Origin of the sequence: Alcanivorax sp. DP30 (genome assembly GCF_009882945.1) — a bacterium.
In the GTDB taxonomy this organism is placed as follows: Bacteria; Pseudomonadota; Gammaproteobacteria; order Pseudomonadales; family Alcanivoracaceae; genus Alcanivorax.
Map to the genome: position 1 here is coordinate 560,505 of NZ_WTUY01000004.1, position 57,671 is coordinate 618,175.

Below are 57,671 nucleotides of genomic sequence, written 5' to 3' on the forward strand. Positions count from 1 at the left end.
ATTATCAGGCTCATTCCAAAAACAACCCGGAGGCGTCATGACCGCATTCTGGACCCCGGACCAGCAGGCGCTGGCTCCGTACCTGGAGGCCAAAGGCCTCGCCGAGAAATGCCTGCAGATCATCGCCGCAGCCCTGCAGCCGGGCATGACGGAGGCGGATTGCCAGCTTTTGATTCGCGACTGGCTGCGCGCCCACCGTGTGTTTGATCCGGCCCGTCCGCCCCGGGTGCGTTTCTCCGGTCGGCCCAGCCGTCGTCGCTTTGGCCTGAACAGACCCGGGAAGCACCGTTTTCGCCCCGGCATGAGCTATATACTCCAGTGCGATGCGGTACTGAACGGCTATGCCGCCAAGGCGTCCCTGTGTGGCCCCGAGGATCACTCGCAGCTGGCAGCCCTGGTGCAGCAGCTGGACGCCTGGCGTCAGGCACTGCCCGCCGCGCTGGCCCGCGGCGAGACGCCCCAGCAAATGGCAGAGCAGTATCCGGCCATTCGCCAGCACTACCGCCTTGCCCCGCTTACCGGCAACCTGCCCGAGGGCAATCGCATTGGCGAAGGGCCACTGATTCCCGGTCTGTGGCAATGGCAGTTCAGCCTCAGCGAAGCAGGTCATGGCGTGGCCGGCTGTGAATTTCTGGTTGTGGACGATCTGGGCCCCCGCTGGCTCAGCGACGGCGCCGAGGCGCTGGTCGTTGATACCCCAACCCTCACCCAATAACAGAGAACAACGAGGCCCGGCATGGTGCAATGGCGTGACAGCAAGGTAACCCGCAACGGCGTGGATCTGGCAGTACGGACTTGGAGCGAAGACAAGAGCCCCACCGTGGTGCTGGTGCATGGCTACCCGGATGCCAACCATGTCTGGGAAAAAGTGGCCGAGCGGCTCAGCCAGCATTTCAAGGTCGTGGCTTACGATGTCCGGGGTGCCGGCCTGTCTTCCGTGCCCAAAGGCCGTTCCGCGTACAAGCTGCGGGAATTGCGCGATGACCTGCACGCCGTCATGGATGCCGTCTGCCCCGACGAGAAAGTCCACCTGGTGGCCCATGACTGGGGTTCCATCCAGACCTGGGAATCGGTGACCGACCCCGGCGCCGAACAGCGTATTGCCTCTTACACCACCCTGTCCGGCCCCTGCCTGGATCATGTGGGCCAGTGGATGAAGGCCAATCTCAAGAGCAACCCGGCCGCCGTGCTCAACCAGCTATCCCACTCCTGGTACATCATGGCCTTCCAGCTGCCGGTTCTGGCCCCCACCCTGTGGAAAGCCGGGCTGGCCAAGGCGTGGCCCAACGTCCTCAAACGCACCGAGAAGCTGGAGAGTGAATCCAGCCCCACTCAACTTAAGGATGGCGTCCACGGCATCGAGTTGTACCGGGCCAACATGCTGCCCTGCCTGCTCAAGCCCCGTGAACGCCATACCCGGGTTCCCGTGCAGCTGATCGTGGCCCGCGACGACAACTACGTGCGCCCGACCATGCTTGAAGACCTGCCCAAGTGGACCGACCGCCTGTGGCGCCGGGAGCTGGATTGTGGCCACTGGGGGCCCTTGCTGCAGCACCCGGATGTCACCGCCCGCTGGGTGCGTGAATTCATCCAGCACATTGAAGGCGCCCCCGCCAGCGGCCCGCTGAAGCGCAGCGAAGTAACTGCTAACTCACCGTCTGGCCCCGATGCAGGCAAGGTCGTGCTGGTCACCGGGGCAGGCTCCGGCATTGGCCGGGAAACCGCCCTGGCGTTTGGCCGCCGTGGTGCTCTGGTAGTGTGTACCGACATCAACACCGATGCCGCTGCCCGTACCGCCAGCACCATTGTGGCAGAAGGCGGCGACGCCCTGAGCCGCAAATGCGACGTGAGCAATACCCGCTCCATGGAAACCCTCGCCGCCTGGGTAGAGAAAGAGCTGGGCGCTCCGGACATCGTTATCAATAACGCCGGCATCGGTCTGTCCGGCTCCCTGCTGGATACCAGCGTCAAGGACTGGCAGCAGGTGCTGGGTGTGAACCTGTGGGGCGTCATTCATGGCTCGCGGCTGTTCGCCCGGCAAATGGTGGATCAGGCAAAAGCCGGCCATATCGTTAATGTGGCCTCTGCCGCCGCCTTCCTGCCATCGCGCATGCTGCCGGCCTATGCCACCAGCAAAAGCGCCGTGCTGATGTTCAGTGAATGTCTGCGCGCCGAACTGGCGGATCAAGGTATCGGCGTCAGCGCCATCTGCCCCGGCATCATCAACACCGGCATTACCGGCAGCACCCGTTTTGTCGGCGTGGACAACGAAGAACAGCAACGTCGCCGCGAGCATGCCAGCCATCTCTATCAGCGCCGTGCCTTCACCCCGGACCGGGTGGCCGCAGCCATTGTCGATGCAGTAGAAAGCAACCGCGCCGTGGTTCCGGTCAGTCCAGAAGCCTGGGGCATGCAGTGGCTCGGCCGCCTGACCCCCAGCCTGGCGCGCAATCTGGCCCAGGTGGAAATCACGCCCTAGCAGAGACGCAACACGCAGCACGCGCTGAAACCCTGCAGCCGCCCGGGCTGTGGGAGCGTGCCTGCACGCGATAGAGACTTGATCAGGCCCCCATCGCTTGCAGGCAAGCTCCCACAGCGGGGGTTAACAGATGCCATGTTTTTGACCTTCACACCTCGCACCTGGAAACTCGCCTCCCCCCACACATCCACGAAGTAACTGAAGAAAAGTGGAATATCGCGGTCGCACCCACAGGCCCGCAGCGCGGACATCCGGGGTGAGCCCCGACCTTCCCCGCGTTGTTGCGTGATGCATGTTGCGTGTTGCCTCTCACGTTCTAGCGCCTGTGCAAAAACCGGGCTATCATCGCAACCATGAAATCCAGTGACCGTAACCCTGCAGCCATCCTGCGCAGCCTGAAGAAATATACCCAGCCTGACGCAGAGGAAGCCCCGGCCGAAGCCGGCAATCACAAGGAATACACCATTGACGAACTGGCCCGCGAGGGGAGTTCGACAGTGCGTAACGTGCGCGCCTATCAGGACCGCGGCATTTTGCCGTCGCCGGAAAAGCGCGGCCGCACCGGTATCTATACCGACGTGCATCTGGCGCGCCTGAAGATCATCGGCGCCCTGCTGGAAAGGGGGTATACCCTCAATAATATCCGCGATCTGCTCAGCGCCTGGGAACAGGGCCGGGAACTCAACGATATTCTCGGCCTGGAAGTGGCCGTCACCAGCTGGCAAACCCCCAGCGTTCCGTCTTACCTGGACTACCAGGATCTGCTCAACGACTTTGGCGAAGACATCACCCCGGATGTAATGACCAAGGCCGTGAAACTGGGCTATATCATTCCCGAAGGCATGCGCCTGCGCATCCCTTATCCGCGTATCTACAACGCCGGAAAAGAGCTCAGCGAAGCTGGCGTGCCGCTGGATGCGGTCCTCACCCACGTGACCCTGGTCCGTGAAGAAGTGGACAAGCTGGCCGAGCGTTTCATCGGCATGATCATTCACCACCTGGTGGACGAGAAATACGGTGACGAAGCCTTGCCAGAAGGGGAAGACGTGCCCAAGCTGGCCGATTTCATCACCCGCATCCGCCCTCTGGCCGATGCCGTGGTCAGCGACGAGCTGGGCCGGGTGCTGGAAAAGAGCATCAACAAGATCCTCGTTGACCGCCTGGCCAACGTGCTGGCGCATATCGAGAAGAACGGCTGAGAAGACAGCTACGAGCCTTGAGCTTCGAGCTACGAGTCGCGGGCCAGGTTTTCCTGTCCTGCACCTCTCTGCCCACACCATTACCGGGGCGCGCCGGGCACGGCGTTTCAAAACCCACCGTCCTGATCCGCGTTGCAGCTTGAAGCTTGTAGCTTGCCGCACATTCCCATAATCGCGGGCACATCACACTTCCCCACCTGACGCCCTCCCTCGCGACTCATAGCTCGCAGCTCATGGCTCATGGCTCATGGCTCATGGCTCATCACTATTTTGCGGTTGGTAGTCTTTTCTTGCTGTTTTGTTGCCCGCTCTCCACAAACCCTATCCAGCGCGCCACTCTTGGGACGATCGTGCTTTTTTGCATCACAACAACAAGATCCCGAGGAGAGAGCACCATGATACCTGCTCGCATTATCTGTGCCCTGCTTGCCGCCAGCTGTCTGGCTGCTTGTGGCGGTGGAAGTTCAAGCAACAATCCCGCCCCGGTCGCCAACACCCCCACCCCCAACCAGCCCGAGACGCCTGTCACGCCGACAGGGCCGGAAGAACGCCCATCCGGGCTGACAACGCCCTTTGCCGACTACGGCACCGTGCTCAATATCCTGCCCCCCGGTCAGGATGACATTGGCGGGATCAGCAGTCTGACCACAGATATCCCCGGTCTCGGCGATCTGGTCAGCACCCTGTTCGATGATCTGGTGGCCGAGACCGGGCTGGTGCCGGCACTGAGCAAGGAACCCCATTTCGATGACCAGCTGGGGCTTTATGATGCCCTGGTACGCAGCGAACCCGGCCTGACCGACGACCAGTTGCTGGACTATTTCAAGGCCGCGCCGCTGGTCAGCGCCGAGGCCGGCAACTGGCAGAGCGAACAGACCATCGAAGCCGCCAGCTACCAGGTGGATATCAAGCGCGACAGCTTCGGCGTGCCGCATATCTTCGGCGACACTCGTCGGGATGCGCTGTTCGGGGCAGGCTATGTGACCGCGGCTGACCGGCTCTTCCTGCTGGATGTGCTGCGCCGTGCCGGGCGTGGTGAACTGTCCCGTTTCCTTGGCCCCGCCGATTTTTCCTTTGATGAAGACATCGCCGTGAACGCTCCCTACCGTGAGGCCGACCGCACCGCCATGATTGGCAAGACCATCGCCCGCTTCGGTGACGATGGCGCCCAGGTCTTCGATGACGCCACCGACTATGTGGCCGGGCTGAATCAGTACGTGGCGGACGCCCGCAGCGGTCTGCTGGAAGTGCCCGTGGAATACGTGGCGCTTGGCGTTCAACTGGAGCCCTTCGTGATTGAGGATGTGGTGGCCATCGCCACCCTGATCCAGGGTATCTTCGCCGGCGGCGGCGGCGATGAGCACAAGAACGTGCTGCTGCTTCAGGCCCTGCAGGATCAGACCGGCAGCGCCGAAGCCGCCTGCGCCCTGTGGCAGGATCTGCGCCACGGCAATGATCCGGAATCCTCCGTCACCACCACCGATTCCTTTGCCACCCAGTCGCCGCCCACCCTGCCGGATCTGTGTCCACTCAGCGGCCAGCTGGCCGGCCAGTTTCCCGGTGCCGTAATGTTCGATGCCGGCTCCTTCCAGAGCTACCAGCCGCTCAGCCACGAACCCTGTGGCCGCCCCGGCCAGCCGGAGTGCCCGGAACCACTGGGCAACATACCGGCCCTGCCCGGCACCGGTGTGGTTGGTGGCCTGCTGGACACCGTGGGCGATCTGCTTGGCGGGATCCTGTCCCTGTCCTTTCTGGACGGCGGGGGCGCCGATCTGAACCAGCAATGGGCGCATCTGGGCCGGCAACTGGAAACCCTGTTCGGCGACGAGGCAGCACTCAGCGACGAGCAACGGCAGGCCACCCTGCAACGGGTAGCCGCCATCCAGACCGGCATCACCGGGCTGCGCGAGGGCTTTCCCTCCACCATGTCCAACGCCCTGCTGCTCAACGCCGAACATTCTGCCAGCGGCCAGCCGCTGGCCGTGTTCGGCCCGCAAACCAGCTACTTCGTCCCGCAATTGCTGTTGGAAATGGCCATTCATGGTGGTGATATTCATACCCGTGGCATGACCTTTACCGGCCTGCCCTATGTGGTCATCGGCCGCGGCCCGGACTTCGCCTGGAGCGCCACGTCCGGCAGTTCCGACCTTACCGACGTGCGCGTGGTGCAGCGCTGCCAGCCGGCAGACGCACCTGACCATGGCGAAGGCGGCTACCAGGTCAATGGCCAGTGCCAGCCCTTCGACGTGATCGATGAACAGTGGGTTGCTCGCTGGAACCTGGCGTCGTCCACCGATCCGCAGGCCATCGGCCAGAATGAGGCTGTCACCCGCCGGGTGATTCGCACCGCGGAATACGGCCCGGTGATCGGTTTTGCCACCGTGGGCGGCATGCCGGTGGCGGTAACCCGCCAGCGCAGTACTTACAACGCCGAGCTGGATACCGCCCTGCCGTTCCTGCAGGCCACCCGTAACGATGTGCACGATGTGCAGAGCTTCTACGACACCTTCTACAACACCACCGGCAGCTTTAACTGGTTCTACATCGACGACCGCGACATCGCCTATTTCCACTCCGGCGACTATCCCCAGCGCGCCGCCGGCATACACCCGGAATTGCCCAGCTGGGGCAATGGCCAATACGACTGGAACGGCTTCCTGCCGCAACAGGCCCATCCCCAGGCCAGCAACCCCGAGCGTGGCTACCTGGCCAGCTGGAACAACCGGCCGGCCCGTGACTGGTGGGCTGCCGACGCCCACGCCCCCTATGGTTCCGCCCATCGCAACGACATTCTTGATGTGCGTCTGCAACAGCTGGTGGAAGAGGGCAGCGTCACTCGGGCACGCATGGTGGAAGCCATGGGCGATGCCGCCACCGTGGATCTTCGCGGGCAGGAAATCCTTCCCCCTGCGCTGGCCCTGCTGGAAACGGCGCCCGTCACCGGCGACCAGGACAGCGCTATCCGCCTGATGCACGACTGGGTGGCCAACGGTGCCATGCGCCGTGACCGGGACGGCAACGGTAATTACGATGAGGAAGCAGCAGTCGCCCTGATGGATGCCTGGTATCCGCTGATGATCGATACCCTGCTGCCACAGATCACCGCTGTGGAAGACGTGGATGGCCAGAACCTGTCGTTGATGGGCCGCGACAACAAACCCGGTGCCGGTGGCTCCGCCTACAACAATGGCTACTACGGCTATCTGGAGCGGGTGCTGGAACAGGCCCTGGGCACCAGCGCCAGCCCCTACCAGGCATTGCGCTGTGCGGACACCGATAACAGCAGCGCCTGCCGGGATGCTCTGGCAGACAGCCTCAACCAGGCCATCGAGCAACTGGGCGGCATCGCCGCCATGGACAGCTGGAACGTGGACGAAAGCCAGGACCAGATCCAGCATCGCGCCATCGGCCTGGCCACCGTCCCCGCCATCCACTGGCAGAACCGCCCCACCTTCCAGCAGGTGGTGGAGTTCACCGGGCATCGGTAAAGGGGCAGCTGCAAGCCACAAGCTTCAAGCTGCAAGGCGCGGGACAGGGTTCAGATGTTTTAACCTATGTGCCCGCGCCTTACCGCCAAGCGCGGGCACAGCATTGGAAACACTTACAACTTCAACCGCGTTGTAGCTTGAGGCTTGAAGCTTGTATCTCATTACCCCCATTTATCCCCCTCAATGCGTCACATGCATTTGTCTAATCCCCCCATCAGCGTTAGCGTTCCCCTTCTATAAAAACGATTTCCGGGAGAGCAACGCATGCGCGCGATTTTGTGCAAGGAACTGGGCACCGCCGACAAACTGGTGATTGAGGACATCGCCTCCCCCGAGCCGGGCAAGGGGCAGGTAAAGGTGAAAGTGAAGGCCGCAGGCCTGAACTTCCCGGACACCCTGATCATTGAGGGCAAATACCAGATCAAGCCGGAGCTGCCATTTTCCCCAGGCGGAGAAATGGCCGGGGAAGTCATCGCCGTAGGCGAAGGCGTGAAGCGCTACCAGCCTGGCCAGCGGGTCATGGGTCTGACCGGTTACGGCGCCTTTGCCGAGGAAGTGCTGGTACCGGAAAACCAGCTGATCCCGGTACCGGATGGCATGGATGACAACACCGCTGCGGCCTTCACCATGGTCTACGGCACCAGCTATCACGCTCTTAAACAACGCGCCAACATTCAACCCGGAGAAACCCTGCTGGTGCTGGGCGCCAGTGGCGGCGTGGGTCTGGCGGCCGTGGAACTGGGCAAGGCCATGGGTGCCACCGTGATCGCCTGCGCCAGCAGCGCCGAGAAACTGGCCGTGGCCAAGGAAGCCGGTGCCGACGACCTGATCAACTACGCCGAAGAAGACCTCAAGGACGCGCTCAAGCAACGCTACCCGAAAGGCGTGGACGTGATCTACGACCCGGTGGGCGACAAGTTCACCGAAGCAGCCCTGCGCAACATGGCCTGGAACGGCCGCCTGCTGATCGTCGGCTTCGCCGCCGGCGACATCCCCAAAATTCCGGCCAACCTGGCGCTGCTCAAGGGCTGTTCCATCGTCGGCGTATTCTGGGGCGCCTTCACCCAGCAGGAACCCATGGTGAACATGCAGAACATCATGGAACTGTTCCAGCTGTTCGGTCAGGGCAAGATCAAGCCGCGCATCAGCCAGGTGTTCAAGTTCGAGGACTACGAACAGGCTTTGGCCGCGCTGACCTCCCGCACCGCGAAAGGCAAGGTGGTGCTGGAAGTGTCTGGCAATTAAGGCACCAGCCTCGAAAACCGATACTGTAGGAGCCTGCCTGCAGGCGATCATTCGCTTGCTGGCAAGCTCCTACAGCTAACCAATACCACGCCCCTGTGGGAGCGGCCTGCACGCGAAAGGCGCGCAAGGAAAACTCCATTCACCACAGAGTCTTCGTATGCTCGACGGAAAACCTGCTCTCCCCAGGCAGACCTAACACGCCGCCAGTGTGCCTAGCGAGCACATCCGCTCTGGTCGATGATCGTCCCCGGCGCACCGGTCTGAAATTTTTCACGAAGGTCGTCGGGCACCGGCGTTTTCTCAAACGGCTCGGCGGTCATCATCACATACACCGCTTCCGATGTAGCGATTGATCGCCCCTCATCCGCATGATGAATATCCGCTTGCAGGGTGAACGAGGTATTGCCCAGTTTCTTCACTGAAACAAATACATTCAACACATCATCGAAGCGCGCGGAAGATTGCCACTCTATGGTCAGCTTTACGGCCTGATTATCCAGCTCTCTCGCCTGAAGTTGTTTATAGTCGCATCCCAGGGCTCGCATGAATTCCTTAATGGCGATGTCAATGTAATCCGCGTAACGGGCATTGAACACCACTTGCTGGCCATCGCATTCGTTATAGCGAACCCGAAACCGGAAGCAGAACGGTTGGGGCATAACATTCTCCAAAACATTTGTACGAAGCCACCTGAAAAATGCGCAAATCGAATAACGATGCTCGCAAGGGAAGAGGCAGGTTGTCGCGGGTGGCGGACCATCGGGAACCGGGAACCGTCATGGTTATCACCGTCCCTCTTCAATAAAGGGCAACCACTGCCCGCGATTTCAGACGCCGCATAGTAGCCCATTTTGGTATTCAGATGTAGCGAACGCAGATCGATATTGAAGTCCTCAAGACACGCGCAGCGATGCAGGACGGAACAGCAAGAGGTCCGGGTCTTACGTTACCGGCGCCCACTCTGATCAATCACCTCTGCCGGCGCACCGGTCTGCAACTTTTGCCGCAACCAGTCTGGCACCGGGGTTTTCGCAAAGGGTTCCGTGGTCATCATCACGTACACCGCTTCAGACTTTGCAATTGCTCTGTTTTCATCTGCATGTCGAATATCGGCCTGCAGCGTGAAGGAGGTGTTTCCGATATGAATGGCTGAGACAAACACGTCCAGCACATCATCAAACCGCGCTGACGATTGCCATTCCGTGGTCAGCTTGACCACCTGATTATCCAGCCCCTGCGCAAGAATGCTGTTGTAGTCACAGCCCAGCGCACGAAAAAATTCCGTCATGGCGATATCCACGTAATCGCCATAGCGTGCATTGAACACCACTTGCTGGGCATCACATTCGTTATAGCGAACCCGAAATCGAAAACAGAATGCTGCTGTCATTAGAAGTTTATCCTTGTCCGCAGGCGCTCATAATTCATGAGCAAAAAGAAAGTTCAGGATTCGAGTTGCGAAATATTTTAATGGTCAGCCGTCGGATTTTGACTTTCGAAACTCGCGTCACAAAACTCGAAACCGTTTCTTTTCTAAAAAAATCGAGCAATGGGAAGACGAGAAAGAAACGCGGCCAGCAAGCGACGGAGCATGCTCGCACGGGGTTCGTTCTTGAGCAGTACGGGCACTCCCTCCTCGTCCACGCCACCCCAGCGCAGCCAGTTTTTTTCCAGTTCCAGTCGATAACTGTTTACCGGTGACAATCCTTCTTCAATAAATTCCGCCACCTGTTTTCCCAGTGATTCTGATACCACGTAATACCCCATCTCCGTATTGAGATGCAGCGAGCGCGGATCCATATTGAACGAACCAATAAAGATTTCCCGCCGATCCAGCACCATGGCCTTGGTGTGCAGGCTGGCCAGTGACCGGCCGCGCAGAAGGCGAAACTGGCGCTTCATGGTGCGGGCATGGGGCTGCAGTTCATGCAGCTCCACGCCCCCTTTAATCAAAGCCTGTCGATACGGTGCATAGCCTGCATGTGCTGCAATGATATCGTTAGTCGCCAAACTGTTGGTCAGCACTGCGGCACGGCCGCCGCGTTGTTTCAGCCGGGAAAGTGCCGCAACAAAATCATCACCGGGGATAAAATAGCTGGCTTCAAGCAGTAACTCACGATGGTCCTCCCGATCAAGGAGCTGCGCCAACTGATCCCCCATCATCGACAGTTTTTCGCCTGCGGCTTTTTCCGGACTATCGAACAACAATACTGCAGGGGCCTGTTCACACAAGGCCTCCTGCTTCGCCAGATAATTCAGAAAAAAATTTTCATCCTGAGGAAATATATACGGATAGTTTTTTAATGTTCGCCGCCATTGCGATAGCCATCGCCAGGCACGCTCCGCTCGCTCGGGTCGATAGCGACGCAGGGTTTTCAGCGGCATGGCAAGATCACTGTGCCAATAGACATCAAACGCATCGCGGGTATCTGCCGCAATTGGCCCACTGGCAAACCAGTCCAGGTCCCGAAAGTTGCTGGCCGGATTCACCCCAAAATAGTGATCGGAAATATTCCTCCCACCTACCAGACAACGCTCGCCATCAGCAATCCAGGCCTTGTTGTGCATGCGGTGATTGAGCAGCGGCGCGTGATAAAGCCATTGATGGAAATGCTTGAATCGGCCATGGAAAGGATTGAAAAGGCGTACGTCGATATTGGGATGGGCATCCAGGGCCGCCCACTTTACGTCTCGCCCCAGCTGGTTGGCATGATCCAGCAACATGCGCACCTTCACGCCGCGTCGCGCCGCTTCCAGCACCCGATAGATCAGCAGCTTGCCGGTGGTATCGTCATCCCAGATGTAATACTGCACATCGAGAGTACGGGTGGCGAGTCGTGCCAGGGTGACCCGAAGGGTAAACGCCTGATCGCTGTCCGCCACCAGGGACAGGGAAGAAAGCGGCGCAGTCAGGGGTTCCACAGCCCCTCCGGAACACGATACATGGCAGACAATTAACCTTGGCAGACTTTAACATCCCACCATGCAGTAAAGCGGGGTCCGGCTCAAGGGATCTAAAGGTCAATCCATGGCGACGGTGTTGTTGTCCGCAAACCCGGGCCTGATTCGCAGAAAGCTGGCAAAGCGCGGCAGACCGTTGGTGGTCAGCCCATAGTATTTGTAGGTAACCCGACTGCCCACCGGCGGTGGATTGGCGCGCTCTTCATCACTGAAACCGCTGCCCAGTTTGAAGCGGCGGCCATCCGGGGTTTTCACCACCAGCGCCCCCAGCATACCCTGATATTTTCCCTTGCCTTCCCGGTGCGCCACCACCCAGGCTTCGGCATCTTCCCAGGTCTTCACCTTGAGCAGGGCCTGACTACGGCCATCATGATACAGACTCTCGCCATGGTGCAGCATCAGCCCTTCACCGCCCCGGGCGGTCACTTTGTCAAGCTGGTGCATCAGTGCCACATGACTGGTGGCAGGCTGTTGCTCGATCATGGAAAGCGTATAGGAAGAACTGTCTTGCACCAGTTGCTTCATGGCGTCAATGCGCTCACTGAAAGGCGCCTGGCTGGCGGGCAAATCAAAGATCATGAAGCGGATCTTGCGCCATTCCGCCATGTCCGGTTCAAGCCGCCGCACCGCCGCAGACACTGCGGAAAACGTGCCTCTTCCCATCCACAGTTCGCCGTCCAGTGGCTGCGGGGGAAACCCGCGGGTGAACCAGTCCGGCGCCGCGATGCGGTAGCCGCCTCGACTGTACAGAGCGTGGCCATCCCAGCGGGCACGCACCCCGTCCAGTTTTTCACTAACCCAGTAACCCTCCAGCGACATGCCCTGACGGTAGTTGTCCGCCAGTTGAAGATCCGCCGGGCCGGCCACTGTGGTAGCTGCCAGCGAAACCATCACCAGCAACATCAGCAGGCGATAGCTGAAACGATAGAGTAAAGACACGGCGCACCTCCCTGGCGCTGTCAGCAAAGCACGGACTCTGACAGAACCAGAAGCGATCGCCTGTAGGCAGGCTGGGGCGTTTTTTGTAGGAAAATGGCCCCGTCACGCCGACGCTTTCAGCCTGGGGCGATTAAGGACAATGGCCACCATGCCTGCGATAGCCAGCAACCAGCAGTAGTGAATGCTGCCGATCAACGCCAGCGGTGAGATTTTGGCGATGGAACACGCCAGCAGCACCTGGGCACCGTAGGGGATCAGCCCCTGCACCACACAGGAAAAGATATCCAGCACACTGGCAGAACGGCGCAGATCCACGCCATGATCGTTGGCAATATCCCGGGCCATTTCACCGGTGAGCACAATGGCCACGGTGTTATTGGCCACAAAGATATTGGCGAACACCACCAGCAGTGCAATGCCCACTTCCCCGGCCCGTTGCAACGGCAACTTGAGCCAGCGGGTCAAGCCATGAATCCGTTCGATCACCCAGCGAGTCCCGCCCTGGTCGGTCATCAACTGGGACAACCCACCGATCAACATGGACAACAGCATGATTTCGAACATGCCCTCGAAGCCCGTGTAGATGGCCCCGTTCATACTGGCAAGTGTGTATTCCGGCATCATCACCATGCCGGTAACCCCGGCGGTAACAATGCCCACGATCAGTACCGCCAGCACGTTCAGGCCACAGAGCGCCAACCCGAACACCAGCAGGTAGGGCACCACCAGCGCAAACCGGAAGGGCTCCGCTTCCACTTGGTGCTCACCGCCGCCCAGCACGATCAGCAACAGCACCGTCAGCGCCGCCGCCGGCACGGCAATCCAGATGTTGACGCGGAACTTGTCCTTCAACGACACGCCCTGGCTGCGAGTGGACGCAATGGTGGTATCGGAAATCATCGACAGGTTGTCGCCAAACATGGCGCCGCCCACCACGGCACCCAGTGCCAGCGGCATGGACAGTTCCGTTGCCCCGGCAAAACCGGCGGCAATGGGAGCCGTGGCCGCAATGGTGCCCATGGAAGTGCCCATGGCCGTGGCGATAAAGGCAGAAATCAGGAACAGGGCGGGCAATACCCATTCGGCAGGGATGATGGTCAGCCCCAGCTGCACGGTGGCGTCCACACTGCCGATACTGTCACTGACACTGGCAAAGGCCCCGGCGAGCAGGAACACCAGACACATGAGCAGCAGATTGGGGTGACCAATACCCGTCAGCAGCCGGTCCACACTGGCGTTGATCCGCTGGCCGGCCACCCGCGCCATCAGCATGGACAACACAATGGCCACCATGGCCACCACCGGCGCCTTGATCTGGTAGAACGCGAAGTCGGTACCGGTGGAGGTGTAGTAAAGCCCGCTACCGAGAAACACCACCAGAAAAAACAGCAGCGGAATCAGTGGCCAGGCCCGTGGAGAAGGCGCCGCTGGCGTCATGGGTTCTGTCATGGAAGGCCCCGATCAATCAATGATCGGCCCAGTGTAGAGATTTCGTCAGCACGTCGGTAGCAGCGTCTCTCTTCCTGTAGGAGTTCCCTTCCAGGGGACGAACAGCGATAGATCGGCGCCAATCCACCGTAGGCGCTATGGATTTCGCTTGCAGGCAAGCTCCCACATCTCAATCACAAGGCGTCCGCAAGAAAGGAAGGTTTTCTGTGGGAGCGTGCCTGCACGCGAAAGCACTGAGGCGCGCCGCTTGAGGCGCGAACCGCGGGCAAACGCGGGATCGAGCAGGGCGATCAGGGACGGCAAAGCCCGACAGGTTTCAAAAAGATGGCTGCCGTGACTCTCTGTCGCCTCGCTGCGCTCGGTTCGTCCCCTGGAAGGGAACTCCTACAGCGACTTCGGCCTGGGTGTTCGCAGCTCGAAGCGCGTTGCTCGCCTTTTCAGAACGTATCCACAAACGGTCGACCACCGTGCCGACCGGTCTTGAACCCTGACGCATTCAACCCGCGCAGCAACCACTGGCGGCTTTCCCCGGGATCAATCACCGCATCGATCTCCAGGAAGCTGGCCATGTTCAGGGCCTTGCCCTGCTGGTAGGCCTTGGCCACCAGCTTGTCGAACAGGCGCTGCTGTTTCTCCGGGGTCGGCTGGGCCGCCAACTCCTTGGCAAACCCCAATCGCACCGCCCCTTCCAGCCCCATGGCGCCGAACTCGGCGCTGGGCCAGGCGGCGGTGAACAACGGCGAATGAAAGCTGCCCGCCGCCATGGCCTGGGCGCCCAGCCCATAGCCCTTGCGAAGCACCAGAGTAAAGAACGGCACGGTAAGGCTGGCGGCGGTGACGAACATGCGCGACACATGGCGCACCGTGCCCTGCTTTTCTGCTTCCGGCCCGACCATGAAACCGGGGGTGTCGCACAGGGATACCATGGGTAACCCGAAGGCTTCGCACAGCTGCATAAAGCGCGCCGCCTTGTCGCCGCCCACTGCGTCAATGGCACCCCCCAGGTGCTGGGGATCGTTGGCGATCAGGCCGAACGGCTTGCCTTCGATGCGAACCAGCGCGGTGATCATGCCGGGGGAAAACGCCCGCCGCAGTTCCAGCACCGAACCGGTATCGGCCAGCGTCTCGATGACCCGACGCATGTCATACACGCGGGTGCGTTTTTCCGGAATGCGGTGACGCAGCTCGCGCTGGTCCGCCGCCTGCCAGTCCGCCACCGAGCCCTGGAAATAGGACAGGTACTGTTTGGCCACGGTCACCGCCTCGGCTTCATCGCGGACTCGCACATCCACCACCCCGTTGGCCGCCTGCACACTGACCGGCCCCACCTCTTCCGGGGTAAAGCGCCCCAGGCCACCGCCTTCGATCATGGCCGGCCCGGCCATACCAATGGAGGCATCTTCGGTGGCGATGATCACATCGCAGCAGCCCAACAGGGCGGCGTTACCGGCAAAGCAGCGACCCGAACCGATACCCACCAGTGGCACCTGACCAGACAGCGCCGCCATGGCTGCAAAGGTATGGCAATCCAGTCCGGCCACGCCGACAAAATCCGTATCCCCCGGGCGCCCGCCGCCGCCCTCGGCAAACAGCACCAGTGGCATCTTCCACTGACCGGCCAGCTGCAACAGGCGATCGGTCTTCTTGTGATTCATCATTCCCTGGGTACCGGCAAACACGGTGTAGTCGTAACTCATGGCCATCACCCGCGCGGCCTGCTCGCCCACCTGATCCGCGTTGACCGTGCCGGTGCCGCCAATCAACCCGTCCGCCGGACTCATGGCCTGCAGTTCCTCGGCACTGCGACGGCGGCGCTGGGCCGCCAGGGCCATGGCGCCATATTCCTGGAAGCTGCCCGCATCGAGCAGATGGTCGAGATTTTCCCGGGCAGTTCGCTTGCCCTTGCGGTGGCGCTTTGCCACCGCCTGGGGACGGCCTTCATCGCTGATGGCCTGATGGCGATCCAGCACCTCCGCCAGATCCTTGCGGATATGATCCAGATCCACGCTTTCTTCCGTGGCGATGGCATCGCCTTCCACTTCACCGGGTTCCACAAACAGCAGCGGCGTAGCGTCGTTCAGGGCATCCCCCTCTGCGGCGGCCAGGCTATGCACCCGACCGGACGTGGCAGCGCGCACCTCGAATTCCATCTTCATGGCTTCCAGCACCGCCACCACCTGACCCACCTGCACGGTGTCACCCTGTTGCACCAGCAGGGACACCAACACTCCGGTGGTGGGGCTGAGCAAGGCATCGCAGCCTGTCGGCGTCGCCACGGTTTCCATGGCTAGAGCCGAGGCAACCGCAGGCAATGCCGCAGAGGCCTCGGGCAGGGCCGCCAGCAACTCGGCAAGATGGCTTTCCACATAGCGCGTGGTTATCGCATTGGCCTGCACCGCGTCACTGGCCAGCAAGGCCTGCAGCAGCGGCAGATTGTTTTGCACACCGTCAATGCGGGTTTGTTTCAGCGCCCGGCGGGCCCGCTGCAATACTGACCCGTAATCCGAACCGGTGACGATCAGCTTGGCCAGCAGGGAATCGTAGGCCGGGCTCACCGGGTACCCGGCGTAGCCATAACCGTCCACGCGGATGCCCGGGCCACTGGCCGGCTCATAGGCGGTGAGGGTGCCTGCCGCCGGCGCGGTACTACCATCGGCCGTGAGGGTTTCCAGGTTGAGGCGCAGCTGAACTGCCATGCCCTCACAGGCCGGGGCGGTTTCCAGATTCAGGTCCGTCAGGCTGGCCCCCGCCGCCAGATGAATCTGCGTCTGCACCAGATCCACCCCGGTGACCTGCTCGGTGACGGTATGCTCCACCTGCACCCGCGGGTTGGCCTCCATGAAATAGAAGCGGTCCTGGTCTGGCTCCACCAGAAATTCGAAGGTGCCAATGCCGAGATACTTCACCTCGGCGGCCAGGGTCAGGGCACTGTGGATGATGCGATCACGCAGGGACGCATCCAGGCCCGGGGCCGGGGCAAACTCCACCAGCTTCTGGTGGCGGCGCTGCAGGGTGCAGTCCCGCTCCCACAAATGGCTCACCGCCCCGCTGCCGTCGCCCAATACCTGCACTTCAATATGTCGGGCAGACTCGACCAGTTGCTCCACGTAAACGGCATCGTTACCAAAGGCAGCCCTGGCTTCCGACTGACAACGGGCATAGGCCGCCTCAAGCGTTGCCGGGTCAGTCACCGCTCGCATACCACGCCCGCCGCCACCACTGAGCGCCTTGATCATCACCCCGCTGCCCTGCAGCGACGCCATGAACGCTTTCGCCGCTTCCAGCGACACCGCCTGCGCCGTGCCCTGCACCAGCGGCACCTGGCAGCGGGCGGCCAGTGCCCGGGCCGCCACCTTGTCGCCAAACAGGCGCAATGTCTCTGCCCCCGGCCCGATCAGGGTAATGCCCGCCTCAGCACACTGCTCAGCAAAGTCCGCATTCTCGGCCAGAAAGCCATAACCGGGATGAATCGCCTCGCAACCCTGCTCCCTGGCAATGGCAATCAACTGCACCCCATCCAGGTAGGCCGGCACACCCCGCCCCGGCAACGCCACCGCTTCATCCACCTGACGGGCGTGCAGTGAGGCCGCATCGTCCTGGGCATACACACCCACGGAACGCACCCCCAGATCCGCGCAGGCAGAGGCAATACGAATGGCAATCTCGCCACGGTTGGCGATGAGGATGGCAGTAAACGAAACAGACACGGCGAACTCCAGGCGGTGAAACGCGAAGACCACAGTGTAGCCAGCTGGCAGGGGGGATGACATTGATTGGCATGCATGGGCCGCCATGCATCCGGTTAATCGGGCTTCGTGACCTTACTGCCCTGCACCGCCGGCAGCCGCAAGAAAGGAAGGATTTCTGTGGGAGCGTGCCTGCACGGGAAACCGGCGGTGGGAAATTCGCGTGCAGGCAAGCTCCCACAACCCTTGTCTATTCTCGCGGCAGGCCTCTGCCATCACCCGCCTAGCCCACAAACGACTCCGGGCTGTAACCACAATGAAAACCAAACGGCACATGGTTCTTCAGCGGCACCACGGCCACTTCTTCCAGATTGCGGGCATCGAAGATCACCACTTCGCTGCTGTGGTCGCGGGCATCATAGACCATGCTCACCAGCCAGCCTTCCTGATTTTCATCTTGCTCACGGGGCGGCACATGCATGGCTTCAGAGGTATAACGGCCTTCACCCAGTGCGTGCGCTTTCACCTTGCCGGTTTGCAGATCAATCCGTTCCACGCCATCGAAGAAAGTAGAATTGCCACTCATCATGCAGGCGGCATACATCACCGAGGTGGGCTGGGTAGTGTAGCGTTGATCCCACTGGGGAAACTCGCCGCCCAGGGCCTCCTTGTATTCGTTGGCCTCCATCGTGCCACTGTGGAGATCCAGGCGGTAACGCATGAATCGCCCGGCAGCGGTATCGCCATTGCTGTGGAGCACATTGCGCAACTGCTCATTCACCGAAAAATCCTCGTAGCGGGTCAGATCCACTTCGATCTTTCCGTCGTCGGTTTCCCAGGCATTGGAGAAGTGAATCGCCACAAAGGGATCGTCAACGGTGAACACCTTTTCCACCTGAAAATCTGCTGTGCGCACCACATAGATTTTCATGCCCAGCTCCGGGCGCCAGGCAATGGCCTGATCGAACGGAATCAGTCCCGCCAGCCAGGGGACCGGTGACGTCATGGCAATGGGGGACTGGAAGAAGATCATGTAGTTTTCGGTAAGCGCGAAGTCGTGGCAGAAGCTGAGGAAATCCACCTCAAAAAAACCCTTCTCCACCAGTTGCCCGGACGGGGCGATCTTGTAGAGATCAATGGCGCCCTTGCCAGTGAGCATGCCCTTTGGATTGAACGACGGGCGAATACCGAAGTTGTAGCAGACACCGGTGCGCGGATTGACCTTGCCATGGGCACTGAAGGCATTGAACTTGCCCAGCTTGCCCTCGTAGTCGTACTCGCCAATAGTCTCCAGGGTGGCCGGGTCGAGCTGCCACGGGCGACCGCCTTCCCACAACGCCAGCAGCTTGCCGCCGTGATAGATCAGGTTGGTGTTGGCACAGTTGGCCGGCAGGCGGCCGATGTTCTTGCGGATGCCACCGGGGGCGTTGTGGCCAAAGCTGCGTTTGACGATTTTGTTGGCTTTGGTTTCCGCCAGATACTTGGGCGTGCGCACATAACGATTGCGGTATACCACCCCGTCACCCCTGAACGACACAGCGTGCAGCATGCCGTCGCCATCAAACCAGTGACCAAACTCCTGACCACCGATCTTGTTACGCCCCGGACCAATCCGGAAAAAGGTTCCGCTAACGGCATCCGGGATAGTGCCCTTCACTGCGTTGAGAGGAACAACGTAATCCAGCTCCTCATTCAGCGCGTCAAAACCACCGTGATGCGTCACCGGCTCACCGGGAGACGTCCGCAGCGTACTCTCTTCTGCCGCCATGGGATAACCCCTGCATTGTTCTTGTCAGAGCTTCCTTTCTAAGCCTTGACGGGATGGTGTGCAAGGAGGGTTAAACAGCTAACTGTTTGCTGTTTCATGCTGTGCAGGCATGGCTAAAGTGGCCAGCTGGACGCAGCAATCGCCCCTCAGGAAGTTACGCTGTCAGCACGCCCAAAATCACCGCTTGCGCCTTTACCCCTCACCCACCTTCAGGTCCATGAAGCGGTACGCGCTCTGCCATTGCATATTCAGGCCACAGGTTGAGCCGCCGCACCGATCAGCACGACCCCGAAAATCACCCAGTCGTTGATGATGTGCGCGCCGGTGGAGACCCACAGGTTTTTGGTTTTTATGTACGCCAGCGACAACACCAGGCGGGCGCTGCCGATGACCACCAGACACTGCAGCAGGTTCCAGTTGTAGGACGGCAGGTGAACCAGACCAAACAGCAGGGAAGACAACAGCCACGCCATGATCACCGCCTTGATACGGGACAGGCCAAGGCGATCATGGGCCAGATGCAGCACGGCGAGGAAAGGCAGCACGGTCAATACTTCCTCACCAAACAACTGCGGAAGGGTGTGCAGGAAAAACCATTTCCGGCCGCTGGCATCCATGTCTGCCAGACCATGTACGGCGGCGTTGACCTCGGCACCAAACACCGTCATCACCAGCGCACCCAGCGCCACCGTGATCACCAGATTCAGGATCGCAAAGCCCAGCATCCAGCCCACATCGGCCCCGCGCACCCGGCGAAACAGACAGCGCCAGTGACGGCCCGCTACCAGACGCAGGGCCAGCAGGGGCAGCACCGGAAACAACAGGGCGCGAATCAGCACGCCAGCATCGCTGGTCAACACCGGCACATTGACGGTGAGGCAGGCAAAGCCCAGCGCCACGGCCGCCAGCACCACCAGCCATTGCCCGCCAGACAGGGTCACCGGCTGGCCGTCATAAAACGGGAAATCGTCATTCGGCCTTTCCAGCCAGTCTATGCGGCCTTGTTCACTCATTGCCTGTTATCCATGACGGTGATTCGTTCCCGCACACATGCGTGTTTGGCACGGGTATCGTCGAGCTGCCAGCGTTCAGCCATCGTCGCGCTTACCACGTGGTAATCCGTTCTTCCTTTGGCAGATACAGCGCCGCCTCCGGCCCTACCTCAAAGGCGTCATACCAGGCATCCATGTTTCTCACCGTGCCATTGGCGCGGTAGCGGCTGGGGCTGTGCGGGTCTCGCAGCAACAGTTCACGGGCATAATCATCGGTACGCTTGCCGCGCCACATCTGTGCCCAGGCCAGGAAGAAACGCTGCTCGGCGGTGAAACCATCGATCTCCGGCGCACCGTCCGGATAGTGATCGCTGATGTATTTCTGCACGGCATGGTAGGCCACCGACACGCCACCCAGGTCGGCGATGTTTTCGCCCAGCGTCAGCCTGCCGTTCACATGCGCCCCGGGCAGCGGTTCGTAGCGGTCATATTGGGCGGCCAGCCGGTCGGCCCGTTGTGTGAATTCCTTGCGTGATGCCTCGGTCCACCAGTCGCGCAGGCGGCCAGTGCCATCATACTGGCTGCCCTGATCATCAAAGCCGTGGCTGGTTTCGTGGCCGATCACGCCAAGAATGGCGCCGAAGTTCACGGCGAAGTCTGCGGCCGGATCAAAGAACGGCGGTTGCAGGATCGCCGCCAGGAACACAATTTTGTTTTCTGCCGGGCTGTAGTAGGCATTGATCTCCTGCGGGTTATTTCCCCATTCCCAGTCACGCACGGGCTCGTCCAGCTTGGCGAGGGCGTCATGCATTGCCCAGCGTTGCACCTGTTCGATGTTCCCCAGCAGATCATCCGCTTTCAGATCCAGCGCGCTGTAATCGTGCCAGCGGGACGGATAACCGATTTCTGCATTGAGCATGGACAGCTTCTTCAGCGCCTCACTGCGGGTGGCCTCATCCATCCAGCCCAGGCTCTCGATACGTTCACCGAACGCCTCTCTGAGATAACCGATATAGGTCATCAGGGTCTGGCGATATTCCGGCGGAAAATGGCGAGCCACATACTCCTGGCCAACCACCTCGCCCAACACGCCATTGAGCAAGGTGATGGCATTCTCGTCCCGGGAACGTTGCGCCTTCAGCCCCTGAAGGCGAGCACCATGGAAGGCAAAGTGACGATCCTGCCACTCGCGCCCCATCATTTCCGCAGCGCCATCCAGCAGGTGGAATGCCATGTAGGCCTGCAACACGGCAACCGGTGTCTGTTCGAACAACACGGCGGTTTCTTTCAGGGCGGTGTCGGTATTGGCAACGATGGTGGTATCGCTTGAGAGGCCCGCCCCCATGCTGTTCAGCATGCCCAGCCAATCCAGACCGGGAGCATAATCGGCCAGCGCCGAGAGGGTCATGTAGTGAGCCATACGCACCGGATCACGGGTGTCGGCGTTGCTCCAGTGGGCCTTGGCCAGCGTCGTCTCCAGCTCGAGAATGGCCGGGGCCTGGCTCACCAGATCATCCCGCCCGGCCAGGGTGAACAAGTCGGCCATGTAGGCGGCATAGGCCGCACGGTGATCAGGATAAGGCGCCTCTTCCATCAGGTAATACTCTCGGGATGGCAGCCCCAATCCGCCCTGATGCAGTATCAGAATGTAGCGGGACGGGTCACGGGTATCGATATTGACACCCAGGTCCACCAGCCCGGTATAGCCTGGCTGCTGCATTAACCCAGTCAGCGCCTGGTGATTGTCGGCAGCAAAAATCGCTGCCAACTTTGTTTCGATCGGCTGAATGCCCAAGGCATCCAGTTTGTCCACGTCCATATAACTGGCATACAGGGCCGCGATCATTGCCTGGTTGTGGCTCTGCGGATTCGCCGTGGCATCGGCGATGATCTCGCGGATATCCGCTTCCGCTTTCAGGCTCAGTTCGATAAAGGAATCAATCCGCGGCACCCCCGGCGGGAAGTCGGCCGTGTTCAGCCAGCCTTCATTCACATAGGCAAAGAAGTCATCGCCGGGCTTCACCGTGGTGGACAGATATTGTGTTTCTACGCCCCAGTCGCCCAGCGCAGCTTGCTGGGCTGTCAGCGGCACAGTGGACGTGGTGCCAGACTCCTCGCCCTCCTGCTTGTCACAACCACTCAGTGACAAGACCGCCAGGGCCAGTAATGTCGTTCCAAACTTTTTTATGCTGTTGTACCGGTATGCCGTCATGCCCCTCTCCCTGTGAGCCATAAGCTTGCCATGCTTCCCTTTGATTTGCATATTCGAAAGGGATTTAACAGGGCGCAGCCCAACCCCGACCCTCAGAGACGCCGAACATGGATCTGCAACTCAACAACAAAACCGCCCTGGTCAGCGGTGCCCATCGCGGCACCGGTAACGTCATCGCCACCACTCTGGCAAAAGAAGGCGCCACGGTGGCCCTGCATGCCTTCACCCCGGAGCAAGCCGATGCGGCCATGGCCGCCATCACCGATCCGAACCTGAACATCATCCCGGTGGTCGGCAACATTCTCACCGATGACGGCGCGCAGCAGGTCATGGATCAGCTGGCACAGCATGGTCTCGGTATCGATATCCTGGTGAACAATTATGGCACCGCCATGATGGGCAAATGGGACACCCTCACCACCGAGCAATGGATCGAGGCCAGCAACGTGAACCTGCTCACCGCCGTGCGACTGATCCAGCACTGCACCCCGCACATGAAGGACCAACAATGGGGCCGCATCATCAACCTCAGCACCATGGGCGATCACCAGCCCAACGCCATCATGCCGCATTACTATGCCGCCAAGGGTGCGCTCGCCAATGCCGCCGTCAGTCTCGCCAAAGCATTGAGCCATACCGGCATTACCGTCAACACGGTTTCCCCGGGCCTGATCAAGACCGCTGAAATAGAGCAGGCCTATCTGCGCCGGGCAGAGAAAAAAGGCTGGCCAACGGACTGGGCGTCTCTGGAAAAGCGCATTGTGGAGCATGACTTCCCCAACCCGGCCGGCAGGCTTGCGACGCGTGAGGAAGTGGCAGATCTGGTGGTTTTTCTGGCTAGCCCGAAAGCCGGGTTTATCAATGGGCAGAATATTCGGGTGGATGGAGGGGCGGTCAGGTATGTGTAAGGCGATGAGTAATAATGAAAGGGTTGGCGAATCACCCGTTTCCCGCTGAAACGAGCGCCGCTTTGCATCGATCACAATATAAGCCAATATAAAGCGTGGCCCTGATTGCCCACTCAGGCATAACACACTGAATTGATGAGCAGAACTTTGCTCCTCTTGTTACTGCAATAGCCCGGCACAGGCGAAGTAGCGTTAATATCGCCGGGCCATAAGCCATTCCCTGTTGGCATCTGGTGAGGGAAACGCAAGCAAGACACCGATAGACACGTAAAAGGATTGCTCGCCTATCTCATTGGAGGGACTCTTGAGATTGCAGAACAGGCTTCAGGGGGTGCAGTGGTTTCTGTTTAGCGCAACGGTCACTGCTTTGGCGCTGGCAGCAGCGGCTTATTTTGTCGAGCGGCAGACCCTGCTTGCGCACCAGATCAATGCCGAGACCCACGTTCACGAGCGTCTGTCCATTGTTCAGGCACGCCTCGAAGGCTTGCTCAACGAAAGTATCCAGCTCACCTACGGACTGGTGTCCGTCATCTCCGCCAATCCAGACCTGACCCAGGCCGAGTTCGAACGGGCCGCCCACCCGCTATTCCAGGGCCGCTCTCTTCTACGCAATATTGGCGCGGCCCCCGACATGGTCATCCGTTATATGTATCCGGTGGAGGGAAACGAAGAGGCCATTGGGCTCGACTATAGAAAGCTGCCCCAACAACGCGATGCCGCTCTGCGCGCCAGAGACACCGGCGAAATGGTACTGGCCGGTCCCCTCAATCTGGTCCAGGGCGGGCGCGGTCTGGTGGCGCGCATTCCTGTCTTTATTGGCCAGAAAGGGTCGTCACATTTCTGGGGACTGCTATCTGTGGTGCTTGATGCTGACCGGCTATTTGAGGGAAGCGGCCTCGTCGATCCATCGCTACCTATCAGCGTCGCACTGCGGGGCAAGGACGGCACCGGCAGCAAGGGCGAAGTATTCTTTGGTGACCCGAATCTGTTCCGGGAAAAATCTGTCACGCTGCCAGTGACACTTGCCCACGGCAACTGGCAGCTGGCCGCTCAGCCCATCGGCGGCTGGGAAGCCAAAGACAATACTGTCGCGGTCATCTGGGTTGGCTTTGTGGCTGCACTACTGCTTTGCGTGGGCCCCATGCTGCTGTTGGCCTACTACGCTCACCAGCGCAAAAAATCCGAACTTCAGGTTGCCGCCTACTATAGCGAACTGGAAGCACAGGTGAAGGCGCGCACCGCCGAACTGTCTGCCGCCAAGGAAGACGCAGAAGCGGCCAACGTGGCCAAGAGTGCCTTTCTCGGCAAAATGAGTCATGAACTCAGAACGCCCCTGCAAACTATTCTCAGCGTGGAACAGCTTCTCCGTTCTGATCCACTCACTAACGAACAGCAAACCCTGCTCGATACCCAGCACATCGCCAGCGAGCATCTGTTCAGCGTCATTGCCGATCTGATCGACCTGTCCAAGATCGAAGCCGACAAGCTTGAACTTGAGCACCAACACGTGGACGTGAAGGAAATTCTTTCCGAGGTAATACGCCTTGTGGAAACCCAGGCAGGTGAAAAGGGATTAGTTGTACGCGCCGAGTCCGACAGCCTGCCCACCAACATGCTGGGTGATGCCGGACGCCTGCGTCAGATTCTGCTCAATTATGCTGGCAATGCCGTCAAGTTCACCAATGCCGGAGAAATCCACATTCGCACCTGGGTCGATTGGCAGGATGCCGACAATGTCATGCTGCGGTTCGAAGTCTCCGATACCGGGGTCGGAATACCCGAAGAGGATTTGCGACGCCTCTTTTCACCCTTTGAACAGGCAACCAATCTCACTGGCACCGCCCGCTTCGGGGCTGGCCTCGGATTGGCCATCAACAAGTCTCTCGCTCAGCTTATGGGCGGGGAAGCCGGTGCCGAGAGCGAGCCCGGCAAAGGCAGCACCTTCTGGTTCACCGCTTGCCTGCAGCTGGATGCCACAGCCAGCAAGGTGGTCAAATCAACCAAACGCGAAGAAGCGCTCAAGAATCTGCGCGCTGCCCATAAGGGGAAGCGGGTGCTGGTTGCGGAGGATACGCTGGAAATCCAGATGATCCTGCGCAAGATCCTCGGGCAAGCCGGTCTTGAGGTGACCGTAGTCAATGATGGTCGCGAAGCCATTGAACGGTTTACACAGGAATCGTTCGACCTTGTCCTCATGGACATGCAGATGCCCAACGTAGATGGCCTTACCGCTACCCGTGAAATTCGATCCATGCCAGCAGGCAAAAAGCCTCCAATCCTTGCTATCACCGGCAACGCCTTCGACGCTGACCGGTCTCGCTGTCTCGCGGCGGGCATGAATGATGTACTGGTCAAACCGGTCCGCTTGGAGAGGTTGTGTGAAGCGGTCGCGTACTGGTTGTCTGAAGCCTCAGCCTGAACGAGCACACCGTTATCCGCCAGGAACGAAGAGTTAGTGTCCGGCACAGAGACGGGGGGCACATTTATGCGCGCCCCCAATCTCCCACTTCCAACCCTACCTGCAACTTGCTTCCGCATAGCTGTATCCCTGATTAACGGTAATACTTGTTCCGGGGTCCGGAGTCAGGTCTTGTTCCGTGCGCAAGGGCACGAGACAAGACCTCATATCCCCTCAACACCTCTACAGCCTTTTAATAGGCATCAATTTCGGAAGCACCAGCGAAGCAGGGACACGCATCAACTTATCATTTCTTGTCCATCACCCAATATAACGGACGTAAAGAACTCACCTGTATCAAGGACAAACCCCATCTGCGTAAGGCATGCCCCAATTCATGGGCGTCCTCGGTTACTTCATTCGTGTTCCCGATTATCTGGATTTGAAACAAATCCGATGGTTGGGCATCCAATGCTCAGGAGGTAACACAATGCGCACACTATTCTTTCTCGCCGCTCTCACACTGAGCGCCCCCGCACTCGCCGCTGAGGCCTACTTTGCCGGTGGCTGTTTCTGGTGCACGGAATCGGATTTCGAAGCGCTGGAAGGCGTCAGCGAGGCCATCAGCGGGTTTGCCGGTGGTGACGAGAAGCACCCCAGTTACAAGGATGTGGCCCATGGCCGCACCGGCCATACGGAAACGGTAAAAGTCATCTATGACCCGGCCGTGGTGAGCTACGACAACCTGCTCACCTGGTTCTGGCAGCACGTGGACCCCACAGACCCCAATGGTCAGTTTGTGGATCGCGGCCAGCAATACCGCAGCGCGATTTTCTATCAGACCGAGGCGGAGAAAACCGCAGCACTGGCCTCGCGTAACGCGCTGGAGGAAAGCGGTCGCTTCGACAAACCGATCGTCACCGAGATTACCGAGCTAAACGCCTTCTACCCGGCGGAAGACTACCATCAGGATTACTACAAAACCCACAGCCTGAAGTACAAGTACTACCGCTACCGCTCCGGCCGTGACCAGTTTCTTGAGGAGCACTGGGAAAACCCCAGTCAACGGCCCTGGCTCACCGACAAGGTCACCCAGCGCTGGCAGGGCCCGGACCAGTTTCAGCGGCCCAGCGATGAGGTACTGAAAACATCCCTGCCCAGGGAGGTCTACCAGGTGACCCGGGAAGACGCCACCGAACGGGCCTTCCAGAACGCCTACTTCGACAACAAGGCGGAAGGCATCTATGTGGATGTGATCAGCGGTGAGCCGTTGTTCTCCTCCACCGACAAATATCCATCCGGCACCGGCTGGCCCAGCTTTACCCGCCCCATCGACAAGGACGCCGTCACCCTGCACGAAGACAACAAACTGTGGGCCACCCGCACGGAAGTGCGAAGCCGTTATGCGGACTCTCACCTGGGCCATGTCTTCAACGACGGCCCCGAGCCCACCGGCCAGCGCTGGTGCATGAACTCTGCCGCCATGCGGTTTGTGCCAAAAGCGGAGATGGAGAAACAGGGTTACGGCGCGTATTTATCACGCTTTGAGTGATGGACCTGGATCCCTTCTTCACTCGAAACCCAGCACGTTGAAAATCTTAATGGGAGATGGGAAGCCTTACCCTCACTGACCGTGAAATGTGAGGTCTGACCCCCGTGCCTCTCCGCTAGCGGCCTAATTTATATCTCTCGTTCCTTTACACGCTGGATATGCCGAGCAGCCCCAAAACTTGCCGCCCCTATTGGTGCCTTTCGCAGCTGTTCTAAGCACCATTTCTTTGCCACACCTGGCACAGATTGGATTATGCATGTTAGCTTGAATGTTCTTTATATGTTCCTTAGTCCTCGCCTTTGAGCTTAAGTTTGTAGTATTAAGCAAACTTTCGAATTTCTGTATTTCACTATCTGACAGCACGCCATCCACATGAGATCGGATAAATGATCTCAATTTCCATAATGGAATAACATTATCCGGCATTCGATTTTTAAATTTACTCTTACCTGCAAATACCACAACTGAGACTATGTAGCTCTTATCCACTTCAAGAAAACTCTCAAGGGCTTTGACATGCTTGTAGTTTTGGTGAATAGGGTTTTTAAACTTGAATTTTTTCTTGTAGAGTACCTGCGTCCATTCTTTTTGACGCACCCCCCCAAATATCCAACCAGTCATATTCTTGGTTTCAATCACAAAAATACCACGTGTAGAGAGAACCACATGATCTATCTGTGTCGTTCCATCTGGAGCAGGCAACACCAAATTGTGGAAAATCTTCTGCTCACCACCAGTTATTGATCCTACGGATAAAGAAGACCTAACCTTGATCTCACCCAAAGCCCCCTTCACTCCAGGGGATTTGAGTATAGAAATGACAACTACAACTAAGATCAGAACAATCAGCTCAAACACTGCTTTCTTCTCCAGTGATCATCAAGCATACAGCCAATAGAAGCAGAAAGTTACGGCTCAGATTCAGACGCCCTTCCGATTACCGGAACACGAGGGTCAGCGGAACACGAGGGTCAGGTCTTGCATCGTGCCTCTTAACGCACGGGGCAAGACCTGACCCCCATAGTCACGCAGCTCTTACTTAAGCAATAAGGTATTGAGAAAGAAAGAAAAAAGCTGATCCAATAGCAGGGTGTTTATCTCGCCAAAGAACCACACCACTGCCAAGGATCAGCTTGAATGCATGCTAAGCATAACCGTCTGCGCCAGCAAGCCATCAGGGAACAGGCATCAGCGGCGCTCTGCGTGTCCCCGTGACGCAGTTACGCAGTTACGCAGTGTGCTTCGTGCATTCAGGCGCACGATGCAAGACCTGACCCCGGATCCCGAGTCCCCGGATCCCTCGCGATTATTCGATTACTGATCCAGTATGGCGTCAACATCCTTCTCGGCCGCAGCCATAAAATCAGCTGCTGAGAATGGCAGCATGCTTAAAACTTCGCTTTGGCACTCAGATTTCTTCGGGCCCGCCAAAGACAGCATGTATTCCGGGGATTCAGATTGTAATAGTTTAAGCACACGGTCGAGATTACGACCTCCAGCAGCCTCTCTAAACGCCATTTTCATGCCTGGAGTAACCCGTCCGGACTCGGAAAGCCGCTCCAGAACAGACCAAGTGATAACTCTTGAGCGAAGATCTTTCTTGATTGCTATAAAATGGTGATTTGAGATTTTATCGAGATCTTTCCCGATCTTTATATCCACTTCTTGAAGCTTACTTGCTAGACCCGGATCATTCTTAATCGGATCAAACCTGAGAAGAGCCCTTGCACGAGTCGGCATATCAGGGTGCGTCGTGTAAGTAGCATCTGAATATCGTGATGTGGACTTTGAAAACTGCTGAGCAAATCGTTGGACTGAAAACTGGAGGTGACGAGATGACAGCCCTGAGGCAGTCTTGATAATGGCACGCATAGCTGAGTCCACTGACCCTGCCGCCACAAGTCCATACCTATCAGCGGATATCTCTTGATATCTACGACACTCAAAGAACTCAGGACTTCTCTGTATGGCTTCCGAATACTGCTTAGTGTGGTTCAGGATAAAATGCCCAACCTCATGGCCCAGCACAAAAGCAAGTTCATCGGCTTCCAGAGACTCCACTGCCCCGGAAGAAACACAAATAGCAGCGGAGTCCGAGCCGCTACCCAAGCACGCAGCTTGTATTACTGGATCTGAAAAGACAAAGGCTTCCACATTCGCTCTTGATATTGAGAACACCGAAAGCACATGTCGAATTACATCTTCAACACCTGGAGTGACATGCTCTGAGATCAAAAGCGCATTCCGGTAATATCCCTCCTTGAAAGCGTCCAAAAGAGTACGTGGCGCTGTACCACTTACAAGATCAGGAATTCTGAGCTCGCGGGAAAAGCGATAGGATTGTACACCTTCGAAACCGTGCCCAGACATAAGGTCAACCGTATTTCCTTCTGAGTTCAGCAATACTATCCAGCATTCGCTGAGCATTATCTCTTTCTGGACCAGAATTCAACGTATTTAGACGGTTATTCCATTTTGAGAACTCTTTGCGCAAGTGCTTCTTAACCTGATCATTATCCCAGTCTGGGCTTATGCCGAGCATCGACTCAACGCTCGAATCGGTCGTCGCACTGGCATCAAGAGCAACGATCCTTTGGTCTCTCATAGCGTTTATCTTATCCATATCAAGATCAAGCTTCGTCGCGATATCCCTTATTGTCTTGATTTCAGCCTGATCTGCCACACCGTCCGCAGCCATGACATCAAAGCAAAGTTCAACCGCTTCGTATTTTGCATTTTTATCAGCTACTTCGTTGAGCTCATTCACAATTGACGCAAGGGTAAGAGTGCCGGATTTTGCGTCCTCAAAGCCACTTTTGAGGGCTTCATTAAATAGCGACTTAAGCTCAGACTTTCGCTGCTCTTCAAATGGTGCAATTTTTTTAATGATCCACTCTTTTAGCTTATTGCCCTCCGTCTCATCCAAGCTACCGTCCGCCAGCGCTACCATCACGCCAAGCTTCAGCGTAAGCGCCCCAGCCTTCTCCCTATGCTCTGCCGCTTCTTCGTAGCCTTTCTCGTCAAAATCCCAGGATAGGTTTAACCTTATTACTTTAAAAACGCCGGGAGAGTTTTCATCAATAAAACCATATTGAATTCGTTGAGCAACTCGTTTGTCCATTAGCCGAACCAGAATGGCCAGCTGCCTAGTTCCGGAATATGGAGGCGTCATTATTTCAGGAATCACAGCACCGACATTGATGTACTCTGTTATCGCAACACCAGGACCATGGTGACCTACCTCTCTCATATCCTGATAAACAACATTTTCAGGCTCCTGAAAGTTATCCAGTGAGCAAATAACAGGCTTTGCAGTATCACTAGTGACATCGAGCACTGATGTCACGAAACATATGTCGGCCTCATAAGTAAGGGGCAAGATGCCCTTTGCCTCAATAATCTTGAAAAAGCCTTCTTTCTTTTCCTTGTCGACATACGAATCGGTTAGTCTCAGATTGAGGGGCTGGGGTAGTGGATTTACTACTTCTGAGCCCTTTTTGAAAATTGCACCTATCAGGGCGGGGCCAAAAATCAACAGTAGCAGGAGAATTATAGCTTCCATGATTAATCCACCATAAATTGATCAATTGACGTCTCTTCTTCCTTGCTAGCCATTGAGATATCGACATTTGTCTTTTGTCCTGATGCAACATCTTCATAGACGCAATGCAGAATCTGGTTGTCATCATAAGAGTAGGTAATTTTGATCTCCTGGCTCTCAGGTCTATTTGGCGGAAGCTTCAAATCTCCTTCCCAAATCACCTTCACAAACTGAGGGTCAGTCTCTGGCATAGAGGACTCTGTCAGTTTGCATTGCACATTCGTTTGGCCTTCATAGACCGTGTAGAAAGACTCCGTGACCGAGCATGGGATCGTGTTTCCCTTATTGATGATGATTGAATTTGTGAGCGCCTGCTGCCCTCTTTCTTCATCGAATCCAATAGAGATCGTGCCGAAGTACTTTGAGGTCTTCTCCGAAACCTTTATACCGCCAACCGACTGCTTTTGGACTTCAGTAAGCACTGCTTGGTCACCTTTGTAGGCTGCATACAAAGCGGCGCCTAGTGCGACAACTTCATCGACATTTCCGGTTGACATCGGCTCACGGGAAAACACGCTTTTAATACTTGCTTGAATAGCGGGAATTCTCGTACTTCCACCTGCTAACAGCACTTCTTTCACTTCAGATGGATCTATCCTCGCTTCTTCAAGGGCCTCCTCGCAAAGCATCTCCGCCTGTGCTATCAGCGACGAAATGCCTTCCTCAAACTCTTTACGCGTGACCTCGACAACCTCGCGATTTACACCTATCCGCACTGATTCTTTCTTGGATAGAGATTTCTTTTTGTCCTCTGCGTCATTGAGTGAAAAGTCCTTGGGGGACAGGTTCTCCCCAGTCTGTGATTTGTACTTTTCAGCAATCAGCTTATAAAGAGATTTATCAAAATCATCACCACCAAGCCTTGAAACACCAGCTGTCCCCATAACGGTTACATCATGGCCTTCAACCTTAATTATTGAGACATCAAATGTTCCGCCACCAAGATCATATACAGCATAGATTCCATGAAGGTCGTCTCCCTGCTTGAAAGCATGGTAGAGGGCGGCTGCCGTGGGCTCATTCACGATATACTTTACAGTCAAACCAGCTCTTTTTGCGGCCTCCATTGTCGCCTCTCGCGCCTCTGTCGAGAAATTTGCAGGGATAGTTATGACAGCCTCATGAATTTCTCCTATCTCATTTCTTGAGTATTCGGCTATTTTCTTGAGAACGGCTGCACTGAGATCCGTTGGAGAAAAATCATGTTCTCCAATTGTAAATTTCTGATCTTCTCCCATAACGCGCTTAAAACGTGCCGCCGCTAGATTTTCATCAATTCCCCAAGCCTTTTTAGCCTCTTCACCAACGTCAATTTTTCCACCCTCAATAGCGACGCAGGACGGAATGATGTTATTTCCATCTTCATCACGAATAATTACAGGCCTGCCCGTCTGATCGATATAGGCCGCAGCAGAGAATGTCGTCCCCAGATCAATACCCACAAAATTAGTCATTGTTGTTCTCCTTTTTATACCGCCCTACTACCACCCTTGCCTTTAGAATAACCAATGAGCTTGAATTTCCGTCTTGACCCAAACGAAACCCAGGGCGCTCAACGCCGATTATTTTCATATCAAGAGAATGGTCGTCGACGTCTTCAACCTTTGGCCTATCCTCAACGCCCACGGCTGACTTGAAGTTGGCGCCAATTTCAGGAAAGAACTTTTCTACCCCACAGTCATCCAGCGCATCCTCAAGTAGAAGGCGAATATTCGTTATTTCCGGGGATTCATCCTCAATTCCATCAATGAATAGAGACAAGCGAGTAAATCCAACGAGGTTTCTCTTCAGAATTTTTGTGTCGTAGCCATCTTTGAATCTCGCAATTTCCTGATCCTTATCTTCCAATGACTTCTGGAAAGTCAGCAACGATCGGCCGAGCATTTTTACACCGTCGGTGATCTTTACGGTATTTCTATTAGATGCCTCTCCAAACTTCTGATTCTCTTCATAGAGTTTCCCGAAGGCTTCAGACAGCCTATTAACGGCCTTTGCTAGCTCCTCGGGCAATAGAACATCCTGGCTTGCGATCAACACCTTACGCCAGCGGTAGAGATAGAAGGAGACAAGCACAGCACTGAAAGTTGTTACGCTGAGTGAAATTATCGCAATCCATGCCCAATCAGGCAGCGATGACACTGGCTCCCCCTGCCTTTTCAGCATTGAGCCTTTTAGGCTCTCACGGGCATCGGCGTGGGGTTCAGAGGTCAATGGTGAGACATCTTGTCCTTCTGGTATACCACTATCAGCCGCCAAGGCGGCTGCTGCCTCCTTATGATTCGGTAAGGCTGGAACACCGTCAGGGGAAAGTCTCTCATCTTCGGTTGGCGGCATGTAGCCCTGCGGCGTGAGCGAGAGCACTGCGGACTGAGATTCAGAACCAACGTCTTCCGCGTTGGCGAATGTCGACAAAACGATGGTCGACGAAAGAAACAGGACCCCCGCGAAAATTCGCAGACAAGCCATAAACACTCCTTGTTTACTCAAAAAGAAGGGCACCAGTTTTGCAACCAAGCAGCCCTTGAGGGCCCACGATGCGGCGACATCTTGGCGTCTTTTTTATCAACCGCAACTATGAAACTCAAGTTTTATGCCAAACCATTAGCTCTCAGCCCGCCACCACCAACGGCGCCAAATCGACCTTGTTGATCACCCGCATCGGTGTCGCGCCTTGCATCGTGCACACCCTTCCCGAAGTATCTGATAAAAAGTGAAAGACCAGTATTTATCATTTATCTCCCCTCTTACGCCAGCGAACTCAGTTCACTCTATATCAATTAATTAGCATTTTCTGTAAGCCATATCTTACAAACCAACCCTCCCATGTCTACCGTGCCCATTGAGATCATTACGCCACCGCCCACAAAAAAGCCCGGCAACGCCGGGCTCGTTATTAACTATTCACTATTAATTATTAATTGCCGTTTACTCCACCGTCACCGACTTCGCCAGATTCCGCGGCTGATCCACATCCGTCCCCCGCAGCACCGCCACATGATAGCTAAGCAACTGCAGCGGCACGGTGTACACGATCGGCGCAATGGTTTCCGGCACGGCGGGCATGTTCAGCACGTGGATGCCCTCGCCTTCTTTCACATGGGCGTTCTTGTCGGCGAACACGTACAGCTCACCGCCCCGGGCGCGGACTTCCTGGAGGTTGGATTTGAGTTTTTCCAGCAGTTCGTCGTTGGGCGCCACGGAGACCACCGGCATGTCGCTGTCTACCAGGGCCAGGGGGCCGTGCTTGAGTTCGCCGGCGGCGTAGGCTTCGGCGTGGATGTAAGAGATTTCCTTGAGCTTGAGGGCGCCTTCCAGGGCCACCGGGAAGTGGACGCCACGGCCGAGGAACAGGGCGTGGTGTTTTTCCACGAAATGCTCGGCCAGTTTTTCGATGGGCTTGTCCAGGGAGGCCGCTTGCTCGATCAGGTTGGGCAGCTGGCGCAGTTCATCGAGGATGTTTTCGATTTCGCTGTCGGCCAGACCTTTCTGGCGGCCTAGGGCCAGCACCATCATCAGCAGGCCGGCCAGCTGGGTGGTGAAGGCCTTGGTGGAGGCGACACCGATTTCCGGGCCAGCCTTGGTGAGGAATACCAGCTCGGATTCGCGCACGAGGGAGGAGCTGTCCACATTGCAGATGGCCAGACGCCCCACGTAGTTGGGCGAATTGGTATCACGCAGGGCCGCCAGGGTGTCGGCGGTTTCGCCGCTCTGGGATATGGTCACGAACAGGGTGCCTTCCGGTACCACGTGCCTGCGGTAGCGGAACTCACTGGCCACTTCCACCTGGCAGGGGATGCCGGCGATATCTTCGAGCCAGTAACGGGCCACCATGCCGGCGTGATAGCTGGTACCGCAGGCAACGATCTGTACGGTTTTGACCTTGTCGAAGATGGCCGGGGCTTTTTCGCCGAAGGCATTGATCAATTTGGCCGGGGACTCGATACGGTCTTCCAGGGTTTTCTGGATGGCGGCTGGCTGCTCGAAGATTTCCTTCTGCATGTAGTGGCGGTATTCGCCTTTCTCGGCATCTTCGTGGGTGCCATCGAATTCATGGGCGTCGCGCGCCACCGCATGGCCGTCGGCATCGACGATGCGCACGCCTTCAATGGTGATTTCTGCCTGGTCGCCTTCTTCCAGGAAGATAAAGCGGTTGGTGACTGGCAACAGGGCCAGCTGATCGGAGGCGATGTAGTTTTCATCGATACCCAGACCAATTACCAGCGGGCTGCCGGAGCGCACGGCGATGAGCTTGTGGGGCTCGGCCTTGTGGATGACACCCAGGGCATAGGCACCATCCAGTTTCTTGACCACTTGCTGGACGGCGGTGAACAGATCCACGCCGGTTTCCAGAATCTGGTGGAGCAGGTGCACGATGACTTCGGTATCGGTCTGGGAGGTGAAGTCGTAGCCCTGGCTTTGCAGTTCGTCTTTCAGTTCCTGAAAGTTTTCGATGATGCCATTGTGCACCAGGGCCAGATCGCTGCCGGACATGTGCGGGTGGGCGTTGGCTTCGGAGGGCTTGCCGTGGGTGGCCCAGCGGGTGTGCGCCACACCGGTGTAACCGGCGGCCTGGATTTCGCTGACTGCAGCCTCAAGGCCGGCTACCTTGCCCTGTCGACGCACCCGGGTAATGCCGTTGTCGTTGAGCAGGGCCACACCGGCACTGTCATAACCGCGGTATTCCAGGCGCTTGAGGCCGGTGATGAGGATGTTGCCCACGTTACGCTGGGCAATGGCGCCGACGATTCCACACATGTCTTTTCCCTAATTTCGCTGGTTGGGCGGGCAACGCGCTGCGCTGCCGGCCCATCGCCATGTCAGCATGGCGGCTACAAAGTGGTTTTACTTTTTGCTGGGGCGTTTCCAGTTGGCCACGTTGCGCTGCTGGCCACGGGCCACGGCCAAGCCGTTGTCATCCACGTCCTTGGTGACGGTACTGCCGGCACCCACGGTGGCATTTTCGCCGATGGTGACCGGTGCCACCAGCGAAGAATTGGAGCCGATGAAGGCACCGTCTTTCATGATGGTCTGGAACTTGTTTACCCCATCATAGTTACAGGTAATGGTGCCCGCGCCCACGTTGACGCCCTTGCCGATCTGGCTGTCGCCGATATATGTCAGGTGGTTCACCTTGGAGCCCTCACCCACATAGGACTTCTTGGTTTCCACAAAGTTGCCGATCTTGGCCTTGTCGGCCAGTTCGGTGCCGGGGCGCAGGCGCGCATAGGGACCGATGGTGCAGTTGTCACCGACCACGGCGCCATCAATCAGGCTGTTGGCTTCGATAACGGTACCGGCGCCGATGTTGGCATCGCGGATGATGCAGTTGGGGCCGATGGTGACGCCTTCTTCGATGGTCACATCCCCTTCCAGGATCACGTTCACGTCGATGATCACATCGCTGGCGATCTGCACGCTACCGCGGATATCCAGCCGGGCCGGATCACGCAGGGTGACGCCATCGCGCATCAGGGACTCGGCCTGGGCCAGCTGGTAGATACGCTCCAGGCGGGACAGCTGCACGCGGTCGTTGACGCCGTCCACTTCCCAGGCAAATTGCGGCTGCAGGGTTTCCACGGTGAGGCCGGACTGCACCGCCATGGCGATAACATCAGTGAGGTAGTACTCACCCTGGGCATTGTTGCTGGACAGCTTGGGCAGGCAATCGGCGAGAAACGCGCGGGTGCAGGCGAGGATGCCGGTGTTGATTTCCTGAATGCCCAGTTCGTTGTCGGTGGCATCTTTCTGTTCAACGATGCGCTGCACGTTGTTCTGGCCATCACGGACGATACGGCCATAGCCGCTGGGGTCGTCCAGGGTCAGGGTCATCAGGGCCAGGGTCTTGTCATCCACGCATTCGACGAAGTCGCGCAGGGTCTCGGGGCGGATCAGCGGTACATCACCGTAGAGGACCAGTACGATGTCTTCCTTCACGGCAGGCATGGCCTGGGCAACGGCATGGCCGGTACCGAGCTGTTCGGCCTGCTCGGCCCACTGCAGGTTATTGGCAGAGACGGTGGCTTTGACCTGATCGCCGCCATGGCCGTATACCACCACGGTGTTATCCGCATTCAGGCTGCTGGCTGCATCAACCACATGCTGGACCATGGCCTTGCCGGCCACGGCGTGAAGTACCTTCGGCAGCGCACTTTTCATGCGCGTACCTTTACCGGCTGCAAGCACCACTACCGCTAGACTCATACCCTGTCCTTATCGTTTCACTGCGTTGCCCGGATCCTGTCCTGGTCCGTTTATGGCCCCGCCTTTGACTGTATCCCAAACACAAACAAAAAAGGGTAGCACTTGGCTACCCCCTTCTGTGTTGAAGAATTGCAAAAAGTGCTTACCGCCCTTTCTTCTTCAACTGTTGAATTGCACGCAACTGGGCAACAGCCTCGGCCAGTGTAGCGGCGGCGCGGGAGTAATCCATTTCGGAGCTCTTCCCTTCCAGCGCTTCTTTGGCGCGCTGTTTCGCCTGCTCGGCAGCGGCTTCGTCCATGTTGTCGGCACGTTCTGCCGTATCCGCCAGTACGGTGACCAGCTTCGGCTGCACTTCCAGGAAGCCGCCGGATACGTAGAACACTTCTTCTTCACCATTCTGCTTCTTCACCCGTACCGGGCCCGGCTTGAGCCGGGTCAGGAGCGGGGCGTGGCCAGGCATGATACCGAGGTCACCTTCCACACCGGAAGCTACCACGATTTCAACCAGGCCGGAGAACAGCTGGCGTTCTGCACTTACAATGTCGCAATGCACGGTCATCGCCATTTGCTTGTCTCCCGGTGGAGGTTACTTGCTACGCTTGTTGTAGGCTTCTACCACTTCGTCGATAGAACCCTTCATGTAGAAGTCCTGCTCCGGAATGTGGTCATAGTCACCGTCAAGAATACCGCGGAAACCTGCCAGAGTGTCCTTCAGGGAAACGTACTTGCCGGGGGAACCGGTAAATACTTCTGCCACGAAGAACGGCTGGGACAGGAAACGCTCGATCTTACGGGCGCGAGATACAACCTGCTTGTCTTCTTCAGACAGCTCATCCATACCCAGGATGGCGATGATGTCCTTCAGCTCCTTGAAGCGCTGAAGCACCATCTGAACGCCACGAGCAATGTCGTAGTGCTCTTGACCGATTACCAGCGGATCCAGCTGACGAGAAGTGGAATCCAGCGGGTCGATCGCCGGGTAGATACCTTTGGACGCAATGTCACGGCTCAGGGATACAGTGGAATCCAGGTGAGCAAAGGTGGTCGCCGGAGAGGGGTCAGTCAAGTCATCCGCGGGTACGTATACGGCCTGTACGGAGGTGATGGAACCCACCTTGGTAGAGGTAATACGTTCCTGCAGAACACCCATCTCTTCCGCCAGGGTCGGCTGATAACCTACCGCAGAAGGCATACGACCCAGCAGAGCAGATACTTCGGTACCGGCCAGGGTGTAACGGTAGATGTTATCCACGAAGAACAGTACGTCACGACCTTCGTCACGGAATTTCTCGGCCATGGTCAGACCGGTCAGTGCCACACGCAGACGGTTACCCGGCGGCTCGTTCATCTGACCGTAAACCAGCGATACTTTATCCAGTACGTTGGAGTCCTTCATTTCGTGGTAGAAGTCGTTACCCTCACGAGTACGCTCACCCACACCGGCAAACACGGAGAAACCGGAGTGCTCGATCGCGATGTTCCGGATCAGCTCCATCATGTTTACGGTTTTACCTACACCCGCACCACCGAACAGACCAACCTTACCGCCTTTCGCGAAGGGGCAAACCAGGTCGATTACCTTGATACCGGTTTCCAGCAGTTCGTTGGTGGCTGCCTGGTCGGCGTAAGTAGGAGCAGCACGGTGAATCGGCATGCGCTCTTCTTCACCGATAGGACCGGCTTCGTCGATCGGGCGACCCAGCACGTCCATGATACGGCCCAGGGTCTTGGTGCCTACCGGAACCTGAATCGGCTCACCGGAGTCAGTCACGCCGAGACCACGCTTCAGACCTTCGGTGGAGCCCATGGCGATGGTACGGACAACGCCGTCGCCCAGCTGCTGCTGAACTTCCAGCGTGGTTTCAGTACCGTCCACGGTGAGGGCGTCATATACCTTCGGCACGTTTTCGCGCGGAAATTCCACGTCGATCACAGCACCGATGATCTGAACAATACGACCGCTACTCATGCTTGCATCCTCTTAACTTGCGTTTTTGCCGCGTGTTTTTCACTGTCTGCTGACAGATCAGACCGCAGCAGCACCACCAACGATTTCGGAGATTTCCTGCGTAATTGCAGCCTGGCGTGCCTTGTTGTACACCAACTGCAGATCACGAATGATGTCACCGGCGTTATCGCTGGCCGCTTTCATCGCGATCATACGCGCTGCCTGCTCACAGGCATTGTTTTCAACCACACCCTGATACACCTGAGACTCAATGAACCGCACCAGCAGTTCGTCGAGGAGCTCTTTCGGGGCAGGCTCGTAAATGTAGTCCCAGTGACGCTTCATCGCTTCATCTTCTGACGCTTCAAGCGGCAGCAGCTGAATATTTGTGGGCGCCTGGGTCATGGTGTTCACGAATTCGTTGTACACGATGTACAGACGGTCGATCTCACCATTGTCATAAGCATTCAGCATTACCTTGATGGAACCGATCAGGTCGTTCAGGTGCGGGGTATCCCCCAGACCGTTGACCGTGGCTTCCACATTGCCGCCTACGCTTTTGAAGAAGGAAACACCTTTGCTGCCCACTACGCAGTACTGGGCCTTGGCGCCTTTTTCTTCCCACGCTTTCGCGCTGGTAACGACATTCTTGAGCAGGTTCACGTTGAGACCACCGCAGAGACCCCGGTCGGAGGTCACTACGATGTAGCCAACGTTCTTTACTTCCCGCTCTTGCAGGTAGCTGTGCCGGTATTCCAGATCAGCATTGGCCAGATGGGCAACCACCTGACGCATGCGGCTGGCGTACGGCTTGCTAGCCGCCATACGCTCTTGTGCCTTACGCATCTTGGAAGCTGCCACCATTTCCATCGCACGAGTAATCTTTTTCGTGCTCTGGACGCTGGCAATCTTGCCTTTGATCTCTTTACCGCTGGCCATAGGAAGTACCTTTTATCAGCGAATTACCAGGTCTGGGTGGCTTTGAACTGATCGAGAGATTCCTTGATCTCGCCCTCGATGTCGCCGTTGTAGTCACCCTTCTCGTTGATCTTGTCCATCAACGCTTTCTTTTCGCTGTTCATGTAGTCCAGCATGGCCGTTTCGAAGGGACCGATTTTCTCGATCTCGATACCTTTCAGGTAACCTTCGTTGGCGGCGTACAGAACAACACCCATGTCAGCAACGCTCATCGGGCTGTACTGCTTCTGCTTCATCAGCTCGGTCACGGCCTGACCATGCTCCAGCTGCTCGCGAGTAGAATCGTCGAGGTCTGAAGCGAACTGGGCGAATGCCGCCAGTTCACGGTACTGGGCCAGTGCCAGACGGATACCACCGCCGAGCTTCTTGATGATCTTGGTCTGGGCTGCACCACCTACACGGGATACAGACACACCGGCGTTCATGGCCGGACGGATGCCGGAGTTGAACAGGTCGGTTTCCAGGAAGATCTGACCATCGGTGATGGAGATCACGTTGGTCGGTACGAAGGCGGAAACGTCACCACCCTGGGTTTCAATGATCGGCAGTGCGGTCAGGGAACCGGTCTTGCCTTTCACTTCACCGTTGGTGAACTGCTCAACGTATTCTTCGTTGACCTTGGCGGCGCGCTCCAGCAGACGGGAGTGCAGGTAGAACACGTCACCAGGATAAGCTTCACGGCCCGGCGGACGACGCAGCAGCAGGGAAATCTGACGATATGCCCAGGCTTGCTTGGTCAGGTCATCGTATACGATCAGGGCGTCTTCACCGCGGTCGCGGAAGTACTCGCCCATGGCGCAGCCGGCAAACGGTGCCAGGAACTGCATGGAAGCCGGGTCGGATGCGGAAGCGGCAACGATGATGGTGTGATCCATTGCACCGTGCTCTTCCAGCTTGCGTACCACGTTGGCGATGGTGGACTGCTTCTGGCCAACCGCAACGTAGATACACTTAACGCCGGTACCCTTCTGGGCAATGATGGCATCGACAGCAACGGCAGTCTTACCAATCTGACGGTCACCAATGATCAGCTCACGCTGACCACGGCCGATCGGCACCATGGAGTCGATCGCCTTGTAGCCAGTTTGAACCGGCTCGTTAACTTCCTTACGCCAGATAACCCCAGGCGCTACCTTTTCTACGGCGTCGGTAATGGCGGCGTTAACCGGACCTTTACCGTCGATGGGAGTACCCAGGGCGTCAACGACACGACCCAGCAGCTCCGGACCTACCGGAACTTCCAGGATGCGGCCAGTACAACGTACCTTCTGACCTTCGGCCAGACCCAGGTAGTCGCCCAGTACCACGGCGCCAACGGAATCCTGCTCAAGGTTAAGGGCCATGCCATAGATGCCGCCCTCAAACTCGATCATCTCACCGAACATTACATCGGCAAGACCGTGAATACGCACAATACCGTCAGATACGGAAACCACCGTACCTTCGTTACGTGCTTCGGTGGAGGTATCAAGTTTCGCGATGCGCGACTTGATAATCTCGCTGATTTCGGACGGGTTGAGTTGCTGCATCTCTAATCCCTCAAACTCAAGAGTTCAGTTGCTCTGCCAGACGGTTCAGTCTGCCACGCACACTGCCATCAATTACGGTATCGCCGGCTCGCACCAGCACGCCTCCAATCAGGGACTGGTCCACAGACGTGGTGACATTCACGTCGGTGCCAAGGCGTTTTTTCAAAGCGGCTACCAGCTTTTCGGTAACAGCGTCGTCCATCTCGAATGCGGAGACCAGCTCCACATCGGTGAACTGCTGTTCCGCAGCAAGAAGCTCATGGAACAGTTGCAGGATGATCGGCAACAGCGGCAGACGCTTGTTCTGCGCCAGCTGCGCAACGAAGTTGCGCCCGCTTTCGTCGAGTTCTTCACCGCAGACTTCTGCAAAGGCAGAAACCTTGGCGGCGTCATCCAGTTCCGGCTGGTCAAGGTAAGCACGCATGCTGGCATCACCTGCCACTGCTGCTGCCAGGCCCAGCATCTTTTCCCACTTGTCCAGGGCGCCTTGTTCCTTTGCAAAAACAAAGGCGGCCTTGGCGTAGGGGCGTGCGATGGTGGTCAGTTCAGCCATGGGTTACCCGTAGTCTCAGAGTTCAGCCGCCAGCTGCTCAAGCATCTGCTTGTGCGCGTCCTGGTTTACTTCGCCGCCCAGTACCTTTTCGGCACCGCTCAACGCCAGTACGGCAACTTCTTTACGCAGCTGCTCGCGAGCCCGATTAACTTCTTGGTCAATCTCAGACTGGGCCTTGGCAACCAGACGCTCACCTTCGGTGCGCGCGGCTTCTTTTGCCTCATCCACAATCTGATTAGCCCGGCGATTGGCCTGATCAATGATTTCGGCCGCCTTCTCTTTAGCTTCTTTGAGATTGGCGGTCGCCTTTTCCTGCGCCAGTTCCAGATCGCGCTCAGCGCGGTCTGCGGCACTCAGGCCCTCGGCAATTTTCTGCTTGCGCTCTTCCAGGGCCCGGGAAATGGGCGGCCAGACGAACTTCATGCAGAAGAATACGAACAATGCGAACCAGATAGCCTGGCCGATGATCGTCATGTTGATGTTCATGCCATCACCTCAATCGCGTTAGGTAATTTACCGGATCAAACGCGATCGATTACTGGAAGATCAGCAGGAACGCGATAGCGATACAGATAATCGGCACAGCATCCAGCAGACCAGCGATGATGAACATGCGGGTTTGCAGCATCGGAGCCAGTTCAGGCTGACGAGCTACTGACTCGAGAAAACGGCCACCCATCATGCCGAAGCCCAGACCTGCGCCGATGGCCGCGAGGCCAGCTACGATAGCAGCAGCAAGAAATTGAATGCCTTCCATCTTTACACTCCCGTTAAGTGCTTGGTTGGTTTAATTAAAAACCGGTTTAAAAAATCTTAGTGGTCTTCGACCGCCATGCTCAGGTACACGATAGTGAGTACCATGAAGATAAATGCCTGCAGGGTGATTACCAGAATGTGGAATACCGCCCAGGGCCAGGCACCAATGAACTGCCAGGCGCCCATCATGGCAGCCAACATAATGAATACGAACTCACCGGCGTACATGTTGCCGAACAGTCGCAGACCCAGTGAAACCGGCTTGGCCAGCAGACCAATGGTCTCCAGCAGCAGGTTCACAGGCATCAGCAGAGCCTTCAGGACCGGGTTGCTGGCCTCGAACGGATGCAATGTGAGGGTACCCACGAAACCGCCCACACCTTTTGCCTTGATGGTGAAGAAGATCACCAGCAGCATCACAGAGAAGGACATGGACAGGGTAATGTTCGGGTCGGTGCTGGGCACGATCTTGAAGTAGGCTTCCTGGGCGGTCCAGCCGAAGAAGGAAGTCATGATCCAGCTAAAGGTGCCCGGAACGAAATCAACCGGGATCAGATCCATCAGGTTCATCAGGAACACCCAGCAGAAAATCACCAGTGACAGCGGCGCCACCAGTTTGCTCTTGCCGTGGAAGGAGTCGCGAACCTGGGTATCAATAAATTCGATAATGGTTTCAACGAAGTTCAGGAAGCCGGAAGGAACGCCGGCGGTGGCCTTGCGGGCACCCATCCAGAACAACAGGCACATGATGATGCCGAGACCGCCAGACCAGGCGAGGGAATCCACGTGGAATGCCGCGAAGCCCATGTCTTTGGCTTCATTACCGTTACAGGCAAAGGTCCAGGTGCTTTCGGTCAGGGTTTGCGTATCGCGGCCGTCACACTCACGGACATAGCCTGCTGGCAGTTCGCCATAGGTCAGATTACCCAAGTGATGCTTGATGTAGTCTTGCGCGTTACTACCAGCCATAGAATGCCTACAGTCTCAGTCGTTTTGCCCGTCTTGCCCTGCTGTGCGTCCGTCGAGACGCGCCACCTGAATCCAGCCCACGACCTGGGCGATCAGGAAGCCTAACAGCAGAACCATTGCAATCTTCATTTCCCGCGCTTCAGGGACCTTGGAGAAAGTGAGCCAGAACAGCAACAACATGATTGCGATCTTGCCCATCTCCGCCCTCATTGCGGCGGTGGCCATGCGCTTTGGCGCACGGTTACCGGGGTGCATCCATATCTGGAAACCGCCCCAGGCATAAGCGATCAGGCTGATAGTGCCTCCCCAGGCCGCTACCAGGCCGGAGAAGGTGCCGGCCAGTGCCGTCACCAACAGCGCGAAAACCACAATGGCGGCTAGTTGAGCGCGCATTAACCCCCAGAACAATGTTCTGTGAGGCTGGAATTCGTTGCTGGTGGTCACCGTGAAGCCTCTGGGCTGATGCAAGTTGATGCCGCACCAGGCGCAAGGTCTTGGGCACCCTGATCGTTAGCGCGGCGAAGTATATGGAGTTGGCACGCAACTCGCAACCATAGAGCGTGGATTGTTGGTCAAAGTTAACCCTGATTGGGAGAGCCGATTACCCCAAGGCTTTTCCCCGCCTGTACCGAACCAGATTCAGGCCCGGGGAAATATATTTGTTTACCTACGCCCAATCCGTTTTCAGCCGTCAGGCGCCGGGCTTTGCTGCAAGGCGGGAACGCGCCTGTTGCACGCGAATGGCGAAAATCGCGTGCAGGCACGGTCCCACAGAAGCCAGAGGCGGATTGGGAGGTTCAGCGTCGGGCGTGACTACTTGATATGGGCCAGGATGCCATCCAGCTCATCCAGGTTGTTATAGCTGATCACCAGCTTGCCCTTGCCGCCCTGACCGGACTGCAGTTGCACCGGTGCACCCAGGCGCTCGGACAGGTCGTTGACCAGGGCCTTCACGTTGGGATCTTCCTTCACTTGGGCAGGCTTGGCAGGTTTGGCCTTTTCGAAATCCCGCACCAGCTCTTCAGTCTGGCGCACGGACAGCCCCTTCGCGACGACCGTACGGGCCGCTTCAATCTGCTTGTTGCCTTCAAGGGCGAGCAGGGCACGGGCATGGCCCATTTCCAGGTCACCATGCTCCAGCAGTTTTTTGACGTCTGATTCCAGGCTCATCAGGCGCAGCAGGTTGGTCACCATGGCACGGGATTTACCCACCGCATCCGCCACCTGCTGGTGAGTAAGACCGAATTCTTCTTTCAGGCGGCCCAGCGCGATGGCCTCTTCCATGGGGTTGAGGTTTTCCCGCTGGATGTTCTCGATCAGGGCCATGGCAATGGCCGCTTCATCCGGCACTTCGCGGATCACCGCCGGAATGGTCTCCAGCTCGGCCATCTGGGCGGCACGCCAGCGACGCTCACCGGCGATAATCTCGAAGCGCTTTTCACCCAGCGGGCGGACCACGATGGGCTGCATGACGCCCTGGGCACGGATGGATTCGGCCAGTTCTTCCAGCGCATCCGGGGACATGTCACGACGGGGCTGGTAGCGGCCGCGCTCCATGTATTCCACCGGCAGGTGGCGAAGGTCGCCATCGCGGGGTGGCTGGTTCACTGGATCCGGCTGCCCCTCGGCCTGCTGGATGCTGACTTCATCCTGCTGCCGTTGCTGGTAGGACTCGTTGCTGCTGAGCAGGGCATCCAGGCCCTTGCTGAGACCGCGCTTACGCTTTGCCGCCATGGTTAATCCTTAAAAACGTCGAGGGTCGGACGTCGGACGTCGGACGCTGCGGGCAAAGGCTGCCCGCTGAATAATACGGTACCGGCTGCGGCGATCACGATGCCGCCGCAGGCTGATTCTTGAGGGCCTGTTCGCGGCGCAGGATCTCGCCGGCCAGGGCCAGGTAGCTTACCGCACCACGGGACTTGGGATCATAGGTGATCACCGGCGCGCCGTGGCTGGGCGCTTCCGCCAACCGCACGTTGCGCGGAATGATGGTGCGGTAGACCTTGTCGCCAAAGTGGCTGATCAGCTGGTTGGAGACATCGTTGGACAGGCTGTTGCGCGGGTCGTACATGGTGCGCAGCAGGCCGCCGATGTGCAGCTTGGGGTTGAGCACCGTGCGGATCTTCTCGATGGTGTTCATCAGCGCGGTGAGGCCTTCCAGGGCGTAGTACTCGCACTGGATCGGCACAATCACCGAATCCGCCGCCGTCAATGCATTGACGGTGAGCATGTTCAGGGATGGCGGGCAGTCGATGAGGATGTAGTCGTAGTTGTCGCGAATGCGGGCCAGCGCATTGCGCAGACGGAATTCCCGGGACTTCATCTCCAGCAGCTGCACTTCGGCGGCGGTGAGATCACCATTGGCGGTAATCAGGTCAAAGCCGCTGTCTTCCGGCGTGGCCACAATGGCCTGCTCGGTGGGGACCTCGTCACAGAGGACATCGTAGATGGTGTAGTCGGTGTCGAACTTGTCCACCCCGGAGCCGGTGGTCGCATTGCCCTGGGGGTCAATGTCTACCAGCAGCACCTTCTTGCGGGTGGCGGCCAGTGACGCGGCCAGATTCACACTGCTGGTTGTCTTCCCCACGCCGCCCTTCTGGTTCGCTACGGCAAATACGGTGGTCACGGTGTTCTCCTTGATAGTACGCCGGACGCCAGAGGCTGGACGCCGGACGCGATTTGCCCTTGCTCAACGGAAATTCCTTGCAGGCAAGCTCCCACAATCAATCCGGTGATGCCCGGAACACAGGCATCAGGCCTTGTTCACCACCACCAGGGTTCTCGGCTCATCCAGCCCGGGAACCGTCAGGGTGTGGTGGTGCCCCTGCCACTGTGCGGGCAAGGTGGCCAGCTCCTCTTCCGTGCTGGCCGCTTTCATGGCCAGCAAACGAGTATTGTCGGTCATTATGGGCGTCATGAGCGCCAGCATGTCCGACAAGGAGGCAAAGGCACGGCAAATAATTTGTGATGGTGCTTTACGGTACTGTTCCACGCGACCGTGTACAACCTCCACGTTATCCAGCCCCAGTTCCCGGCGCGCCTGACGCACAAAACGGGTCTTCTTGCCGTTGGAATCGAGCAGGGTGAAGGATTGCTGCGGGCGGGACACGGCCAGAATGATGCCGGGAATGCCCGCCCCCGTGCCCACATCCAGGGTGTCGCCATCGTCAACGAAGGGCAGTACCGCCAGGGAGTCGAGCAGGTGGCGGGTAACCATTTCCAGCGGGTCCCGGATGGCGGTGAGGTTGTAGGCCTGGTTCCACTTCACCAGCAGCTCGACGTAGTTGAGCAGCAGACGCTGCTGGTCTTCGTTCAGGGAAACGCCCAGGGCGTCAATGCCCCGGGACAGGGTGTCAGCCAGAATTGTCGGTGAGGTCATGCCTGTTTCGCGGCCTTTTTCTGATGCTGGTGCTTTTTCAGGTAGATCATCAGCAGGGAGATGGCCGCCGGGGTAACCCCCGGGATGCGGCCCGCCTGGCCGAGGGTTTCCGGGCGCACGGTACCCAGCTTCTGCTTCACTTCGTTGGACAGGCCTTTCACCTGTTCATAGTCGAAGTCTGCCGGCAGCGGGGTGGTTTCCGCGGCGCGCAGTTTTTCGATCTCGTCGGTCTGACGATCAATATAGCCGGCATACTTGGCGAGAATTTCCATCTGCTCGACCACGTCGGCAGCCGGCGTGTCACCCAGCTGTACCGCTTCTGCCAGGCTGGCGTAATCCATTTCCGGGCGCTTGAGCAGATCCAGCAGGCTGTATTCCCGGGTCAGGGGTTTTTCGATCAGCGCATTCACGGCTTCCGCTTCCGGGGTCTGCGGGCGGACCCAGGTGCTTTTCAAACGCTGCTCTTCCTTTACCATGCCTTCGCGCTTGGCATTGAAGGCAGCCCAGCGCTCGTCATCCACCAGCCCCAGCTCGCGGCCTTTTTCGGTGAGGCGCAGATCGGCATTGTCCTCGCGCAGCAGCAGCCGGTATTCGGCGCGGCTGGTGAACATGCGGTAAGGCTCCTGGGTGCCCATGGTGATCAGGTCATCCACCAGCACACCGATGTAGGCCTCGTCCCGACGCGGGGTCCAGGCGTCCTGTTCCATGCTCAGGCGCGCCGCATTCAGGCCCGCCAGCAACCCCTGGGCACCAGCTTCTTCATAGCCGGTGGTGCCATTGATCTGGCCGGCAAAGAACAGCCCCGGCATGTGCTTGGTCTCCAGGCTGTGCTTGAGATCCTGGGGATTGAAGAAGTCGTACTCGATAGCATAGCCCGGACGCGTAATGTGCGCGTTCTCGAAGCCCCGGATGGAACGCACCGCCTGCAGCTGCACATCAAAGGGCAGGCTGGTGGAGATGCCGTTGGGGTACAGCTCGTGGGTGTCCAGGCCTTCCGGTTCCACAAAGATCTGGTGGGTATCCTTGTCCGGATAGCGATTCACCTTGTCCTCGATGGACGGGCAATAACGCGGGCCGGTGCCTTCAATGACGCCGGTGAACATGGGGCTGCGATCAAAGCCACTGCGAATGATGTCGTGGGTCTGCGCATTGGTGTGGGTGATATAGCAGCAGATCTGGCGCGGGTGCTCTTCCACCTTGCCCAGATAGCTCATCACCGGCAGCGGGGTATCGCCCCACTGCTCTTCCATCACCGAAAAATCCACACTCTTGCCGTCGATGCGCGGCGGGGTGCCGGTCTTGAGGCGGTCCACCCGGAACGGCAGCTCGCGAAGACGACGCGCCAGGGCATTGGACGGCTGGTCGCCGGCACGGCCACCCTGATGGTTGTCCATGCCGATATGGATGACGCCGCCCAGGAAGGTGCCGGTACACAGCACCACCGCATCGGCATGGAAACGCAGGCCCATGTTGGTCACCGCGCCGACACAGCGGCCATTGTCCACGATCAGGTCATCAACCGGCTGCTGGAAGATAGTCAGGTTTTGCTGATTTTCCAGGGTTTCGCGGATGGCGGCCTTGTAGCGGATGCGATCGGCCTGGGCACGGGTGGCGCGCACCGCCGGCCCCTTGCGGGCGTTGAGCACGCGAAACTGGATGCCGCCTTTATCGGTGGCGCGGGCCATGGCGCCGCCCAGGGCATCAATTTCGCGTACCAGATGACTCTTGCCGATACCACCGATGGCCGGGTTACAGCTCATCTGGCCCAGGGTTTCGATATTGTGGGTGAGCAGCAGGGTGGACACGCCCATGCGCGCAGACGCCAGGGCGGCTTCGGTACCGGCATGACCGCCACCGATCACGATCACGCCAAAACGCTGGGAATAGTCCATGGTCAAACACCTTGCAGGCTGGCCTGCTGCTCAAAATATGATCAAAAGGGCGCGCTAGTATAAAGACAACGCGGCACGCTGCAAGCATTGCGCGACACGCAACACAACCTCTGCCGTAGGAGCGTCGCTGGCGGCGCGATAGCCAAAACCCTGAAAGGAGTATTTACCACAGAGGGCACAGAGCACACAGAGATTAAAACCTTCTTGGCTCAGTGATCTCTGTGACCTCTGTGGTGAAACTGCGTTTGATCCTGGCTGGAATCGCGCCGCCAGCGACGCTCCTACGGCAGGGCGTGTAGCATGCAGCTTGTTGCGTGTAAGCTATTCTACTATAGAACCCCAAGCTCACTTAACCGGAAACCCCCTTGGATTCTCTCAACCTCTATCTGCTGATCGGCACCGGTCTGATGTTCACCGGCCTGCTGCTGGGCTCGCTGAGCGCCCGGTTCGGGGTGCCGTCGTTGCTGATTTTTCTGGTGGTGGGGATGCTGGCCGGGGAGGACGGCATCGGTGGCATCGAGTTTGATGACTTCTCCACCGCCTATGTGATCGGCAATATCGCTCTGGCGGTGATCCTGCTGGACGGCGGTCTGCGCACCCGGCTCAGCACCTTCAAGCTGGGCCTGAAACCGGCCCTGAGCCTGGCCACCCTGGGCGTGGCCATTTCCGCCGGCCTGGTGGGCGCCTTTGCCACCTGGCTGATGGGGGTGGACTGGCGAGTGGGCCTGTTGCTGGGTGGCATTGTCGGTTCCACCGATGCGGCGGCGGTATTCAGTGTCATCAAAGGGGCCGGAGTAAAGCTCAACGAACGGGTGGCCAGCACCCTGGAGATCGAATCCGGCCTCAACGATCCCATGGCCATCTTCATTACCCTGATGCTGGTGGGCATGCTGGTGGATCCCGATGCCAAATGGGGCTTCGGCATGCTCAACACCTTGCTGCAACAGTTCGGGCTGGGCATCCTGTTCGGGCTGGTGCTGGGTGCGGTAATCAGTGAACTGTTGCTTCGGGTGCGCAGCAACGAAGGGCTCCATGCGCTGCTGTTGTGCAGTGGTGGTGCCATGGTATTTGCGGTGACCAATCTGGCCGGTGGCTCCGGTTTTCTGGCCATCTATCTTACCGGGCTGGTGGCCGGGAATCGCCGTGGCGGCACCGGTGACAACGTGCTCAAGTCCATGGACTCCATGGCCTGGCTGGCCCAGTCCGGTATGTTCCTGATCCTCGGCTTGCTGGTAACCCCGTCGCGGCTTACCGAAAACCTTCCCTGGGCGCTGGCCGTGGCTGCCTTCCTGATGTTGTTGGCCCGCCCCATGGCTGTGTGGATCAGCCTGCTGCCCTTCCGCTTCACCGGGCGCGAGGAAATATTTATCGCCTGGACCGGGCTGCGCGGTGCGGTACCCATTGTCCTGGCCGTGTTCCCGCTATTGGCCGGGGTGGAACAGACCTATCTGCTGTTTGATATCACCCTGGTGGTGGTGCTGATTTCCCTGATCGGCCAAGGTGCCAGTCTGCGGTTCATGGCGCGACGCCTGAAGGTATCCGTCCCGCCGTCCACGGAACCCCGGCAAACCGTCGCCCTGGCGGCCCCGCAGGATCGTTATCTGCTGCAGTTCCAGGTCGAGGACGGCGCCAAGGCCGTGGGCAAGCCCCTGGCCGATCTCGCCGACAAGGACCTTACCCCGCTCATGCTGTATCGCAACCACTCCGTGCACAGCCTGCGGGATGAGCCGGTGATCGAGGCCAGGGATTTGATTTCCTGGCTGGCGCCGCTGTCCCAAAAGTCGGCCCTGTCTGATCTTTGTCATCAATTAAGTCCGGATGAAAAGCGCTATTATGGTGACTTCTCGGTACTGGGGCAGACTCCGGTGGCACAGCTGATCGCCGTCTACGGCGTCGAGTCTCCGCCACCTCTCTGGCAAGGTCTGACCGTGGCAGAACTGTTTACCAAACAGGTGGGCAAACAGGCCGTGGTCGGTGATACGGTACGCGTCAGCGGCCTGCGTCTGCGCGCCAGGTCCGTGGAAGACGGCAAGGTAACCCTAGCCGGTCTGAAACTGCCGGGGTAAAAAGCCGCGGCAAGCGACAAGCTTCAAGCTGCAAGGCGCGGTAAAAGCTCTTTGATTCGGAACCTCTGTGCCCGCGCCCTGAGGTGAATCGCGGCGAAAATGTCCAAACACCCTACAAGCTGCCCTCGCGTTGTAGCTTGTAGCTTTAGCTAAGGAATTCACATGGCCCGTTTCGATAATCACCGCATTCTGATCACCGGCGCCGGCGCCGGCATTGGCGCACTGATGGCGGAGGAGTTTGCCAAGCAGGGGGCAGAGGTGATCGTGACTGCCCGCCGCATCACCGCGGCCCGCGAAGTGGCCGACCGGATCAAGGCCTCCGGCGGCAAGGCCCATGCCTATGTACTGGATGTGAGCAAGATTGCCTCCATTGCCAAATTTCGCGACAAGCTCCATGACGAGGTCGGCCCGATCACGGCGCTGATCAATAATGCCGGGGTGGTGTTCGGTGGCGAGTTCGAACAAGTGGAGCTGGAACAGCACCTCAATACCTTTCGCATCAACAGCGAAGGACTGATGGCCACCACCCATGCCTTCCTCAATGATCTGATCAAGGCGAAACAGGGCTATCTGGTCAACATCGCCAGCGCTTCTGCCTTTGTGGGCCTGCCCTATGGCAGCACCTATGCCGCCAGCAAATGGGCGGTGGTGGGTTTCTCCGAATCCATCCGCCTGGAGCTGGATGTGCGCAAAATCAAGAACGTGGATGTGACCACGGTCTGCCCCAGCTATATCTCCACCGGCATGTTCGACGGCGTGAAGACGCCGCTGCTAACCCCCATGCTCACTCCGGAGAAGGTGGTGAACAGCATCATCAAGGGCATGCTGAAAAAAGACAGCTTCGTGATCGAACCCCCCATCGCCAAATCCACCGAACTGCTCAAGGCCGCCCTGCCCCGCAAGATCTGGGACGAAGTGGCCTACCGGATCGGGGTGTCCACGTCCATGTACAGCTGGAAGGGGAAGAAATAGCGGCGAGCAAACCCTTTCTATGAAGCCGCTGTAGAACGTGCCTTGAGGTGCGATCGGAGCCGCTGTAGGAGCCTGCCCGCAGGCGATCCGAGCTTCGGCGAGGTAAGGATTCCAGAAGCGAGTTTCGAGTACCGAGTTTCGAAAACCTAAAACCGGTAGCCGGTACAAGGTTTGAGGTTCTGCCTTTCGAAACCCGGTACTCGCAACTCGAACCAGTTTACCTCGCTTAGGCTCGGATCGCTTGCAGGCAAGCTCCTACAATTGCCCGATTCGCGCCTCAAGCGGCGCTCCTACAGCGGCTTCGTTGCGGTTTTTTTTGTTTTCCTCTCAGCTCGTGGCTAGCAGCTCGCAGCTCAATCCCCCGTGAATACCCATTCACCCTAACGCCGCGGCCTTTGCGCCTTGGCAGTCAATGCCTTTGCCCTTGCTTTCCCCAACAATGCGCCCCGTGATCCGCTGTCCGATAAAGACTATTCAAAGGTTCTTTATGACAGCCTGACTGATTCTGACGAGGGATTTCCCATGCCGAATTACAAGGCCCCCGTGCGCGATATGCGCTTTTTGATGAACGAAGTATTTGATTTCGAAAGCCACTACAAGTCGCTGCCCAACGGTGAAGATGCGACTCCGGACATGGTGGAAGCGATCGTTGGCGAAATGGCCAAGCTGTGTGAGAACACCATCGGCCCGCTGTACCAGAGTGGTGACGAAGAAGGCTGTACCCTCAAAGACGGCGTGGTGCATACCCCGAAAGGCTTCAAGGAAGCCTACGCAGAATTCCAGGCCGGCGGCTGGCAGGGTCTGAGCCACCCGGTGGAGTACGGCGGTCAGGGTCTGCCCATGTCCCTGGGCCTGATCAAGCAGGAAATGATGGCCACCGCCAACTGGTCGTTCTCCATGTACCCGGGTCTGTCCCTGGGTGCCATGAACACCATCCAGCTGCACGGTTCCGAAGAACAGAAGCAGGAATACCTGGTACCGCTGACCGAGGGCACCTGGGGCGGCACCATGTGTCTCACCGAGCCGCAGTGTGGTACCGACCTGGGTCAGGTAAAGACCAAGGCCGAGCCGCAGAAAGATGGTTCCTACAAGATTTCCGGCACCAAGATCTTCATCTCCTCCGGCGATCACGACATGGTGGAAAACATTGTCCACATCGTGCTGGCTCGCCTGCCTGACGCACCGAAAGGCACCAAGGGTATCTCCCTGTTCATCGTGCCCAAGTACCTGCCGGGCAAGATCGGTGAAGACAATGGCGTGAGCGTGGGTTCCCTGGAAAAGAAAATGGGCATCAAGGCTTCCGCCACCTGTGTGATGAACTTCGACGAAGCCACCGGCTTCCTGATCGGTCCGGAGAACAAGGGCCTGGAGTGCATGTTCACCTTCATGAACACCGCCCGTCTGGGTACCGCCATGCAGGGCATCGCCCACGCCGAGCTGTCTTATCAGGGCGCTCTGCCCTACGCGAAAGAGCGTAAGTCCATGCGTGCCCTGTCCGGCAAGAAAGAACCGGATGCCATCGCCGACAGCCTGATCCACCACGGCGACGTGCGCCGTATGCTGCTCAAACAGAAGGCCATCGCCGAAGGCGGCCGTGCCATGCTGTACTTCTCTGCCCAGTACGCCGACAACATGATTTCCGGCATCCTGGAAGACGATATGGAGAAGTACGAGCACTGGGACAGCGAGCTGGGCTTCTTCACGCCGATCCTGAAAGGCTTCCTTACCGAGAAGGGTCTGGAAGTGGCCAATGACGGCATGCAGGTGTTTGGTGGTCACGGCTACATCAAGGAACACGGCATGGAGCAGATCGTGCGTGATGCGCGTATCTCCACCCTGTACGAAGGCACCACCGGCATTCAGGCACTCGACCTGCTGGGCCGTAAAGTGCTGCTCACCACCAAGGGCAAGTGTGTCCGTGACTTCACCAAGAAGCTGGTGGATTTCGGCACCAAGAACCTGCGTGATCCCAAGCTGCGTCCGTTCGCCTGGAAGCTGCTGAAGATTGCCGCCGAGTGGAACTACCTGACTACCCGCATCATGCTGGTAGCCGCGAAAGATCGCGACATGGTCTCCACCGCCAGCTACGACTTCCTGATGTACAGCGGCTACGCCATGATGGCGTACTTCTGGGCCATCCAGGCGGGCGTTGCCAAGGACAAGCTGGAGAACGGTGGTAACGAGCCGGCAGAATTCTACAAGGCCAAACTGGCCACTGCGGAATTCTACTTCGAGCGCATGCTGCCCAGCGCCAAAGGGCATGCGGACGCTGCCCTGAAGCCGACCCGCAGCATCATGAAGCTGAAGGCTGAAGACTTCTCGTTCGATTACGAGTAAGGGGAATGATCGGGCGTCAGCGGTCTGACGTCGGATGCTAAAAAAAGGGCGACCTTCGGGTCGCCCTTTTTTATGGTGATTTGCGGGTGAGAGTGGCATCACTGCGTTACTCGATCACCGGCTCAGAGGTGAGCTATTCCAGTTTACCCTCAATCATTGCCAGCAACGTATACCAGTCCCCCTGCCTTGTCTCGACCGGAAACTGTCGCTGCAGGAACGTGTGCAGTTGTTTGTCCGAGTCATAACGGCGCAGGGTGTCCGGATCAAGGCAGGCGAGCAGCCTGATTTCCAGAATCACCTGACTCTGATTTCCCTGCATCATGGCCAGCATGAGTTTCTGGGTCGGCGTAACCCGGGAATTCCCGTTTTTCTCGTCGTAGTCCATGCTGTAGACCAGCAACTCCTGCGCTTCTTGGCAATTGCTTGCGCTCGAAGACAGGGACGAAAGAATATAGCCCTTGTATTTGCTGTCCGGCGTTTCCTTTACAAAGGCCCAAACTTTTTTCCGGTTTTCCCCGGTAAGCAGCGTTGGTTGGTCTCTAAGCAGGTTGGAGACAAACAATTGCGTCAAACTTACCGCGTCGGCAGACCAATTCTTCGCGTAACCATAAGAGGTAAAAAGTGCATCGAGCGCGGCCTCCGGATCCCGGTTTTCCAGAATGTCGGAGCGGGTTCGATGATAAATCGTCAATCTCTGGGTTTTGTAATCCCCATCTTCCAAACCTGACAATAGATCGAGCGCCTGGGGAAAGTAGTCCAGTGCCTGATCCTCAAAATCTCTCCGCGCCGTCTTGTCATGGATTCTTCCACGAAAAAAAGCGGCTGCGTCACTATACAGTGCTGCCCACTCCACGCTGTCTTTTGCACTGGCGGGCTTTAGCTGCTGAAAAACGGCCCACTTCAATTCGATAATCTCGTTATACGGCACCCAACCTTTCAGGCTGGTCAGAGTGAGAAATTCCGGGATCATCCAGAATTCACCGGTGAGGTGTTCCGCCGCTTTTTTTGCCTCCCCCAGCATTCCTCTTCGGCTTATATCGCCGCGATCTTCAAATCGGTTGAACATCTCCGAATACAGCCTTGCCATATACGTCGATGACAAAACGAGGTCTGCATGGCTGACGGCAGTTTTTGCTGCCTGATTGTATTTTTCACATGCTCCGAAGCGCTGCTCCTTCAGTTGTTCCAGAGGCAGGGCTTTAATCTTGAGGACATAGTTCCTGCATTGCTCATGCAGCGTTTCCATTTCTGAAGCCACTACCGGCATGAATGCCAGTGATAACAAAACCACAATCGCTAAATTTTTCAACTTCATCCACCCAACATCCCTATCAAAGTCACTCTATTTTATTCTGGAAAAATTAACTCACGTTTTTCCCATTCGACAGCAACCTATGCAACGGGCCACGGCTTGCCAAACGGCTGACACCAGAGACCGAGAAGATCATTGTAGAGGTATGCTTGTGTTTAACGCCCGGCACACACCCTGCATGATGGCTTCCCCTTCATATTCGCGAACAATAAAAAAGCGGCCCCCTTTCGGGGGCCGCCTTTTACACTAACCTTGAGCGTGTTCGAGACTTAGTGGTTCTCGAACTGACCCATGGTGTTGTGCTTACCACCAGCTTTCAGAGCAGCTTCACCAGAGAAGTACTCTTTGTGGTCATCACCGATGTTGGAACCGGCCATGTCCTGGTGCTTCACGGTAGCGATACCGCGACGGATTTCCTGACGCTGAACACCAGCGGCGTAGGCCAGCATGCCTTCTTCGCCGAAGTAACCTTCTACCAGGGTGTCGGTAGACAGCGCGGCAGTGTGGTAAGTCGGCAGAGTGATCAGGTGGTGGAATACACCAGCTTCACGGGCAGCATCACGCTGGAAGTTCTGACACCACTTGTCTGCTTCGGTAGCCAGATCAGAGTTGTCGTAGTCAGCGCTCATCAGACGGTTGCGGTCGTAACCGGATACGTCTTTGCCTTCCTTCTCCCAGGCATCGAATACCTGCTGACGGAAGTTCAGGGTCCAGTTGAAGGACGGGCTGTTGTTGTACACCAGCTTGGCAGACGGCTCTTGTTCGCGGATGCGATCAACCATGCCCTTGATGTGCTCGATGTTCGGGGTCGGAGTCTCGATCCACAGCAGGTCAGCGCCGTTCTGCAGGCTGGTTACACAGTCCAGAACAACACGGTCGATGTTGGTGTCGCGACGGAACTGGAACAGGCCGGAAGCCAGTTTGGTCGGCTTGATCAGCTTGCCAGCAGTCTTAACCAGAACGTCACCGTGAGCAACGCTGGACGGATCGGTTACTTCTTCGCCTTCCAGGAAGGAGTTGTACTGGTCAGCCAGATCACCTTCTTCAGTGGAAACAGCGATCTGCTTGGTCAGGCCAGCACCTTCGGAGTCGGTACGGGCAACGATCACACCGTCGTCAACGCCCAGCTCGAGGAAGGCGTAACGTACAGCATTGATCTTGGCCAGGAAGTCAGAGTGAGGAACGGTTACTTTACCGTCCTGGTGACCACACTGCTTCTCGTCAGAAACCTGGTTCTCGATCTGGATGCAGCAAGCACCCGCTTCGATCATCTGCTTGGCCATCAGGTAAGTGGCTTCCGGGTTACCGAAACCAGCATCGATGTCAGCAATGATCGGCACAACGTGAGTTTCGAAGTTGTCGATCTTGGCGATGATTTCGGCTTGCTTGGCAGCGTCGCCAGCGTCCTTGGCATCGTCCAGGGCACGGTACAGGTGGTTCAGTTCCCAGGCGTCAGCCTGCTTCAGGAAGGTGTACAGCTCACGGATCAGGTCAGCAACAGAAGTCTTCTCGTGCATGGACTGATCAGGCAGCGGACCGAACTGGGAGCGCAGTGCAGCAACCATCCAGCCGGACAGGTACAGGTAACGACGCTTGGTGCCACCGAAGTGCTTCTTGATGGAGATCATCTTCTGCTGACCGATGAAACCGTGCCAGCAACCCAGGGACTGGGTGTACAGGCTGTTGTCAGCATCATAGGCAGCCATGTCTTCACGCATGATCTTGGCGTTGTACTTGGCGATGTCCAGATGCGTGTTGAAACGGTTTTGCAGACGCATGCGAACAGCAGATTCCGGATTGATATCTTTCCAGGTGCTGTTGGCACCAATCACGGAGCTAAGTGCTTCGATATCTTTGGTGTATGACATGGTGAACCTCTGATATTAAAAATTGGTTTATCGA

Annotated in this window: 42 protein-coding genes; 11 read left to right on the forward strand and 31 right to left on the reverse strand. The window is 57.7% G+C overall.

Going from position 1 to position 57,671, the window contains the following annotated elements; genetic code table 11:
• Positions 1–37 precede the first annotated feature (37 nt).
• From GQF00_RS08945 to GQF00_RS08965, 5 genes are all read left to right on the forward strand, one after another.
• Entirely contained in the window at positions 38–715 is a 678-nt protein-coding gene (locus GQF00_RS08945; RefSeq protein WP_161318807.1) for a M24 family metallopeptidase, read from the forward strand.
• A gap of 21 nt (positions 716–736) precedes the next feature.
• Entirely contained in the window at positions 737–2,479 is a 1,743-nt protein-coding gene (locus tag GQF00_RS08950; RefSeq protein ID WP_161318808.1) for an SDR family oxidoreductase, read from the forward strand.
• Between the two features lie 353 nt (positions 2,480–2,832).
• Entirely contained in the window at positions 2,833–3,678 is an 846-nt protein-coding gene (locus GQF00_RS08955) for a MerR family transcriptional regulator (protein WP_161318809.1), read from the forward strand.
• A 395-nt stretch (positions 3,679–4,073) separates the two neighbouring features.
• Positions 4,074–7,166 (forward strand): penicillin acylase family protein, encoded by a 3,093-nt coding sequence (locus tag GQF00_RS08960; protein WP_161318810.1) that lies wholly within the window; start codon positions 4,074–4,076, stop codon positions 7,164–7,166.
• A 264-nt stretch (positions 7,167–7,430) separates the two neighbouring features.
• Positions 7,431–8,411 (forward strand): NADPH:quinone oxidoreductase family protein, encoded by a 981-nt coding sequence (locus GQF00_RS08965; RefSeq protein ID WP_161318811.1) that lies wholly within the window; start codon positions 7,431–7,433, stop codon positions 8,409–8,411.
• Between the two features lie 212 nt (positions 8,412–8,623).
• Here the strand turns inward: GQF00_RS08965 and GQF00_RS08970 are convergent, their stop codons facing one another.
• The 9 genes from GQF00_RS08970 to GQF00_RS09010 all read right to left on the reverse strand — a co-directional run bounded on the left by GQF00_RS08970 (position 8,624) and on the right by GQF00_RS09010 (position 22,418).
• The gene (locus tag GQF00_RS08970) at positions 8,624–9,070 is read right to left on the reverse strand and encodes a thioesterase family protein (RefSeq protein WP_161318812.1); all 447 of its coding nucleotides are present in this window, start codon (positions 9,068–9,070) and stop codon (positions 8,624–8,626) included.
• Between the two features lie 287 nt (positions 9,071–9,357).
• Complete coding sequence (locus GQF00_RS08975) at positions 9,358–9,801, reverse strand: thioesterase family protein (protein ID WP_161318813.1); 444 nt, start codon at positions 9,799–9,801, stop codon at positions 9,358–9,360.
• Positions 9,802–9,944: 143 nt separating this feature from the next.
• Positions 9,945–11,333: a phospholipase D family protein gene (locus GQF00_RS08980; RefSeq protein WP_161318814.1), complete on the reverse strand. Its 1,389-nt coding sequence runs from the start codon at positions 11,331–11,333 to the stop codon at positions 9,945–9,947.
• Between the two features lie 99 nt (positions 11,334–11,432).
• Positions 11,433–12,311: a DNA ligase gene (locus tag GQF00_RS08985; RefSeq protein WP_370519477.1), complete on the reverse strand. Its 879-nt coding sequence runs from the start codon at positions 12,309–12,311 to the stop codon at positions 11,433–11,435.
• A gap of 102 nt (positions 12,312–12,413) precedes the next feature.
• Positions 12,414–13,760 carry a Na+/H+ antiporter NhaC family protein gene (locus GQF00_RS08990; protein WP_161318815.1) on the reverse strand — a complete coding sequence of 449 codons (1,347 nt, stop codon included), beginning with the start codon at positions 13,758–13,760 and terminating at the stop codon, positions 12,414–12,416.
• A 437-nt stretch (positions 13,761–14,197) separates the two neighbouring features.
• On the reverse strand, positions 14,198–17,467 hold the full coding sequence (locus tag GQF00_RS08995; RefSeq protein WP_161318816.1) for a carboxyl transferase domain-containing protein: 3,270 nt from the start codon (positions 17,465–17,467) through the stop codon (positions 14,198–14,200).
• A 262-nt stretch (positions 17,468–17,729) separates the two neighbouring features.
• Positions 17,730–19,214 carry a carotenoid oxygenase family protein gene (locus GQF00_RS09000; protein WP_161318817.1) on the reverse strand — a complete coding sequence of 495 codons (1,485 nt, stop codon included), beginning with the start codon at positions 19,212–19,214 and terminating at the stop codon, positions 17,730–17,732.
• A 248-nt stretch (positions 19,215–19,462) separates the two neighbouring features.
• A complete protein-coding gene (locus tag GQF00_RS09005) occupies positions 19,463–20,227 on the reverse strand; it encodes a CPBP family intramembrane glutamic endopeptidase (protein WP_161318818.1) in 765 nt (254 codons plus the stop codon).
• A gap of 91 nt (positions 20,228–20,318) precedes the next feature.
• A complete protein-coding gene (locus GQF00_RS09010; RefSeq protein WP_161318819.1) occupies positions 20,319–22,418 on the reverse strand; it encodes a M13 family metallopeptidase in 2,100 nt (699 codons plus the stop codon).
• A 107-nt stretch (positions 22,419–22,525) separates the two neighbouring features.
• On the opposite strand from GQF00_RS09010, the gene GQF00_RS09015 reads away from it, so the two are divergent.
• The 3 genes from GQF00_RS09015 (at position 22,526) to msrB (ending at position 27,276) form a co-directional block, all read left to right on the forward strand.
• On the forward strand, positions 22,526–23,326 hold the full coding sequence (locus GQF00_RS09015; RefSeq protein WP_161318820.1) for an SDR family NAD(P)-dependent oxidoreductase: 801 nt from the start codon (positions 22,526–22,528) through the stop codon (positions 23,324–23,326).
• Between the two features lie 304 nt (positions 23,327–23,630).
• Positions 23,631–25,745: a response regulator gene (locus tag GQF00_RS09020; protein ID WP_161318821.1), complete on the forward strand. Its 2,115-nt coding sequence runs from the start codon at positions 23,631–23,633 to the stop codon at positions 25,743–25,745.
• A 469-nt stretch (positions 25,746–26,214) separates the two neighbouring features.
• Positions 26,215–27,276, forward strand: a complete 1,062-nt coding sequence (msrB, locus tag GQF00_RS09025) for a peptide-methionine (R)-S-oxide reductase MsrB (protein WP_161318822.1) — start codon at positions 26,215–26,217, stop codon at positions 27,274–27,276.
• A gap of 123 nt (positions 27,277–27,399) precedes the next feature.
• Here the strand turns inward: msrB and GQF00_RS16680 are convergent, their stop codons facing one another.
• The 20 genes from GQF00_RS16680 to mnmG form a co-directional block, all read right to left on the reverse strand.
• Positions 27,400–28,134 (reverse strand): NERD domain-containing protein, encoded by a 735-nt coding sequence (locus GQF00_RS16680; RefSeq protein ID WP_161318823.1) that lies wholly within the window; start codon positions 28,132–28,134, stop codon positions 27,400–27,402.
• 456 nt (positions 28,135–28,590) lie between these two features.
• Entirely contained in the window at positions 28,591–29,679 is a 1,089-nt protein-coding gene (locus GQF00_RS09035) for a M48 family metallopeptidase (protein ID WP_161318824.1), read from the reverse strand.
• Positions 29,651–30,838 carry a tellurite resistance TerB family protein gene (locus GQF00_RS09040; protein ID WP_161318825.1) on the reverse strand — a complete coding sequence of 396 codons (1,188 nt, stop codon included), beginning with the start codon at positions 30,836–30,838 and terminating at the stop codon, positions 29,651–29,653. Before GQF00_RS09040 ends, GQF00_RS09035 begins: the two co-directional genes overlap by 29 nt.
• A 2-nt stretch (positions 30,839–30,840) precedes the next feature.
• Positions 30,841–32,331 (reverse strand): Hsp70 family protein, encoded by a 1,491-nt coding sequence (locus GQF00_RS09045; RefSeq protein WP_161318826.1) that lies wholly within the window; start codon positions 32,329–32,331, stop codon positions 30,841–30,843.
• Positions 32,324–33,343 (reverse strand): hypothetical protein, encoded by a 1,020-nt coding sequence (locus GQF00_RS09050; protein WP_161318827.1) that lies wholly within the window; start codon positions 33,341–33,343, stop codon positions 32,324–32,326. Before GQF00_RS09050 ends, GQF00_RS09045 begins: the two co-directional genes overlap by 8 nt.
• A gap of 459 nt (positions 33,344–33,802) precedes the next feature.
• Positions 33,803–35,632 (reverse strand): glutamine--fructose-6-phosphate transaminase (isomerizing), encoded by a 1,830-nt coding sequence (gene glmS / locus GQF00_RS09055; RefSeq protein ID WP_161318828.1) that lies wholly within the window; start codon positions 35,630–35,632, stop codon positions 33,803–33,805.
• An 87-nt stretch (positions 35,633–35,719) separates the two neighbouring features.
• On the reverse strand, positions 35,720–37,078 hold the full coding sequence (gene glmU, locus GQF00_RS09060; RefSeq protein ID WP_161318829.1) for a bifunctional UDP-N-acetylglucosamine diphosphorylase/glucosamine-1-phosphate N-acetyltransferase GlmU: 1,359 nt from the start codon (positions 37,076–37,078) through the stop codon (positions 35,720–35,722).
• Positions 37,079–37,220: 142 nt separating this feature from the next.
• Complete coding sequence (locus tag GQF00_RS09065) at positions 37,221–37,643, reverse strand: F0F1 ATP synthase subunit epsilon (protein WP_161318830.1); 423 nt, start codon at positions 37,641–37,643, stop codon at positions 37,221–37,223.
• 21 nt (positions 37,644–37,664) lie between these two features.
• Positions 37,665–39,047 carry a F0F1 ATP synthase subunit beta gene (gene atpD, locus GQF00_RS09070; protein ID WP_161318831.1) on the reverse strand — a complete coding sequence of 461 codons (1,383 nt, stop codon included), beginning with the start codon at positions 39,045–39,047 and terminating at the stop codon, positions 37,665–37,667.
• 57 nt (positions 39,048–39,104) lie between these two features.
• On the reverse strand, positions 39,105–39,965 hold the full coding sequence (atpG, locus tag GQF00_RS09075; protein WP_161318832.1) for a F0F1 ATP synthase subunit gamma: 861 nt from the start codon (positions 39,963–39,965) through the stop codon (positions 39,105–39,107).
• 23 nt (positions 39,966–39,988) lie between these two features.
• Complete coding sequence (gene atpA / locus GQF00_RS09080) at positions 39,989–41,533, reverse strand: F0F1 ATP synthase subunit alpha (protein WP_161318833.1); 1,545 nt, start codon at positions 41,531–41,533, stop codon at positions 39,989–39,991.
• Between the two features lie 16 nt (positions 41,534–41,549).
• A complete protein-coding gene (locus GQF00_RS09085) occupies positions 41,550–42,086 on the reverse strand; it encodes a F0F1 ATP synthase subunit delta (RefSeq protein WP_161318834.1) in 537 nt (178 codons plus the stop codon).
• A 15-nt stretch (positions 42,087–42,101) separates the two neighbouring features.
• The gene (locus GQF00_RS09090; protein ID WP_161318835.1) at positions 42,102–42,572 is read right to left on the reverse strand and encodes a F0F1 ATP synthase subunit B; all 471 of its coding nucleotides are present in this window, start codon (positions 42,570–42,572) and stop codon (positions 42,102–42,104) included.
• Positions 42,573–42,621: 49 nt separating this feature from the next.
• Positions 42,622–42,843: a F0F1 ATP synthase subunit C gene (atpE, locus tag GQF00_RS09095; RefSeq protein ID WP_007151035.1), complete on the reverse strand. Its 222-nt coding sequence runs from the start codon at positions 42,841–42,843 to the stop codon at positions 42,622–42,624.
• Between the two features lie 56 nt (positions 42,844–42,899).
• Positions 42,900–43,811 (reverse strand): F0F1 ATP synthase subunit A, encoded by a 912-nt coding sequence (atpB, locus tag GQF00_RS09100; RefSeq protein WP_161318836.1) that lies wholly within the window; start codon positions 43,809–43,811, stop codon positions 42,900–42,902.
• Positions 43,812–43,826: 15 nt separating this feature from the next.
• Positions 43,827–44,204 (reverse strand): ATP synthase subunit I, encoded by a 378-nt coding sequence (locus GQF00_RS09105; RefSeq protein ID WP_161318837.1) that lies wholly within the window; start codon positions 44,202–44,204, stop codon positions 43,827–43,829.
• 420 nt (positions 44,205–44,624) lie between these two features.
• The gene (locus GQF00_RS09110) at positions 44,625–45,545 is read right to left on the reverse strand and encodes a ParB/RepB/Spo0J family partition protein (protein WP_161318838.1); all 921 of its coding nucleotides are present in this window, start codon (positions 45,543–45,545) and stop codon (positions 44,625–44,627) included.
• Positions 45,546–45,639: 94 nt separating this feature from the next.
• Positions 45,640–46,437, reverse strand: coding sequence for a ParA family protein (locus tag GQF00_RS09115; RefSeq protein WP_161318839.1), 798 nt, complete (start codon positions 46,435–46,437; stop codon positions 45,640–45,642).
• Between the two features lie 126 nt (positions 46,438–46,563).
• Positions 46,564–47,190: a 16S rRNA (guanine(527)-N(7))-methyltransferase RsmG gene (gene rsmG, locus GQF00_RS09120; protein WP_161318840.1), complete on the reverse strand. Its 627-nt coding sequence runs from the start codon at positions 47,188–47,190 to the stop codon at positions 46,564–46,566.
• Entirely contained in the window at positions 47,187–49,082 is a 1,896-nt protein-coding gene (gene mnmG / locus GQF00_RS09125; protein WP_161318841.1) for a tRNA uridine-5-carboxymethylaminomethyl(34) synthesis enzyme MnmG, read from the reverse strand. Before mnmG ends, rsmG begins: the two co-directional genes overlap by 4 nt.
• Before the next feature lie 365 nt (positions 49,083–49,447).
• Here mnmG and GQF00_RS09130 point away from each other — a divergent pair, with 365 nt between their 5' ends.
• From GQF00_RS09130 to GQF00_RS09140, 3 genes are all read left to right on the forward strand, one after another.
• Positions 49,448–51,148, forward strand: coding sequence for a potassium/proton antiporter (locus tag GQF00_RS09130; protein WP_161318842.1), 1,701 nt, complete (start codon positions 49,448–49,450; stop codon positions 51,146–51,148).
• Positions 51,149–51,310: 162 nt separating this feature from the next.
• Positions 51,311–52,120, forward strand: a complete 810-nt coding sequence (locus GQF00_RS09135; RefSeq protein ID WP_161318843.1) for an SDR family oxidoreductase — start codon at positions 51,311–51,313, stop codon at positions 52,118–52,120.
• Positions 52,121–52,642: 522 nt separating this feature from the next.
• The gene (locus GQF00_RS09140; RefSeq protein WP_161318844.1) at positions 52,643–54,457 is read left to right on the forward strand and encodes an acyl-CoA dehydrogenase C-terminal domain-containing protein; all 1,815 of its coding nucleotides are present in this window, start codon (positions 52,643–52,645) and stop codon (positions 54,455–54,457) included.
• 133 nt (positions 54,458–54,590) lie between these two features.
• Here GQF00_RS09140 and GQF00_RS09145 read toward each other — a convergent pair whose 3' ends face one another.
• Positions 54,591–55,772, reverse strand: a complete 1,182-nt coding sequence (locus tag GQF00_RS09145) for a hypothetical protein (RefSeq protein ID WP_161318845.1) — start codon at positions 55,770–55,772, stop codon at positions 54,591–54,593.
• Positions 55,773–56,038: 266 nt separating this feature from the next.
• Positions 56,039–57,637 carry an isocitrate lyase gene (locus GQF00_RS09150; protein ID WP_161318846.1) on the reverse strand — a complete coding sequence of 533 codons (1,599 nt, stop codon included), beginning with the start codon at positions 57,635–57,637 and terminating at the stop codon, positions 56,039–56,041.
• Between the last annotated feature and the right edge of the window lie 34 nt (positions 57,638–57,671).

Coding starts and splice junctions, on each gene's coding strand:
- GQF00_RS08945 (WP_161318807.1), top strand. CDS start 38: ATGACCGCATTCTGGACCCCGGACCAGCAGGCGCTGGCTCCGTACCTG.
- GQF00_RS08950 (WP_161318808.1), top strand. CDS start 737: ATGGTGCAATGGCGTGACAGCAAGGTAACCCGCAACGGCGTGGATCTG.
- GQF00_RS08955 (WP_161318809.1), top strand. CDS start 2,833: ATGAAATCCAGTGACCGTAACCCTGCAGCCATCCTGCGCAGCCTGAAG.
- GQF00_RS08960 (WP_161318810.1), top strand. CDS start 4,074: ATGATACCTGCTCGCATTATCTGTGCCCTGCTTGCCGCCAGCTGTCTG.
- GQF00_RS08965 (WP_161318811.1), top strand. CDS start 7,431: ATGCGCGCGATTTTGTGCAAGGAACTGGGCACCGCCGACAAACTGGTG.
- GQF00_RS08970 (WP_161318812.1), bottom strand. CDS start 9,070: ATGCCCCAACCGTTCTGCTTCCGGTTTCGGGTTCGCTATAACGAATGC.
- GQF00_RS08975 (WP_161318813.1), bottom strand. CDS start 9,801: ATGACAGCAGCATTCTGTTTTCGATTTCGGGTTCGCTATAACGAATGT.
- GQF00_RS08990 (WP_161318815.1), bottom strand. CDS start 13,760: ATGACAGAACCCATGACGCCAGCGGCGCCTTCTCCACGGGCCTGGCCA.
- GQF00_RS09000 (WP_161318817.1), bottom strand. CDS start 19,214: ATGGCGGCAGAAGAGAGTACGCTGCGGACGTCTCCCGGTGAGCCGGTG.
- GQF00_RS09005 (WP_161318818.1), bottom strand. CDS start 20,227: ATGAGTGAACAAGGCCGCATAGACTGGCTGGAAAGGCCGAATGACGAT.
- GQF00_RS09010 (WP_161318819.1), bottom strand. CDS start 22,418: ATGACGGCATACCGGTACAACAGCATAAAAAAGTTTGGAACGACATTA.
- GQF00_RS09015 (WP_161318820.1), top strand. CDS start 22,526: ATGGATCTGCAACTCAACAACAAAACCGCCCTGGTCAGCGGTGCCCAT.
- msrB (WP_161318822.1), top strand. CDS start 26,215: ATGCGCACACTATTCTTTCTCGCCGCTCTCACACTGAGCGCCCCCGCA.
- GQF00_RS09040 (WP_161318825.1), bottom strand. CDS start 30,838: ATGGAAGCTATAATTCTCCTGCTACTGTTGATTTTTGGCCCCGCCCTG.
- GQF00_RS09045 (WP_161318826.1), bottom strand. CDS start 32,331: ATGACTAATTTTGTGGGTATTGATCTGGGGACGACATTCTCTGCTGCG.
- GQF00_RS09050 (WP_161318827.1), bottom strand. CDS start 33,343: ATGGCTTGTCTGCGAATTTTCGCGGGGGTCCTGTTTCTTTCGTCGACC.
- glmS (WP_161318828.1), bottom strand. CDS start 35,632: ATGTGTGGAATCGTCGGCGCCATTGCCCAGCGTAACGTGGGCAACATC.
- glmU (WP_161318829.1), bottom strand. CDS start 37,078: ATGAGTCTAGCGGTAGTGGTGCTTGCAGCCGGTAAAGGTACGCGCATG.
- GQF00_RS09065 (WP_161318830.1), bottom strand. CDS start 37,643: ATGGCGATGACCGTGCATTGCGACATTGTAAGTGCAGAACGCCAGCTG.
- atpD (WP_161318831.1), bottom strand. CDS start 39,047: ATGAGTAGCGGTCGTATTGTTCAGATCATCGGTGCTGTGATCGACGTG.
- atpG (WP_161318832.1), bottom strand. CDS start 39,965: ATGGCCAGCGGTAAAGAGATCAAAGGCAAGATTGCCAGCGTCCAGAGC.
- atpA (WP_161318833.1), bottom strand. CDS start 41,533: ATGCAGCAACTCAACCCGTCCGAAATCAGCGAGATTATCAAGTCGCGC.
- GQF00_RS09085 (WP_161318834.1), bottom strand. CDS start 42,086: ATGGCTGAACTGACCACCATCGCACGCCCCTACGCCAAGGCCGCCTTT.
- GQF00_RS09090 (WP_161318835.1), bottom strand. CDS start 42,572: ATGAACATCAACATGACGATCATCGGCCAGGCTATCTGGTTCGCATTG.
- atpE (WP_007151035.1), bottom strand. CDS start 42,843: ATGGAAGGCATTCAATTTCTTGCTGCTGCTATCGTAGCTGGCCTCGCG.
- atpB (WP_161318836.1), bottom strand. CDS start 43,811: ATGGCTGGTAGTAACGCGCAAGACTACATCAAGCATCACTTGGGTAAT.
- GQF00_RS09105 (WP_161318837.1), bottom strand. CDS start 44,204: ATGCGCGCTCAACTAGCCGCCATTGTGGTTTTCGCGCTGTTGGTGACG.
- GQF00_RS09110 (WP_161318838.1), bottom strand. CDS start 45,545: ATGGCGGCAAAGCGTAAGCGCGGTCTCAGCAAGGGCCTGGATGCCCTG.
- rsmG (WP_161318840.1), bottom strand. CDS start 47,190: ATGACCTCACCGACAATTCTGGCTGACACCCTGTCCCGGGGCATTGAC.
- mnmG (WP_161318841.1), bottom strand. CDS start 49,082: ATGGACTATTCCCAGCGTTTTGGCGTGATCGTGATCGGTGGCGGTCAT.
- GQF00_RS09135 (WP_161318843.1), top strand. CDS start 51,311: ATGGCCCGTTTCGATAATCACCGCATTCTGATCACCGGCGCCGGCGCC.
- GQF00_RS09140 (WP_161318844.1), top strand. CDS start 52,643: ATGCCGAATTACAAGGCCCCCGTGCGCGATATGCGCTTTTTGATGAAC.
- GQF00_RS09145 (WP_161318845.1), bottom strand. CDS start 55,772: ATGAAGTTGAAAAATTTAGCGATTGTGGTTTTGTTATCACTGGCATTC.
- GQF00_RS09150 (WP_161318846.1), bottom strand. CDS start 57,637: ATGTCATACACCAAAGATATCGAAGCACTTAGCTCCGTGATTGGTGCC.